60 protein-coding genes (2 of these 60 cut by a window edge) are annotated in these 55,691 nt (G+C 62.2%); 45 read left to right on the top strand and 15 right to left on the bottom strand.

What is annotated here, in order from left to right; genetic code table 11:
- The 30 genes from fliG to M1B35_RS24645 all read left to right on the top strand — a co-directional run.
- Positions 1-644, top strand: partial view of a flagellar motor switch protein FliG gene (gene fliG / locus M1B35_RS24790; RefSeq protein ID WP_123330103.1) — the 3' portion only. The gene continues 376 nt to the left of window position 1, outside the view; only the last 644 of its 1,020 coding nucleotides appear in the window; its start codon lies beyond the left edge, outside the window; it ends in the stop codon at positions 642-644.
- A gap of 9 nt (positions 645-653) precedes the next feature.
- Positions 654-1,469 carry a flagellar assembly protein FliH gene (gene fliH / locus M1B35_RS24785; protein WP_268263370.1) on the top strand — a complete coding sequence of 272 codons (816 nt, stop codon included), beginning with the start codon at positions 654-656 and terminating at the stop codon, positions 1,467-1,469.
- Positions 1,459-2,817 (top strand): flagellar protein export ATPase FliI, encoded by a 1,359-nt coding sequence (fliI, locus tag M1B35_RS24780; protein WP_123330107.1) that lies wholly within the window; start codon positions 1,459-1,461, stop codon positions 2,815-2,817. The genes fliH and fliI overlap by 11 nt, the downstream gene beginning before the upstream one ends.
- Positions 2,818-2,823: 6 nt before the next feature.
- Positions 2,824-3,276: a flagellar export protein FliJ gene (fliJ, locus tag M1B35_RS24775; protein ID WP_123330109.1), complete on the top strand. Its 453-nt coding sequence runs from the start codon at positions 2,824-2,826 to the stop codon at positions 3,274-3,276.
- 83 nt (positions 3,277-3,359) lie between these two features.
- Positions 3,360-3,665: an STAS domain-containing protein gene (locus M1B35_RS24770; protein ID WP_123330112.1), complete on the top strand. Its 306-nt coding sequence runs from the start codon at positions 3,360-3,362 to the stop codon at positions 3,663-3,665.
- Positions 3,666-3,679: 14 nt separating this feature from the next.
- Positions 3,680-5,377: an ATP-binding SpoIIE family protein phosphatase gene (locus M1B35_RS24765; protein WP_425273443.1), complete on the top strand. Its 1,698-nt coding sequence runs from the start codon at positions 3,680-3,682 to the stop codon at positions 5,375-5,377.
- Positions 5,378-5,407: 30 nt separating this feature from the next.
- The gene (locus tag M1B35_RS24760; RefSeq protein ID WP_123330115.1) at positions 5,408-5,755 is read left to right on the top strand and encodes an Hpt domain-containing protein; all 348 of its coding nucleotides are present in this window, start codon (positions 5,408-5,410) and stop codon (positions 5,753-5,755) included.
- Between the two features lie 96 nt (positions 5,756-5,851).
- Complete coding sequence (locus tag M1B35_RS24755) at positions 5,852-7,207, top strand: flagellar hook-length control protein FliK (RefSeq protein WP_268263368.1); 1,356 nt, start codon at positions 5,852-5,854, stop codon at positions 7,205-7,207.
- A gap of 180 nt (positions 7,208-7,387) precedes the next feature.
- A complete protein-coding gene (gene fliL, locus M1B35_RS24750; RefSeq protein ID WP_123330119.1) occupies positions 7,388-7,888 on the top strand; it encodes a flagellar basal body-associated protein FliL in 501 nt (166 codons plus the stop codon).
- A 9-nt stretch (positions 7,889-7,897) separates the two neighbouring features.
- Complete coding sequence (gene fliM, locus M1B35_RS24745) at positions 7,898-8,866, top strand: flagellar motor switch protein FliM (RefSeq protein ID WP_123330121.1); 969 nt, start codon at positions 7,898-7,900, stop codon at positions 8,864-8,866.
- Positions 8,867-8,919: 53 nt separating this feature from the next.
- Entirely contained in the window at positions 8,920-9,378 is a 459-nt protein-coding gene (fliN, locus tag M1B35_RS24740; protein ID WP_123334300.1) for a flagellar motor switch protein FliN, read from the top strand.
- The gene (gene fliO / locus M1B35_RS24735; protein ID WP_123330123.1) at positions 9,379-9,825 is read left to right on the top strand and encodes a flagellar biosynthetic protein FliO; all 447 of its coding nucleotides are present in this window, start codon (positions 9,379-9,381) and stop codon (positions 9,823-9,825) included.
- An 83-nt stretch (positions 9,826-9,908) separates the two neighbouring features.
- Positions 9,909-10,670 carry a flagellar type III secretion system pore protein FliP gene (fliP, locus tag M1B35_RS24730; RefSeq protein WP_123330125.1) on the top strand — a complete coding sequence of 254 codons (762 nt, stop codon included), beginning with the start codon at positions 9,909-9,911 and terminating at the stop codon, positions 10,668-10,670.
- A 24-nt stretch (positions 10,671-10,694) separates the two neighbouring features.
- Positions 10,695-10,964: a flagellar biosynthesis protein FliQ gene (gene fliQ, locus M1B35_RS24725; RefSeq protein ID WP_123330128.1), complete on the top strand. Its 270-nt coding sequence runs from the start codon at positions 10,695-10,697 to the stop codon at positions 10,962-10,964.
- Between the two features lie 3 nt (positions 10,965-10,967).
- Complete coding sequence (fliR, locus tag M1B35_RS24720) at positions 10,968-11,750, top strand: flagellar biosynthetic protein FliR (RefSeq protein ID WP_123330130.1); 783 nt, start codon at positions 10,968-10,970, stop codon at positions 11,748-11,750.
- 3 nt (positions 11,751-11,753) lie between these two features.
- Positions 11,754-12,890 carry a flagellar biosynthesis protein FlhB gene (gene flhB / locus M1B35_RS24715; RefSeq protein ID WP_123330132.1) on the top strand — a complete coding sequence of 379 codons (1,137 nt, stop codon included), beginning with the start codon at positions 11,754-11,756 and terminating at the stop codon, positions 12,888-12,890.
- Positions 12,891-13,047: 157 nt separating this feature from the next.
- The gene (gene flhA / locus M1B35_RS24710) at positions 13,048-15,177 is read left to right on the top strand and encodes a flagellar biosynthesis protein FlhA (protein WP_123330134.1); all 2,130 of its coding nucleotides are present in this window, start codon (positions 13,048-13,050) and stop codon (positions 15,175-15,177) included.
- An 11-nt stretch (positions 15,178-15,188) separates the two neighbouring features.
- A complete protein-coding gene (flhF, locus tag M1B35_RS24705) occupies positions 15,189-16,511 on the top strand; it encodes a flagellar biosynthesis GTPase FlhF (protein ID WP_123330136.1) in 1,323 nt (440 codons plus the stop codon).
- A 118-nt stretch (positions 16,512-16,629) separates the two neighbouring features.
- Positions 16,630-17,460, top strand: a complete 831-nt coding sequence (fleN, locus tag M1B35_RS24700) for a flagellar synthesis regulator FleN (RefSeq protein ID WP_011060002.1) — start codon at positions 16,630-16,632, stop codon at positions 17,458-17,460.
- The gene (gene fliA / locus M1B35_RS24695) at positions 17,457-18,197 is read left to right on the top strand and encodes an RNA polymerase sigma factor FliA (protein WP_123330138.1); all 741 of its coding nucleotides are present in this window, start codon (positions 17,457-17,459) and stop codon (positions 18,195-18,197) included. The genes fleN and fliA overlap by 4 nt, the downstream gene beginning before the upstream one ends.
- A gap of 166 nt (positions 18,198-18,363) precedes the next feature.
- Positions 18,364-18,735, top strand: coding sequence for a chemotaxis response regulator CheY (locus M1B35_RS24690; RefSeq protein WP_003183998.1), 372 nt, complete (start codon positions 18,364-18,366; stop codon positions 18,733-18,735).
- Between the two features lie 22 nt (positions 18,736-18,757).
- Entirely contained in the window at positions 18,758-19,546 is a 789-nt protein-coding gene (locus tag M1B35_RS24685) for a protein phosphatase CheZ (protein ID WP_123330140.1), read from the top strand.
- A 12-nt stretch (positions 19,547-19,558) separates the two neighbouring features.
- Complete coding sequence (locus M1B35_RS24680; RefSeq protein WP_123330142.1) at positions 19,559-21,835, top strand: chemotaxis protein CheA; 2,277 nt, start codon at positions 19,559-19,561, stop codon at positions 21,833-21,835.
- A 45-nt stretch (positions 21,836-21,880) separates the two neighbouring features.
- Positions 21,881-23,017, top strand: coding sequence for a protein-glutamate methylesterase/protein-glutamine glutaminase (locus M1B35_RS24675; RefSeq protein WP_123330144.1), 1,137 nt, complete (start codon positions 21,881-21,883; stop codon positions 23,015-23,017).
- Positions 23,017-23,757 (top strand): flagellar motor protein, encoded by a 741-nt coding sequence (locus M1B35_RS24670; RefSeq protein ID WP_123330146.1) that lies wholly within the window; start codon positions 23,017-23,019, stop codon positions 23,755-23,757. The genes M1B35_RS24675 and M1B35_RS24670 overlap by 1 nt, the downstream gene beginning before the upstream one ends.
- Before the next feature lie 15 nt (positions 23,758-23,772).
- Positions 23,773-24,657, top strand: a complete 885-nt coding sequence (gene motD, locus M1B35_RS24665; RefSeq protein WP_123330149.1) for a flagellar motor protein MotD — start codon at positions 23,773-23,775, stop codon at positions 24,655-24,657.
- A gap of 51 nt (positions 24,658-24,708) precedes the next feature.
- Complete coding sequence (locus tag M1B35_RS24660; protein WP_123330151.1) at positions 24,709-25,497, top strand: ParA family protein; 789 nt, start codon at positions 24,709-24,711, stop codon at positions 25,495-25,497.
- Positions 25,498-25,581: 84 nt separating this feature from the next.
- Positions 25,582-26,631 (top strand): CheW domain-containing protein, encoded by a 1,050-nt coding sequence (locus M1B35_RS24655; RefSeq protein ID WP_268263367.1) that lies wholly within the window; start codon positions 25,582-25,584, stop codon positions 26,629-26,631.
- A complete protein-coding gene (locus M1B35_RS24650; RefSeq protein ID WP_007922496.1) occupies positions 26,624-27,106 on the top strand; it encodes a chemotaxis protein CheW in 483 nt (160 codons plus the stop codon). Before M1B35_RS24655 ends, M1B35_RS24650 begins: the two co-directional genes overlap by 8 nt.
- Entirely contained in the window at positions 27,107-27,499 is a 393-nt protein-coding gene (locus tag M1B35_RS24645; RefSeq protein WP_123330155.1) for a DUF2802 domain-containing protein, read from the top strand.
- A gap of 73 nt (positions 27,500-27,572) precedes the next feature.
- On the opposite strand, the gene M1B35_RS24640 is transcribed toward M1B35_RS24645, so the two are convergent.
- Together M1B35_RS24640 and fliK are read right to left on the bottom strand one after the other, a co-directional pair.
- The gene (locus M1B35_RS24640; RefSeq protein WP_123330157.1) at positions 27,573-27,899 is read right to left on the bottom strand and encodes an EscU/YscU/HrcU family type III secretion system export apparatus switch protein; all 327 of its coding nucleotides are present in this window, start codon (positions 27,897-27,899) and stop codon (positions 27,573-27,575) included.
- Positions 27,896-29,467 (bottom strand): flagellar hook-length control protein FliK, encoded by a 1,572-nt coding sequence (fliK, locus tag M1B35_RS24635; RefSeq protein WP_268263366.1) that lies wholly within the window; start codon positions 29,465-29,467, stop codon positions 27,896-27,898. The genes M1B35_RS24640 and fliK overlap by 4 nt, the downstream gene beginning before the upstream one ends.
- A 249-nt stretch (positions 29,468-29,716) precedes the next feature.
- Between fliK and ccmA the strand changes: the two genes are divergently transcribed.
- The 11 genes from ccmA (at position 29,717) to M1B35_RS24580 (ending at position 38,287) form a co-directional block, all read left to right on the top strand.
- A complete protein-coding gene (gene ccmA / locus M1B35_RS24630; RefSeq protein WP_259740359.1) occupies positions 29,717-30,298 on the top strand; it encodes a cytochrome c biogenesis heme-transporting ATPase CcmA in 582 nt (193 codons plus the stop codon).
- Positions 30,295-30,963: a heme exporter protein CcmB gene (gene ccmB, locus M1B35_RS24625; RefSeq protein ID WP_123330163.1), complete on the top strand. Its 669-nt coding sequence runs from the start codon at positions 30,295-30,297 to the stop codon at positions 30,961-30,963. The genes ccmA and ccmB overlap by 4 nt, the downstream gene beginning before the upstream one ends.
- Positions 30,964-31,059: 96 nt before the next feature.
- On the top strand, positions 31,060-31,815 hold the full coding sequence (locus M1B35_RS24620) for a heme ABC transporter permease (RefSeq protein ID WP_123330165.1): 756 nt from the start codon (positions 31,060-31,062) through the stop codon (positions 31,813-31,815).
- Entirely contained in the window at positions 31,812-31,988 is a 177-nt protein-coding gene (gene ccmD, locus M1B35_RS24615; protein WP_123330167.1) for a heme exporter protein CcmD, read from the top strand. Before M1B35_RS24620 ends, ccmD begins: the two co-directional genes overlap by 4 nt.
- Positions 31,985-32,440 (top strand): cytochrome c maturation protein CcmE, encoded by a 456-nt coding sequence (gene ccmE / locus M1B35_RS24610; protein ID WP_123330169.1) that lies wholly within the window; start codon positions 31,985-31,987, stop codon positions 32,438-32,440. Before ccmD ends, ccmE begins: the two co-directional genes overlap by 4 nt.
- A 3-nt stretch (positions 32,441-32,443) precedes the next feature.
- Positions 32,444-34,432, top strand: coding sequence for a heme lyase CcmF/NrfE family subunit (locus M1B35_RS24605; protein ID WP_123330171.1), 1,989 nt, complete (start codon positions 32,444-32,446; stop codon positions 34,430-34,432).
- A complete protein-coding gene (locus M1B35_RS24600) occupies positions 34,429-34,965 on the top strand; it encodes a DsbE family thiol:disulfide interchange protein (protein ID WP_123330173.1) in 537 nt (178 codons plus the stop codon). Before M1B35_RS24605 ends, M1B35_RS24600 begins: the two co-directional genes overlap by 4 nt.
- Entirely contained in the window at positions 34,962-35,432 is a 471-nt protein-coding gene (locus tag M1B35_RS24595) for a cytochrome c-type biogenesis protein (protein WP_123330175.1), read from the top strand. The genes M1B35_RS24600 and M1B35_RS24595 overlap by 4 nt, the downstream gene beginning before the upstream one ends.
- A complete protein-coding gene (gene ccmI, locus M1B35_RS24590) occupies positions 35,429-36,634 on the top strand; it encodes a c-type cytochrome biogenesis protein CcmI (RefSeq protein ID WP_123330177.1) in 1,206 nt (401 codons plus the stop codon). The genes M1B35_RS24595 and ccmI overlap by 4 nt, the downstream gene beginning before the upstream one ends.
- Before the next feature lie 14 nt (positions 36,635-36,648).
- Entirely contained in the window at positions 36,649-37,050 is a 402-nt protein-coding gene (locus tag M1B35_RS24585; RefSeq protein ID WP_268263365.1) for a hypothetical protein, read from the top strand.
- Positions 37,051-37,156: 106 nt separating this feature from the next.
- Positions 37,157-38,287 carry a hypothetical protein gene (locus M1B35_RS24580; RefSeq protein WP_268263364.1) on the top strand — a complete coding sequence of 377 codons (1,131 nt, stop codon included), beginning with the start codon at positions 37,157-37,159 and terminating at the stop codon, positions 38,285-38,287.
- A 56-nt stretch (positions 38,288-38,343) separates the two neighbouring features.
- On the opposite strand, the gene M1B35_RS24575 is transcribed toward M1B35_RS24580, so the two are convergent.
- Both M1B35_RS24575 and M1B35_RS24570 read right to left on the bottom strand, forming a co-directional pair.
- Positions 38,344-39,225 (bottom strand): LysR family transcriptional regulator, encoded by an 882-nt coding sequence (locus tag M1B35_RS24575; protein ID WP_268263363.1) that lies wholly within the window; start codon positions 39,223-39,225, stop codon positions 38,344-38,346.
- A gap of 92 nt (positions 39,226-39,317) precedes the next feature.
- On the bottom strand, positions 39,318-40,520 hold the full coding sequence (locus tag M1B35_RS24570) for an MFS transporter (RefSeq protein WP_123330186.1): 1,203 nt from the start codon (positions 40,518-40,520) through the stop codon (positions 39,318-39,320).
- 257 nt (positions 40,521-40,777) lie between these two features.
- Here M1B35_RS24570 and M1B35_RS24565 point away from each other — a divergent pair, with 257 nt between their 5' ends.
- Both M1B35_RS24565 and M1B35_RS24560 read left to right on the top strand, forming a co-directional pair.
- The gene (locus M1B35_RS24565; protein ID WP_268263362.1) at positions 40,778-41,407 is read left to right on the top strand and encodes a DUF5666 domain-containing protein; all 630 of its coding nucleotides are present in this window, start codon (positions 40,778-40,780) and stop codon (positions 41,405-41,407) included.
- 136 nt (positions 41,408-41,543) lie between these two features.
- Positions 41,544-41,993 (top strand): RidA family protein, encoded by a 450-nt coding sequence (locus tag M1B35_RS24560; protein ID WP_268263361.1) that lies wholly within the window; start codon positions 41,544-41,546, stop codon positions 41,991-41,993.
- A gap of 67 nt (positions 41,994-42,060) precedes the next feature.
- Here the strand turns inward: M1B35_RS24560 and M1B35_RS24555 are convergent, their stop codons facing one another.
- From M1B35_RS24555 to gcl, 8 genes are all read right to left on the bottom strand, one after another.
- Positions 42,061-43,062, bottom strand: a complete 1,002-nt coding sequence (locus M1B35_RS24555) for a sulfate ABC transporter substrate-binding protein (RefSeq protein ID WP_268263360.1) — start codon at positions 43,060-43,062, stop codon at positions 42,061-42,063.
- A gap of 90 nt (positions 43,063-43,152) precedes the next feature.
- Positions 43,153-43,977 (bottom strand): ion transporter, encoded by an 825-nt coding sequence (locus M1B35_RS24550; RefSeq protein WP_268263359.1) that lies wholly within the window; start codon positions 43,975-43,977, stop codon positions 43,153-43,155.
- Between the two features lie 21 nt (positions 43,978-43,998).
- The gene (locus M1B35_RS24545; protein ID WP_268263358.1) at positions 43,999-44,919 is read right to left on the bottom strand and encodes an urea transporter; all 921 of its coding nucleotides are present in this window, start codon (positions 44,917-44,919) and stop codon (positions 43,999-44,001) included.
- Between the two features lie 63 nt (positions 44,920-44,982).
- Positions 44,983-46,398, bottom strand: coding sequence for a pyruvate kinase (gene pyk / locus M1B35_RS24540; RefSeq protein ID WP_268263357.1), 1,416 nt, complete (start codon positions 46,396-46,398; stop codon positions 44,983-44,985).
- A complete protein-coding gene (locus M1B35_RS24535; protein WP_268263356.1) occupies positions 46,388-47,668 on the bottom strand; it encodes a glycerate kinase type-2 family protein in 1,281 nt (426 codons plus the stop codon). The genes pyk and M1B35_RS24535 overlap by 11 nt, the downstream gene beginning before the upstream one ends.
- 139 nt (positions 47,669-47,807) lie before the next feature.
- The gene (locus tag M1B35_RS24530; RefSeq protein ID WP_123330202.1) at positions 47,808-48,698 is read right to left on the bottom strand and encodes a 2-hydroxy-3-oxopropionate reductase; all 891 of its coding nucleotides are present in this window, start codon (positions 48,696-48,698) and stop codon (positions 47,808-47,810) included.
- Positions 48,699-48,819: 121 nt separating this feature from the next.
- On the bottom strand, positions 48,820-49,602 hold the full coding sequence (gene hyi, locus M1B35_RS24525; RefSeq protein ID WP_123330204.1) for a hydroxypyruvate isomerase: 783 nt from the start codon (positions 49,600-49,602) through the stop codon (positions 48,820-48,822).
- Positions 49,603-49,664: 62 nt separating this feature from the next.
- Entirely contained in the window at positions 49,665-51,440 is a 1,776-nt protein-coding gene (gene gcl, locus M1B35_RS24520; RefSeq protein ID WP_123330205.1) for a glyoxylate carboligase, read from the bottom strand.
- A gap of 267 nt (positions 51,441-51,707) precedes the next feature.
- Between gcl and M1B35_RS24515 the strand changes: the two genes are divergently transcribed.
- Complete coding sequence (locus M1B35_RS24515; protein ID WP_123330207.1) at positions 51,708-52,148, top strand: GlcG/HbpS family heme-binding protein; 441 nt, start codon at positions 51,708-51,710, stop codon at positions 52,146-52,148.
- Positions 52,149-52,205: 57 nt separating this feature from the next.
- Here the strand turns inward: M1B35_RS24515 and M1B35_RS24510 are convergent, their stop codons facing one another.
- Positions 52,206-52,814 carry a TetR/AcrR family transcriptional regulator gene (locus M1B35_RS24510; protein WP_123330209.1) on the bottom strand — a complete coding sequence of 203 codons (609 nt, stop codon included), beginning with the start codon at positions 52,812-52,814 and terminating at the stop codon, positions 52,206-52,208.
- 136 nt (positions 52,815-52,950) lie between these two features.
- Between M1B35_RS24510 and M1B35_RS24505 the strand changes: the two genes are divergently transcribed.
- The gene (locus M1B35_RS24505; protein WP_123330211.1) at positions 52,951-53,877 is read left to right on the top strand and encodes a DUF808 domain-containing protein; all 927 of its coding nucleotides are present in this window, start codon (positions 52,951-52,953) and stop codon (positions 53,875-53,877) included.
- Positions 53,878-53,944: 67 nt separating this feature from the next.
- Here M1B35_RS24505 and M1B35_RS24500 read toward each other — a convergent pair whose 3' ends face one another.
- Positions 53,945-54,733 carry an MlaA family lipoprotein gene (locus M1B35_RS24500; protein ID WP_123330213.1) on the bottom strand — a complete coding sequence of 263 codons (789 nt, stop codon included), beginning with the start codon at positions 54,731-54,733 and terminating at the stop codon, positions 53,945-53,947.
- On the bottom strand, positions 54,726-55,691 hold the 3' portion of the coding sequence (locus tag M1B35_RS24495) for a serine/threonine protein kinase (protein WP_123330215.1). Its footprint extends 333 nt past the window's final position; the window shows 966 of its 1,299 coding nt (coding positions 334-1,299); its start codon lies off the right edge, out of view; the stop codon is at positions 54,726-54,728. The genes M1B35_RS24500 and M1B35_RS24495 overlap by 8 nt, the downstream gene beginning before the upstream one ends.

Here is a 55,691-nt window from a genome sequence, read left to right as displayed (position 1 = left end):
ACGTGATCCGCTACGAGCACCCACAGATCCAGGCGATCGTGGTGGCGTACCTCGACCCCGACCAGGCCGGTGAAGTGCTGGGTAACTTTGACCACAAGGCACGGCTGGACATCATCCTCCGGGTCTCGTCGTTGAACACCGTGCAGCCGGCGGCCCTGAAAGAGCTGAACCAGATTCTCGAGAAGCAGTTCTCCGGCAACTCCAATGCCTCGCGCACCACCTTGGGTGGTATCAAGCGTGCGGCAGACATCATGAACTTCCTCGACAGCTCCATCGAAGGCCAGCTCATGGACTCGATCCGCGAAGTCGACGAAGACCTGTCCGGTCAGATCGAAGACCTCATGTTCGTGTTCAACAACCTGTCCGATGTTGATGATCGGGGCATTCAGGCGTTGCTGCGCGAAGTCTCTTCCGATGTGCTGGTCCTGGCCCTCAAGGGTTCGGACGAAGGCGTCAAGGAAAAGATCTTCAAGAACATGTCCAAACGGGCGGCGGAACTGCTGCGCGACGACCTCGAGGCCAAAGGCCCGGTGCGCGTCAGCGATGTGGAAACCGCGCAGAAGGAAATCCTTACCATTGCCCGCCGTATGGCCGAAGCCGGAGAAATCGTTCTCGGCGGGAAGGGCGGCGAAGAAATGATCTAAGGTCGCTTTATGTCGTCCAGCAGTGATGAAGCCCATAGCGACCTGATTCGCGCCCGGGATGTCGAAGGTTTCGACATCTGGGCGCTGCCCAGTTTTGATCCCCATGTGCCTGAGCCTGAGCCCGAACCGGTCGAAGAACTGCCGGTGGAAATGGAGGAGGTGCCGCTGGAGGAAGTCCAGCCACTGACCCTCGAAGAGCTCGAGAGCATTCGCCAGGAAGCCTATAACGAAGGGTTTGCCACCGGCGAACGTGAAGGTTTCCACAGCACCACCTTGAAGGTCCGCCAGGAAGCCGAAGTAGCCCTGGGCGCCAAGCTGCAGGCCCTGGAGTTGCTCATGGGCAACCTCTTCGAGCCGATTGCCGAGCAGGACACGCAGATTGAAAGGTCCCTGGTGGACTTGGTGCGTCACATTGCCCGCCAGGTGATCCAGCGTGAGCTGGCGATGGATTCCAGCCAGATCGAACACGTCATGCGCGAAGCCCTAAAACTCCTGCCCCTGGGCGTGGGTAATGTGCGGCTGTACGTCAATCCCCAGGACTTCGAACAGGTCAAAAGCCTGCGCGAGCGCCATGAAGAAAGCTGGCGCATCGTCGAGGACGAAGCGCTGCTGCCGGGCGGTTGTCGGGTCGAAACCGAGCACAGCCGGATCGACGCCAGCATGGAAACCCGCATCACCAAGGCCATGGACCAGGTGCTCGATCAGCTTCATGAGCAGGCGCTGCATCCGGCCGAGGCGGACCTGCAGGTCGAGTTGGGTGCTGTGAGTGCACCGGCGACCGCGCCCGCCGCCGAGGTTGAGCTGGACAAACCCGATGCGCCTTGAACGCACCAGCTTCGCCAAGCGCCTGGGCACTTACGCCGAGGCCGTGGCACTGCCGGGCCAGCCGATCCTGGAAGGGCGCTTGCTGCGCATGGTCGGCCTGACCCTGGAGGCCGAGGGCTTGCGAGCAGCCATGGGCACTCGCTGCATGGTCATCAACGACGACAGTTACCACCCGGTGCAGGTAGAAGCCGAAGTCATGGGCTTCTCCGGCAACAAAGTCTTCCTGATGCCGGTGGGCAGCGTTGCCGGGATCGCGCCTGGCGCCCGAGTGGTGCCCTTGGCCGACGCCGGTCGCTTGCCCATGGGCATGAGCATGCTCGGTCGGGTGCTGGACGGTGCCGGCCGCGCCCTCGACGGCAAGGGTGGGATGAAGGCCGAGGACTGGGTGCCGATGGACGGCCCGACCATCAATCCCCTCAAACGCGACCCCATCAGCCAGCCGCTGGACGTGGGCATTCGCAGTATCAACGGATTATTGACGGTCGGCCGCGGCCAGCGTCTCGGGCTGTTCGCCGGTACCGGCGTGGGCAAGAGTGTGCTGCTGGGCATGATGACTCGCTTTACCGAGGCCGACATTATTGTGGTCGGGCTGATCGGTGAACGGGGTCGTGAGGTCAAGGAATTCATCGAGCACATTCTCGGTGAAGAAGGCCTCAAGCGTTCCGTGGTGGTTGCATCGCCAGCGGACGACGCGCCGCTGATGCGTCTTCGCGCCGCGATGTACTGCACGCGGATCGCCGAATATTTTCGCGACAAGGGCAAGAATGTCCTGTTGCTGATGGACTCCCTGACCCGTTTTGCCCAGGCCCAGCGGGAGATCGCCCTGGCCATTGGCGAGCCGCCCGCCACCAAGGGCTACCCGCCGTCGGTGTTCGCCAAGCTGCCGAAGCTGGTGGAGCGGGCCGGTAACGCCGAAGCCGGGGGAGGTTCGATCACCGCCTTCTATACCGTGCTCTCCGAAGGCGACGACCAGCAGGACCCGATTGCCGACTCGGCGCGGGGCGTGCTCGACGGGCACATCGTGTTGTCCCGGCGTCTGGCCGAGGAAGGGCATTACCCGGCAATCGACATCGAAGCCTCCATCAGCCGGGTCATGCCGGCGGTGGTGTCTCCGGAGCACATGGCTCGTGCGCAGTACTTCAAGCAGTTGTGGTCGCGTTACCAACAGGCTCGGGACCTGATCAGCGTCGGCGCCTATGTGCCTGGCGGCGACCGGGAAACCGATGCGGCCATCTCCCTGCAGCCGTCGATGGCGGTCTACTTGCGCCAGGGCTTGAACGACAGCATCAGCCTGGGTGAAAGCGAGGCCCATCTGGAGATGGTCTTCGCCCCTGCGGCGGGCGGCTAACCGGCCATGGCCACTAGCCGTGCAGCGCGCCTGGCGCCCGTGGTGGACATGGCTGAAAGCGCCGAGCGCACCGCTGCCCAGCGTCTCGGGCATTTCCAGGGTCAGGTACGCCTGGCGGAAAGCAAGCTGGGGGACCTGGAGCGCTTTCGCGGCGAATACCAACAGCAGTGGATCGACCGCGGCCAGCACGGGGTTTCCGGCCATTGGCTGATGAACTACCAGCACTTCCTCAATCAGCTGGAAACGGCGGTGGCTCAGCAGCGGCAAAGCCTGGCCTGGCACCAGAACAACCTCAATCGCGCCCGTGAGACCTGGCAACAGGCCTACGCTCGGGTCGAGGGCCTGCGCAAGCTGGTCCAGCGTTATGTGGATGAGGCGCGGCAGTTGGAGGACAAGCGCGAGCAGAAGCTGCTGGACGAGCTGTCCCAGCGCTTGCCGCGACAGAACCTTTACCCTTGACGCCTATTTGTCTTGAGCGGGTTGTCCATGTCCCGAGTGGGTGCTAAACCTTTTACTCGTCGTCAATGACAAGGAAGCTGTTCATGTCAGTCGTTACTGAAATGTCGCCGGACGGGCAAAAACTCACGATTTCCATTAAAGGTCGCTTCGATTTCGGGCGGCATCAGGAATTCCGCGAATCCTACGAGCGGCTCGACACTCGCCCCGATTCCATCGTGGTGGATCTCAAGGACGCCACTTACCTCGACAGCTCGGCCCTGGGCATGCTGCTGTTGCTGCGTGATCACGCCGGCGGCGACCACTCCGATGTGCGGGTGATCAACAGCAATTCCGACGTGCGCAAGATTCTCGCCATTTCCAACTTCGACAAGCTCTTCGATATCTCTTGAGCGGCCTGTCGTCCATGGCTGAGCCCCTGTGTGTGCTGATCGCCGAGGATGGCGCGGCCGATCGCCTGTTGCTGGCCAGCATCGTGCGCCGCCAGGGGCACGAAGTGCTGACGGCCTGTGACGGTGCCGAAGCGGTGGCGCTGTTCAGGCGCTTGCGTCCGCAGTTGGTCCTGATGGATGCCTTGATGCCGGTGATGGACGGCTTCGAGGCGGCTCGGCAGATCAAACAACTGGCCGGCGATGCCTTGGTGCCGATTATTTTTCTCACCTCCCTGACCGAGGGCGAGGCCCTGGCCCGGTGCCTGGACGCCGGGGGCGACGACTTTCTGGCAAAGCCCTATAACCCGGTGATCCTGGCCGCCAAGATCAAGGCCATGGATCGCCTGCGCCGCTTGCAAGACACGGTGCTCCAGCAGCGCGACCAGATCACCCGGCACCACGATTACCTGCTCAACGAGCAGCGCGTGGCCAAGGCCGTGTTCGACAAGGTGGCTCATTCGGGGTGCCTGGACGCGCCGAACATTCGCTACCTGCAATCGCCTTATGCCTTGTTCAACGGCGACCTGCTGCTGGCCGCCTACACCCCGGCCGGCGACATGCACATACTGCTGGGGGATTTCACCGGGCATGGCTTGCCCGCGGCGGTGGGTGCCATGCCTTTGGCGGAGGTGTTCTACGGCATGACCGCCAAGGGTTACGGCTTGCCGGAAACCCTGCGCGAGATGAACGCCAAGCTCAAGCGCATCCTGCCAGTGGACATGTTCTGCTGCGCCACCCTGTTGTGCCTGAGCTTCCAGCGGCGCGCCGTGGAGGTATGGAATGGCGGCATGCCCGATGGCTACCTGCACGCCGTGGCCAGTGGGGTGCGCACGCCGCTGGTGTCCCGGCACTTGCCCTTGGGGGTGCTGGCGGCCCAGGATTTTGACGACCGTACCGAAGTCTTTGCCATGGCGCCTGGGGATCGGGTGTTCCTGTTGTCCGATGGGGTGATCGACACCTGCGACGCCCGTGACCAACTCTTTGGCGTCGAGCGCCTGCTGCGGGTATTGCGCGCCAATCGCCAGGCGTCCCGGCTGTTCGAGGAGATTGAGCAGGCATTGGCGGATTTTGGCGGGCAGGCGCGCGATGACGTCAGCATGGTCGAAGTCAGTCTGTTGCCGCTGGGCGAAGTCAGGCCGTCGCTGCCGGTGTATTCCGACAGCGGTCAGTCCTGCCCCTTGGATTGGTCCTTGAGCTTCGAGTTTCGTGCGGACACCCTCAAGCGTTTCAATCCGCTGCCCTATCTGTTGCAACTGCTGCTTGAAGTGCACGGCCTGCGAGGGCAGAGCAGCGCCCTCTACAGCGTGCTGGCCGAGCTCTATTCGAACGCCCTGGAGCACGGGGTGTTGCAGCTGGACTCTCGGCTCAAGCGCGATGCCCTGGGGTTCACCCGCTATTACGGCGAGCGCAGCAGTCGCCTGGCGGCTCTGGAGCAAGGGTTTGTCCGGGTGCACTTGCAGGTATTGCCCGAGGGGCAGGGCGGGCGCTTGATCATTCGGGTCGAGGACAGCGGCGAAGGCTTCGATGTGGCGCGGGTGCTGGCTCGCCCTGCCGATGTCGGGCGTCTGTCGGGCAGGGGGCTGGGCCTGATTCGCCAGCTGAGTCAGCAGGCGACCTGGTCGGACGATGGGCGCTGCGCGTGCGTGGAGTTTTCCTGGGAGGCTCTGGCATAATCCGTCCATTCTTGATCAAGGAGTGAACAAGTGTCTGAGATCCATCTGAGCCAAGACGTGCTGAGTGCCCTCCAGGAAGTCATGGAGGACGAGTATCCAGTGTTGCTGGACACCTTTGTGTGTGACTCCGAAGAGCGCCTGCGCTCGCTGCACAAGGCGGATGATGCCTATGAAGTGGTGGTCGCCACTGCCCACAGTCTCAAAGGCAGCAGCAGCAACATGGGGGCCTTGCGCCTCGCCGAGCTGTGCCATCAGCTGGAGCTGTGCGCCAGGCAACCGTCGCGGGTGGGTATCGATAGGCTGGTGGGTGAAATCGATGGCGAGTTTGCCATTGTGCGGCGCCTCTGCGAGCAAGAGCGCCAGCGTTTTCACTGCTGAGTGCGAGCTTGATCGGCCACCTTGAGCAACCTGGCCCGACCTTTGCAGTCAAGTCTTCTACCTGTACCTACGAACCCGTGCAGCGGAGACCGATTTATGCCTCTTACCCCCAATGTGCTGCTTCAGGCCGCTTCCCAGGCCAAGACGCAAGCCGCCCCTGCCAATCCGCTGGCGAACGTTGCTGAGCCCGGGGATAAAGCGTCCAGCTTCGCACAGGTGTATGCCAAGCAATCGCAGAACTCCCCAGCCAGCGTCAACGATGCGCCGGTCCGTCCGGCCCGTGACAAGGGTGCCGAGGCAGGTGGCAAGAAAGACGCCGTTGCCGATAAGGCTGCCGCCCCGGAGCCGGAGGTTGCCGATAGCGGCAATACCTTGCCTGCCGATAAACCGGGCGCCAGCGATGACACCGTGGCCAGCGACGATGGTCAGCCGAGCGACGCTCCGCTGGCGGATGCCGCCCCGGCCGACCCGAGCCTGGATCCGAGCCAGCTTCAAGTCACCCAGCCCGCGCCACTGCCGGACGTGCCTGCACCGGTAGTCGAAGTGACTCAGCCTGAGGTGGAAGTGCAGCCCGTGGTTGCTGCTGCGGTGGTGGCTACGGCGGCAGCCTTGCCGGCCGAGCCTGATTTCGATCCCGAGGCCGACCCATTGGACGCCTTGCCGGCGGTCCGTCTGGCCATGGAGCAGGGCGGTCATGTATCGGCCTCCAGCCAGGCCCAGCCGAAAGCCGCACCGAGCACGGCCAGTACTGCGCCCGACGGCGAACTGACGTCGGCCCAGAACTTCGCCAATGGCATGGCCAGCATGCTCGACGTGCAAGCCAGCAAGGACAGCACCGAGCAAGGCGGCGACAAAGCCTTCAGCGGTTTGATCGACGACGGCCTGAAAGACCTCAAGGGTGCGTCCAGCGATACCCGGGTGGATGACTTTGCCAACCGTCTGGCGGCCCTGACTCAGGCGGCCACGCCGAAGACCGCGAACGTGGTGCCGGTCAACCAACCGCTGGCCATGCACCAGAGCGGCTGGAGCGAAGAGGTGGTGAACCGGGTCATGTACCTGTCCAGCGTCAACCTCAAGTCGGCGGACATCCAGTTGCAGCCGGCCGAGCTGGGGCGCCTGGATATCCGCGTGAATATGATTCCCGACCAGCAGACCCAGGTGACCTTCATGAGCGCCCATGCCGGTGTGCGTGAGGCCCTTGAAGGTCAAATGCACCGTATGCGTGAGATGTTCAACCAGCAGGGGCTGGGCCAGGTGGATGTCAATGTGTCTGACCAGAACCGTGGCTGGCAGGGCCAGGAGCAGGCGCAGCAGGGCCAGAACCGCAGCAGCGGCACTCAGTCCGGCGGCGTGCTGGATGCGGCCGACGAGGAGCTGCCGCAAGGCGTGGCGGAAATCGCCGCCGCTCCTGCGACAGTGATCGGTTCCAGTGCCGTGGACTACTACGCCTGACGCCTAGGGCGGGAGCGCTCGCTCCCGCCTTCTGCTTTATTCCCGCCTGCGTTCCAGCGCCAAGTCGTCGCGGCATCACTCTGGGCCTTCGGCTGAAGACTATTCAGACAAATCTGGCATAACACTTGCTCTTGCCTTGCCGTGCGACTGTGAAAACCCGATTAGTGACGGATTATTGGCATGGCGAAGAGTGAAGCAGCAGAGAAACCACCCGCAGGGAAAAGCAAACTCAAGCTTATCCTCCTGATAGTCCTGGGTTTGTTGTTGGCGATCGGCTCGTCCGTCGGCGCGACCTGGTACTTCATGCACAGTGCCCAAAGCAAACCGGCCCCCGCTCCGGAGGCCGCCAGCAACGTCAAGCCGGCGGCGATCTTCGAGCCAATGGCGCCGGCTTTCGTGGCCAATTTCAACCAGAACGGTCGTCAGCGCTACATGCAGGTGAGCATCACCATGCTGGCGCGTAACCAGGCCGACCTGGACGCACTCAAGGTGCACATGCCGGTGATCCGCAACAACCTGGTGATGCTCTTCTCCGGGCAGAGCTTCGACACCCTGGCGACCCCGGTTGGTCAGGAAATGCTGCGTCAGAAAGCCACTGCCAGCGTGCAGGAAGTGGCGCAGAAGGAAGTCGGCAAGGTGGTGGTCGAGCAGTTGCTCTTTACTAACTTCGTACTGCAGTAGGAACACGACATGGCCGTGCAAGACCTGCTGTCCCAGGATGAGATCGATGCGCTGTTGCATGGCGTCGATGACGGTCTGGTACAGACCGACAGTGCTGCCGAACCCGGCAGCATCAAAAGCTACGACCTGACCAGCCAGGATCGCATCGTCCGTGGACGCATGCCGACCCTGGAGATGATCAACGAGCGTTTCGCCCGTTATACCCGGATCAGCATGTTCAACATGCTGCGGCGTTCGGCCGACGTGGCGGTGGGCGGCGTGCAGGTGATGAAGTTTGGTGAGTACGTGCACTCGCTGTACGTACCTACCAGCCTCAACCTGGTGAAACTCAAGCCCCTACGCGGGACGGCCCTGTTCATCCTTGACGCCAAGCTGGTGTTCAAGCTGGTGGACAACTTCTTTGGCGGTGACGGGCGTCACGCGAAGATCGAAGGGCGGGAATTCACCCCCACCGAGTTGCGGGTAGTGCGCATGGTGCTGGAACAGGCCTTCATCGATTTGAAGGAAGCCTGGCAAGCGATCATGCCGGTCAATTTCGAGTACATAAACTCCGAAGTGAACCCGGCCATGGCCAACATCGTCGGCCCTAGCGAGGCGGTGGTGGTTTCCACCTTCCATATCGAACTCGATGGCGGTGGCGGCGATCTGCACGTGACCATGCCGTACTCGATGATTGAGCCTATCCGGGAAATGCTCGACGCCGGCTTCCAGTCCGACCTGGACGACCAGGATGAACGCTGGAGCAAGGCCCTGCGCGAAGACGTGCTGGACGTGGCGGTGCCGTTGAGCGCCACCGTAGCCCGTCGCCAACTGCGCCTGCGGGACATTCTGCACATGCAACCGGGGGATGTGATTCCCGTGGAACTGCCGGAAGAAATGATCATGCGCGCCAACGGCGTGCCGTCCTTCAAGGTCAAGTTGGGCTCCCACAAGGGCAACCTGGCCTTGCAGGTACTGGAGCCGATCGGGCGCCGCTGAGGCGCTGGTCCGTATTCGCTTTTAACTGAATTTTTGCCCGCTGAGGACAAATGATGGCTGACGAAATGAATTCCCAAGACGACCAGGCCCTGGCTGACGAGTGGGCTGCGGCCCTGGAAGAAACCGGTGATGCCGGGCAAGACGATATCGACGCCTTGCTGGCCGCTGATGCCGGTGCAGCTTCGGGTAACCGTCTGCAGATGGAAGAGTTTGGCAGCGTACCCAAGAACAACGACCCGGTGACCCTGGAAGGGCCGAACCTGGACGTGATCCTGGATATCCCGGTGTCGATTTCCATGGAAGTGGGCAGCACCGATATCAACATCCGCAACCTGCTGCAACTCAACCAGGGTTCGGTGATCGAGCTTGACCGCCTGGCCGGCGAGCCCCTCGACGTGCTGGTCAACGGCACGCTGATTGCCCACGGTGAAGTGGTGGTGGTCAACGAGAAGTTCGGCATCCGCCTGACCGACGTGATCAGCCCTAGCGAACGCATCAAGAAGCTGCGCTAAGTGAAAAAGCTCTTGGGGGTGTTGCTGTTCTCGCCGCTAGCGGCCTGGGCGGCAGAGCCGGTGGCCACTGCCACGACGGCCGCGCCGTCGGTTGCCAGTGTCGGCAGTGTCGGCGGCCAGCTGACTCAATTGGTGCTGGGCTTGCTGTTGGTGCTGGGGCTGATTTTTGCCTTGGCCTGGGCGGTGCGTCGCATGCAGCAGGCCGGGCCTGCCGGCAAGGGCCAGGTCATCGAGTTGATCGGTTCCCGGGCCTTGGGGCCGCGCGATCGCCTGGTGCTGGTGCAGGTCGGCAATGAGCAGATCCTCCTGGGCTTGAGCCCGGGCACTATCACCCCGTTGCATGTACTCAAAGAGCCGGTGCCAACCCCCAGTGCCGAGCAGGCGACGCCCGAGTTTGCCCAACGCCTGATGGAGTTGCTGGGCAAGGATCAGAAGGATAGGAAGTAATGCCGTTGTCAGGCCACATGAGAACCCTTGCGGGCTGGGCGTTTTCTACGCGCGCGCAAAACCCTGTCTTGCCGTCGCTCGCTATGCCTTCGCGTAGCCTGTCGCGTTTCCTCTTGACCTTGGTGCTGCTGCTGGCAGCGCCACTGGCCTTTGCCGCCGATCCGTTGTCGATCCCGGCGATCACTCTGGGCACCGGGGCCAACGGCCAGCAGGAATATTCGGTCAGCCTGCAAATCCTGCTGATCATGACTGCGCTGAGTTTTATCCCGGCGTTTGTCATGCTGATGACCAGCTTCACGCGGATCATCATTGTCTTCTCGATCCTGCGTCAGGCCCTGGGCCTGCAACAGACGCCGTCGAACCAGATCCTTACTGGCATGGCGCTGTTCCTCACCATGTTCATCATGGCGCCGGTGTTCGATCGGGTGAACCGGGACGCGCTGCAGCCTTACCTGGCGGAACAGCTCACGGCCCAGGACGCGGTGGCCAAGGCTGAAGTGCCGATCAAGGACTTTATGCTGGCCCAGACCCGCAGCAGCGACCTTGAGTTGTTCATGCGTCTGTCCAAACGCACCGACATCGCCACGCCAGACCAGGCACCGCTGACCATTCTGGTCCCGGCCTTTGTTACGTCGGAGCTGAAGACGGCGTTCCAGATCGGTTTCATGATCTTTATTCCGTTCCTGATCATCGACCTGGTGGTGGCCAGTGTGCTGATGGCCATGGGTATGATGATGCTCTCGCCGCTGATCATTTCCTTGCCATTCAAAATCATGCTGTTCGTGCTGGTCGATGGCTGGGCCCTGATCATCGGCACACTGGCGGGCAGTTTCGGTGGTGTCTAGAACCTTGTATGCGGGTAATGCGCAATGACTCCTGAAGTCGCGGTCGACCTGTTTCGCGAAGCCCTGTGGCTGACCACCATGATGGTTGCGGTGTTGGTGGTGCCCAGCCTGCTGGTGGGTCTGATGGTTGCCATGTTCCAGGCGGCGACCCAGATCAACGAACAGACCCTGAGCTTCCTGCCGCGCCTGCTGGTGATGCTGGTGACCCTGATCGTGGTCGGTCCCTGGCTGGTGCAAACCTTCATGGAATACATCCTGCAGTTGTACGGCAGTATTCCGCAGTTGATTGGCTAAGCCATGTCTTTGCTGGCCTTGACCGACACCCAGATCAGTACCTGGGTCGCCACCTTCATGTTGCCGCTGTTTCGGGTCGGTGCCGTGCTGATGGTGATGCCGGTGTTCGGCACAACCCTGGTGCCGCGTCGGGTGCGCCTGTATTTCACCATTGCGATCACGGTTGCCATCGTCCCGGCGCTGCCGCCCATGCCGCCGGTGAATGCCCTGGACCTGAGTGGGCTGTTGCTGATTGCTGAGCAGATCATCATCGGCGCCGTGCTGGGGTTCTCCTTGCAACTGTTCTTCCAGGCCTTTGTGGTGGCCGGGCAGATTGTGGCTATTCAGATGGGCATGGGCTTTGCGTCCATGGTCGACCCCACCAACGGTGTGTCGGTGGCGGTGATCGGGCAGTTCTTCACCATGCTGGTGACCTTGCTGTTCCTGGCGATGAATGGCCATCTGGTGGTGTTCGAGGTGCTCACCGAAAGTTTCACCACCTTGCCCGTGGGCAGTGGGCTGATGGTCAATCATTTCTGGGAGTTGGCCGGCAAGCTCGGCTGGGTGCTGGGGGCGGCGTTGCTGTTGGTGTTGCCGGCGATCACTGCGTTATTGGTGGTGAACATCGCGTTCGGCGTGATGACTCGGGCGGCACCTCAGTTGAACATCTTCTCCATCGGGTTTCCCCTGACCCTGGTGCTGGGCATGGCCATCGTCTGGATCAGCCTGGCCGATATCCTCAATCAGTATCAACCGCTGGCCAGCGAGGCCTTGCAGTTTTTACGCGAACTGGCACGGGCGCGCTGAGTCATGGCAGAAAGCGAGAGCGGTCAGGACAAGACGGAAGACCCCACGGAGAAACGTAAAACGGACTCCCGGGAAAAGGGTGAGATTGCCCGTTCCAAAGAACTCAACACCCTGATCATCATGATGACTGGCGCTGCTGGCCTGCTGATCTGCGGGCCCGGGCTGGCCCAGGATCTGAAGGACATCATGACCCTGAACTTCTCCCTGCCTCGGGAGGTGTTGCTTAGCCCGGGAGCCATGGGTCTGTACCTGCTGCATTCGGGCAATATCGCCATCCTGGCGGCCTTGCCGTTCCTCCTGACCTTGCTGGTGGCGGCGCTGATCGGGCCGATTTGCCTGGGTGGCTGGCTGTTCGCGGCAAAAAGCTTGGCGCCCAAGTTCAGCCGGATGAACCCGGCCAACGGCCTCAAACGGATGTTCTCGCCCACGGCGCTGATCGAGTTGCTGAAGGCCTTTGCCAAGTTTTTGCTGATCCTGCTGGTGGTTTTGCAGGTCTTGTCTTCGGACATTGACGATCTGCTGCGTATCGGCCATGAGCCGCTGGAGCAGGCGATCATCCACAGTGTGCAAGTGGTGAGCTGGAGCACGTTGTGGATGGCTTGCGGGTTGATCCTGATTGCCGCGGTGGATGTGCCGGTGCAGCTTTATCAGAGCCACAAGAAGCTCTTGATGACCAAGCAGGAAGTGCGTGACGAGCACAAGGACCAGGAGGGGCGACCTGAGGTCAAACAGCGAATTCGCCAGCTGCAGCGCGATATGTCCCAGCGGCGCATGATGGCCGCCATCCCTGACGCCGACGTGGTGATTACCAACCCGACGCACTATGCGGTGGCCCTCAAGTACGACGCCGAGAAGGGTGGGGCGCCGGTGTTGCTGGCCAAGGGCAGTGATTTCCTGGCGCTGAAGATCCGTGAGATTGCCGTGGCCAACGAAGTGCAGTTACTGGAATCGCCTGCCCTGGCGCGATCGATTTTTTACTCCACGGAACTGGAGCAGGAAATTCCCGCCGGCCTCTACCTGGCGGTGGCCCAGGTGTTGGCTTACGTCTATCAGATTCGTCAGCATCGGGCGGGCAAGGGCAAGCGTCCGGAACCGCTCAAGGACCTGCCGATTCCGCCGGATCTGCGTCGCGACAACTGATCCCCCTCTGGTCCTGGCCGGCTCGCCCGCCAGGCGCAGGTCGCCGTTGTGACGCTTCTGTTTGCGCTCGCTGCAAAAGTTGGAAGGGTTCTTGCAATAGCCGGCCTGAGGCGCCTCTAGGCGTCAAAAGTTTGCTTTAAAGGAACGGGGAAAACCGGTGGATCGCTCTCAGTTTATCAACAGTGCCCGCACCAACGTTGCTGACCTCAGCCGAGGCAATCTGGGCGTGCCGGTGCTGCTGTTGGTGATGCTGGCAATGATGATGTTGCCCGTCCCGCCGTTCCTGCTGGACGTGTTTTTTACCTTCAACATCGCCTTGTCCATTGTCGTCCTGCTGGTCTGCGTCTACGCCCTGCGACCGCTGGACTTCGCCGTATTCCCGACCATCCTGCTGGTGGCCACGCTGCTGCGCCTGGCGCTCAACGTGGCGTCGACCCGGGTGGTCATGCTCCACGGCCAGGACGGTCACGCCGCCGCGGGCAAGGTGATCCAGGCCTTCGGTGAAGTGGTGATCGGCGGCAACTACGTGGTCGGTATCGTGGTGTTCGCGATCCTCATGATCATCAACTTCGTGGTGGTGACCAAGGGTGCCGGGCGCATCTCCGAGGTCAGCGCACGTTTCACCCTGGACGCCATGCCCGGCAAGCAGATGGCCATTGACGCCGACTTGAACGCCGGCCTGATCGATCAGAACCAAGCCAAGATGCGCCGTCAGGAAGTGGCCCAGGAAGCCGAGTTCTACGGTTCCATGGACGGTGCCAGTAAATTCGTCCGTGGTGACGCCATCGCCGGCCTGCTGATTCTGTTCATCAACCTGATCGGTGGTATGGCGGTTGGTATCTTCCAGCACGGCATGACCTTCGGCGATGCCGGCCGGGTCTACGCCTTGCTGACCATCGGTGACGGTTTGGTGGCGCAATTGCCATCACTGCTGTTGTCCACTGCGGCGGCGATCATGGTGACCCGTGCTTCGGGCTCCGAAGACATGGGCAAGCAGATCAATCGGCAGATGTTCGCTTCGCCCAAGGCCCTGGCCGTGGCGGCGGGCTTGATGGCGGTCATGGGCCTGGTGCCGGGCATGCCGCACTTCTCTTTCCTCAGCCTGGCGGCCGTGGCCGGTGGCGCAGCCTACCTGCTGTGGAAAAAGCAGAACGTGGTCAAGGTCAAGGCGCTGGAAGAGGTCAAGCGCCAGCAAGAGCTGCTGCCGTCGCCGAGCCGTGCCCTGGAAACCAAAGAGCTGGGTTGGGACGACGTGACGCCGATCGACATGATTGGCCTGGAAGTCGGCTACCGGCTGATTCCCCTAGTGGATCGCAACCAGGGTGGCCAGCTGCTGGCGCGGATCAAGGGGGTGCGCAAGAAGCTCTCCCAGGACCTGGGCTTCCTCATGCCCACTGTGCATATTCGTGACAACCTCGACCTGGCGCCAAGCGCCTATCGCCTGACCCTGATGGGGGTGATCCTGGCTGAAGCCGAGATCTACCCGGATCGCGAACTGGCGATCAACCCGGGGCAGGTCTACGGCAGCCTCAACGGCATCACCGCCAAGGATCCGGCCTTCGGCCTGGAAGCGGTGTGGATCGAAGTCAGTCAGCGGCCTCAGGCCCAGTCCCTGGGTTATACCGTGGTGGACGCCAGTACTGTGGTCGCCACCCACTTGAACCAGATTTTGTACAAGCACTCCAGCGAGCTGATCGGCCACGAAGAAGTCCAGCAGCTCATGCAGTTGCTGGCCAAGGGGTCGCCGAAACTGGCCGAGGAGCTGGTGCCGGGCGTGCTGTCGCTGTCGCAGTTGCTCAAGGTGCTGCAAGCCCTGCTGGCCGAACAGGTGCCAGTGCGGGATATCCGCAGCATCGCCGAAGCCATCGCCAACAACGCCGCCAAGAGTCAAGATACTGCCGCTTTGGTCGCGGCGGTGCGGGTCGGATTGTCCCGTGCCATCGTCCAAAGCATTGTAGGCACTGAGTCTGAGCTGCCTGTGATCACCTTGGAGCCAAGGTTGGAACAAATATTGCTCAATAGTCTGCAGAAGGCAGGACAAGGCCAGGATGAAGGCGTTCTGCTGGAGCCAAGCATGGCTGAGAAGCTGCAGCGTTCGCTGATCGAAGCGGCGCAGCGTCAAGAGATGCAAGGTCAACCGGTGATTCTGTTGGTGGCGGGTCCGGTACGCGCCATGTTGTCGCGGTTCGGGCGTCTCGCCGTTCCAGGCCTGCATGTGCTGGCGTACCAGGAAATCCCGGACAACAAGCAAGTGACCATCGTTGCGACAGTAGGGCCCAACGGCTGAGGTAGTGGTTTATGCAAGTTAAGCGTTTTTTCGCCGCCGATATGCGTCAGGCCATGAAACTGGTTCGTGATGAGTTGGGCGCTGAAGCTGCCATTATCGGCAACCGTCGTATTGCCGGCGGTGTCGAGCTGACGGCTGCCCTGGATTACAAGCTGTCGGCCCTGGCGCCGCGGATTCCCAATGTCGAGCTCGAAGACGAGCTGCGCAAGACCCAATCGCGGATCGTGACCGCCCAGGCCGAATTGAGCCTGCGGGGTGAAGGCGATACCACGACTACCAACCGGCAGCTGTTTGCCGGCTTGCCGCTGACCGCTGCCGAACCGCTGATCGAACCGACGTTCTCCGAGCCTCGCCGTCCGGCGCCGGCACCGGTGGTGACGCCGACCGTGGATCAGCAAGCGTTCGACTCCATGCGCTTTGAACTCAACGGGCTGCGTGAGCTGCTGGAAGTCCAGCTGGGCTCCCTGGCCTGGAGCCAGTTGCAAGGCAGTCGCCCGGAGCAGGCCAACCTCTGGCGCCGCCTGCAACGCATTGGCTTGTCCGGCCCTCTGGCCCGCGACCTGCTGGCACTGGTGACTGAAATTGACGAACCTCGCCAAGCCTGGCGCATGCTGTTGGCGCACTTGGCGCGGATGATCTCGACACCGGAAATGGAACCCTTGGAAGAGGGCGGTGTAATTGCCATGGTCGGCCCGGCCGGCATGGGCAAGACCACCACCCTGGCCAAGTTGGCAGCGCGCTACGTGCTCAAGTACGGCGCGCAGAACATTGCCCTGGTGAGCATGGACAGCTTCCGTATCGGTGCTCAGGAGCAGCTCAAGACCTTGGGCCGCATCCTCAACGTCTCGGTAACCCACGTCGACCCGGGGCAGTCCCTGGCCCAGGCGCTGGACCCGCTGCTGCGCAAGCGTGTGGTGTTGATCGACACCGCCGGCCTGCAAGCCAGCGATCCAGCACTGCGCATGCAGTTGGACACCCTGGCTGGTCGCGGTATCAAGGCAAAAAATTATCTGGTATTGGCAACCACCAGCCAGAAACAGGTTCTAACGGCCGCTTACCACAGCTACAAGCGCTGCGGCCTGGCAGGTTGCATCCTGACCAAGCTGGACGAAACCGCCAGCCTGGGCGAAGTGCTGAGCCTGGCCATCAGTCACGAGTTGCCGGTGGCTTATCTCACCGACGGTCCGCGAATTCCGGACGATTTGCACCTGCCTCGCCGGCATCAGTTGGTCAGCCGTGCGGTCAGCGTGCAAATGCAGGAAGAACCCAGTGAAGAGGCCATGGCCGATATGTTCGCCGACCTCTACCACAGTCCGACCAAGCGAGTGGGCTGAGGGAATCATGAATAGATTGCAGTGTATCTACATCGATGGTCTGCCATGCATTGTTCCAATGGTGAACGCGCAGCCAGTTATGTGGCCCCGTCTAAGTAAGACAAGGTAAAGAAAGAACATGGGCAGCATGCATCCCGTACAGGTGATCGCGGTGACCGGCGGCAAAGGTGGCGTCGGCAAGACTAACGTGTCAGTGAACTTGTCCCTGGCTCTAGCAGAGCTCGGCCGACGCGTCCTGCTGCTGGATGCCGACCTGGGCCTGGCCAACGTCGATGTCCTGCTGGGCTTGACCCCCAAACACACCCTGGCCGATGTGATCGAAGGGCGCTGCGAGCTGCGCGACGTATTGCTGCAGGGGCCTGGTGGCATTCGTATCGTTCCGGCGGCGTCCGGCACCCAAAGCATGGTGCACCTGAGCCCGGCCCAGCATGCCGGCCTGATCCAGGCATTCAGCGACATCGGCGACAACCTCGATGTGCTGGTGATCGACACCGCTGCCGGTATTGGTGACTCGGTAGTCAGTTTTGTTCGCGCCGCCCAGGAAGTGTTGTTGGTGGTCTGCGACGAACCCACCTCGATCACTGACGCCTACGCCCTGATCAAACTGCTTAACCGCGACTACGGCATGAACCGCTTCCGGGTCCTGGCCAACATGGCCCAGAGCCCTCAGGAAGGTCGCAACCTGTTCGCCAAATTGACCAAGGTCACGGATCGCTTCCTGGACGTGGCTTTACAATACGTCGGCGCAGTTCCCTACGACGAAAGCGTGCGCAAGGCCGTGCAAAAGCAGCGTGCGGTCTATGAAGCCTTTCCTCGTTCCAAGTGTGCTCTGGCGTTCAAGGCCATCGCCCAAAAAGTCGATACCTGGCCCCTGCCTGCCAATCCGCGGGGGCATCTGGAATTTTTTGTCGAGCGGCTTGTGCATCAAACAGCGGGACCGGTTCTATGACTGCCAGCGGCTATAACCTTTACAAAAAATCGGCGCGTGACAGCCAGTACGAATTGATCGAGCGCTATGCGCCCCTGGTCAAGCGTATCGCCTACCACTTGCTGGCGCGCTTGCCGGCCAGCGTGCAGGTGGAAGACCTGATCCAGGCGGGCATGATCGGCTTGCTCGAAGTGTCGACCAAGTACGACGCCAGCAAGGGCGCGAGTTTCGAGACCTACGCGGGCATCCGTATCCGTGGCGCGATGCTCGATGAGGTGCGTAAAGGCGATTGGGCACCCCGCTCGGTGCACCGCAATACCCGCATGGTCAGTGACGCGATTCGAGCAATTGAAGCTAAAACCGGTCGCGACGCTAAAGATCATGAAGTTGCGGCCGAACTTGAATTGAGTCTCGACGATTATTACGGGATTTTGAACGACACCTTGGGCAGCCGCCTGTTCAGTTTCGACGACCTGTTGCAGGACGGCGAACATGAAGGGCTGCACGAGGATGGCGCCAGTGCTCATCTCGAGCCGTCGCGCGATCTGGAAGATGAACGTTTCCAGGCAGCGCTGGCGGATGCGATTGCCAATTTGCCGGAGCGCGAGCGACTGGTGTTGGCGCTGTACTACGACGAAGAGCTGAACCTCAAGGAAATCGGTGAGGTCCTGGGGGTCAGCGAATCGCGGGTCAGCCAGTTACACAGCCAGTGCGCGGCCCGCTTGCGGGGGCGTTTGGGGGAGTGGCGAGCGCGCTGACAGGCAGTGTGGGGACACTGCGAACAAGAGCGGTTGGGCGTCATGCCAGGCCGTTCTTGTGTTGGGTGCTTCATGCAGTCGTTGAGTGTTACGCCGTATTGATTGAATGGCGCGTTCAGGTGCTGGGCGCGTTTAAGACTGCTTGGAGGTCGAATTGGACAAGAACATGAAAATCCTCATCGTTGATGACTTCTCAACGATGCGGCGGATCATTAAGAACCTGTTGCGTGATCTGGGTTTCACCAACACGGTCGAGGCTGACGATGGCACTACCGCTATCCCGGTCCTCAACAGCGGCAGCATCGACTTTCTGGTAACGGACTGGAACATGCCCGGCATGACCGGCATCGACCTGCTGCGCCACGTGCGCGCCGATGAAAAACTCAAGCACCTGCCGGTGCTGATGGTGACCGCTGAAGCCAAGCGCGAACAGATCATTGAAGCTGCCCAGGCCGGTGTAAACGGCTATGTGGTCAAACCATTCACGGCCCAGGCGTTGAAAGAGAAGATCGAAAAAATCTTCGAACGCATCGGTTGATGAATTCCGCCACGGGGGAGCTATGGAGCATAACGAATCTTCATTGGGCGATTTTGAATCGACCCTGAAAAAACATGCCCGCGAACTGGTCGAGAGCCTTGAAAAAGGCAAGTTCGGCGACGCTGTGCAACTGATCCATGAGCTCAACCAGACCCGTGACCGCGGCCTGTACCAGGAAGTCGGCAAGCTCACCCGCGAGCTGCATAGCGCGATCGTCAATTTTCAGATTGACCCGCACATGCCGCAAGCCGAGGAAGTCTCACAGATCACGGATGCCACCGAGCGCCTTTCCTATGTGGTCAGGCTGACTGAGGCTGCGGCCAACCGCACCATGGACCTGGTCGAAAGCAGCACCCCGTTGGTCAACAGCCTGAGCACTGATGCCCAGGCCTTGAGCACCGACTGGGGACGCTTTATGCGGCGCGAGGTCGGTGCTGAAGAGTTTCGCGAACTGGCCCGCCGGGTCGACGGTTTCCTGTCGCGCAGCGCAGAGGAAACCCGCACCGTCTCTGGCCACCTCAACGACATTCTGCTGGCGCAGGATTACCAGGACCTCACGGGCCAGGTGATCAAGCGCGTGACCCAATTGGTCACGGAAGTCGAAAGCAATTTGCTCAAACTGGTGCTCATGGCCAGTCAGGTCGACCGTTTTGCCGGTATCGAACACGACCGCGAATCGATGCTTGCGGAAAAAGATCCGCAAAAACATCTCGCCAAGGGTGAAGGTCCGCAGATTCATGCCGATAAACGGGAAGACGTTGTGTCCGGTCAGGACGATGTAGACGATTTGCTTTCCAGCCTTGGATTCTAGGAGCACCCATTAATGAGCTTCGGCGCCGATGAAGAGATCCTTCAGGATTTCCTGGTTGAGGCCGGCGAGATTCTAGAGCAACTGTCCGAACAACTGGTCGAGCTGGAAAGCCGCCCGGATGATGCGGACTTGCTCAATGCAATTTTTCGCGGTTTTCACACTGTAAAAGGGGGCGCCGGCTTCCTCCAGCTCAATGAGCTGGTGGAGTGCTGCCACATCGCCGAGAACGTCTTCGACATCCTGCGTAAGGGTGAGCGTCGTGTCGACTCGGAATTGATGGATGTGGTGCTCGAAGCGCTGGACGCGGTCAATGGCATGTTCAGCCAGGTCCGCGAACGCACCGAGATCACCGCCGCGACACCGGAATTGCTTGCAGCCCTGGCCCGTCTGGCCGAGCCTGCCGGCGCTGAACCCGAGCCGGTCGCTGCCGTGGTCGAGGAAAGCGTCGAGCCCGTCGCCGAGAGCGAATCGGGCGATATCACCGATAACGAATTCGAACTGCTGCTGGACTCCCTGAACACCGCCAAAGCCGAGGCTGCGGCCCCGGCGGCAGTGGCACCGGCTGCGGGTGGCGATGCCGCCAGCGACGAAATCACCGATGCCGAGTTCGAGTCCCTGTTGGATCAGTTGCACGGCAAAGGCCAGTTCGCGCCGGACGCCGTGGTCATGGCCAGCGAGTCGCCCGCTCCGGGCGCGAAACCGGCCGGTGACGAAATCACTGACGACGAATTCGAAGCGCTGCTGGACCAGTTGCACGGCAAGGGCAACTTTGCCGTCGAAGCCCTCGACTCCGCAGTGGCTTCGGTGCCGGCTGCGGCCGCACCTACAGCGGCAGCCGCGGGCGGCGACCTGATCAGCGATCATGAATTCGAAGCGTTGCTCGATGAGCTGCACGGTAAAGGCAAGTTCACCGAAGTGGCCGGCGCGACCGGCGCTGTCGCGTCCACCCAGGCACCGGCGGCGGTTGTCAGCGCACCGGCAGCCGTGGCTAAGCCAGAAGCGAAGAAACCCGAGCCCAAGGCAGAACCCGCCAAGCCAGCGGCAGCCGCTGCACCTGCTGCCGCTCCGGCGCCAGCCCGTGCAGCCGCAGCACCACCGCCGGAAAAACCTGCCAGCGAAGCTGAAACCACTGTACGTGTCGATACGGCGCGGCTCGACGAGATCATGAACATGGTCGGCGAGCTGGTGCTGGTGCGTAATCGTCTGGTGCGCCTGGGCCTCAACAGTGGCGACGAAGCCATGTCCAAGGCGGTGTCGAACCTGGACGTGGTGACCGCTGACTTGCAGACCGCGGTGATGAAGACCCGGATGCAGCCGATCAAGAAAGTCTTTGGCCGCTTCCCACGTCTGGTTCGTGACTTGGCGCGGCAACTGAAGAAAGAGATCAACCTGGAGCTGGTCGGTGAAGAAACCGACCTCGACAAGAACCTTGTCGAGGCCCTGGCCGACCCGCTGGTCCACTTGGTGCGCAACGCGGTCGACCACGGTATCGAGTCGCCGGAAGAGCGCGAAGCGTCGGGCAAGGCCCGGGGCGGCAAAGTGGTGCTGGCAGCCGAACAGGAAGGCGACCACATCCTGCTGTCGATTTCCGATGACGGCAAAGGCATGGACCCTAATGTCCTGCGTTCCATCGCGGTCAAGCGCGGTGTGATGGACAAGGACGCCGCCGACCGTTTGAGCGACACCGAGTGCTACAACCTGATCTTCGCCCCGGGCTTCTCGACCAAGACCGAGATTTCCGACGTGTCCGGGCGTGGCGTGGGCATGGACGTGGTGAAAACCAAGATTTCCCAGCTCAACGGTTCGATCAACATCTACTCGACCAAGGGCCAGGGCTCGAAGATCGTCATCAAGGTGCCGTTGACCTTGGCGATCATGCCGACCCTGATGGTCATGCTGGGCAACCAGGCTTTTGCCTTCCCGCTGGTCAACGTCAACGAGATCTTCCACCTCGACCTGTCGCGCACCAACGTGGTCGACGGTCAGGAAGTGGTCATCGTCCGCGACAAGGCGTTGCCGCTGTTCTACCTCAAGCGCTGGCTGGTCAGCTCCGCCGCTCATGAAGAGCAGCGCGAAGGCCACGTGGTGATCCTTTCGGTGGGCACTCAGCGGATCGGCTTCGTCGTCGATCAGTTGGTGGGCCAGGAAGAAGTGGTCATCAAGCCATTGGGCAAAATGCTCCAGGGAACCCCGGGCATGTCCGGCGCCACCATCACCGGTGACGGCCGCATCGCCTTGATTCTTGATGTTCCGAGCATGCTCAAGCGTTACGCCGCACGGCGTATTTGATTTACGGCGGCGGGGCGATCTGTCTCGCCGCCTAATGGAGTGTTTATGGCAGTCAAAGTCCTGGTGGTGGATGATTCGGGGTTTTTCCGCCGCCGCGTCTCGGAAATTCTTTCAGCGGATTCGAATATCCAGGTCGTCGGTACGGCGACCAACGGTAAAGAGGCGATCGATCAGGCCCTGGCCCTCAAGCCGGACGTGATCACCATGGACTACGAGATGCCGATGATGGATGGCATCACGGCGGTGCGGCATATCATGCAGCGCTGCCCGACTCCGGTATTGATGTTCTCTTCCCTGACCCACGAAGGCGCGCGAGTCACCCTCGATGCGTTGGACGCCGGGGCGGTTGACTTTCTGCCGAAGAATTTCGAAGACATCTCGCGCAATCCCGAGAAGGTCAAGCAGTTGCTGTGCGAGAAGGTTCACAGCATCTCCCGCAGTAACCGTCGTTTCAGCAGCTACAGCGCCCCGGCGCCTGTGGCCGCTCCTGCTCCCGCGCCGACTCCAGCCGCATCGAGCACCAGCAGTTTTGGCAGCAGTGCGCCTGTACGTCCGGCACCCGCTCCAGCCCCGGCGCCTGCCCGTGCTGCCGTTGGTTCGTCGTCCGTGCCCAAGCGCAAGGCCTACAAGCTGGTGGCGATTGGTACCTCCACCGGTGGTCCTGTGGCCCTGCAGCGGGTGCTGACCCAACTGCCGGCCAACTTCCCCGCGCCCATCGTACTGATCCAGCACATGCCGGCGGCCTTTACCAAGGCCTTTGCCGAGCGTCTGGACAAGCTGTGCCGCATCAGCGTCAAGGAAGCCGAGGATGGTGACATCCTGCGTCCGGGCCTGGCGCTGCTGGCCCCTGGTGGCAAGCAGATGATGATCGATGGCCGCGGTGCGGTGAAAATCCTCCCGGGCGATGAGCGTCTGAACTACAAGCCGTGCGTGGACATCACCTTCGGTTCCGCGGCCAAGTCCTACGGCGACAAAGTTCTGGCGGTGGTTCTCACCGGCATGGGCGCCGACGGTCGTGAAGGCGCGCGCCTGCTCAAGCAGGGCGGCAGCGCGGTCTGGGCTCAGGATGAAGCCAGCTGCGTGATCTACGGCATGCCGATGGCAATCGTCAAAGCGGACCTGGCAGACGCCGTGTACGGCCTAGACGATATCGGCAAGCACCTGGTCGAGGCCTGTCTCTGATGGATGTGCTCAGCCTTATCGGGATCATCATGGCGTTCGTCGCCATCATCGGTGGCAACTACCTGGAAGGTGGGCACCTGTCGGCCCTGGCCAACGGTCCGGCGGCGCTGATCGTGCTTGGCGGCACCATTGGCGCGGCGTTGTTGCAGTCGCCCCTGAGCGCGTTCAAACGGGCGATGCAGATCGTGGTGTGGATCCTGTTTCCGCCGCGTGTCGACCTGCCGGGTGGCATCGACCGGGTGGTGAACTGGAGCCTGACCGCCCGCAAGGAAGGCCTGCTGGGCCTGGAAGGCGTGGCGGATGCCGAGCCTGACAACTACTCGCGCAAAGGCCTGCAGTTGCTGGTGGACGGGGCCGAACCCGAAGCCATCCGCAGCATCCTGGAAGTGGACTTCTACACCCAGGAAAGCCGTGATATCGAAGCGGCCAAAGTCTTTGAAAGCATGGGCGGCTACGCGCCGACCATCGGCATCATCGGTGCGGTCATGGGCCTGATCCATGTCATGGGCAACCTGGCCGATCCGTCGCAACTGGGCAGCGGTATTGCCGTGGCCTTCGTCGCCACCATCTACGGCGTGGCCAGTGCCAACCTGGTGCTGCTGCCGGTGGCCGCCAAGCTCAAGTCGATTGCCCTGCGCCAGTCCCGTTACCGGGAAATGCTGCTCGAAGGTATTTTGTCGATCGCCGAAGGTGAGAACCCTCGTTCCATCGAGTTGAAGCTGCAAGGCTTCATGGATTGATGGGGAGAATGAACCATGGCTCGTCGTCGCCAACCTGAAGAACACGTCAACCACGAACGCTGGCTGGTGTCCTACGCGGACTTCATCACCTTGCTGTTCGCATTTTTCGTGGTCATGTACTCCATCTCCTCGATCAACGAGGGCAAGTACAAGGTGATCTCCGAGGCGCTGATCGGCGTGTTCACCGATTCGGATCGGGCCCTGAAGCCGATCCCCATCGGTGACGAGCGTCCGAAGACCGTGACCCCGGCCAAACCCCTGGTCAAGGACAGCGACGAGACCGATGCCGGCATCGCCGGCGCCAGCGACCCGCTCAAGAGCATCGCCGATGACATCAGCGCGGCTTTTGGCGACCTCATCAGCTCCAACCAGATGACCGTGCGTGGCAACGAGTTGTGGGTCGAGATCGAACTCAACTCCAGCCTGTTGTTCGGCAGCGGCGACGCCATGCCCAGTGATTTGGCGTTCAACATCATCGACAAGGTGGCGAAGGTCCTGAAGCCCTTCGACAACCCGGTCCACGTCGAAGGCTTTACCGACAATCAGCCGATCCAGACGGCCCAGTACCCGACCAACTGGGAGCTGTCCTCGGCCCGTTCGGCGAGCATCGTGCGCATGCTGGCGATGCAGGGTGTGAACCCGGCGCGCATGGCTTCCGTGGGTTACGGCGAGTTCCAGCCCGTGGCCAACAACGCGACGGCCGAAGGCCGTGCGCGTAATCGCCGGGTGGTGCTGGTGGTCTCGCGCAACCTCGACGTGCGTCGCAGCCTGACCGGTACCGGTACGGCCAATGCGACCCCCGACGCGGCGTTGCGACGTGCTGGCACACAAACTGCACCAACCCCCGTCAAGACGCCGGTGCCGGGGAGTGCCGTCAATTCTCCGTCACCCGCTTTATAACTGAGCGCTATTTCTCGGCAGGCTCTGCGCCTGCCGGGAGGAACAATTCCAATGAGAGTCTGGGCAGTCGCCAATCAAAAGGGTGGTGTTGGTAAAACCACCAGTTCCATCGCTTTAGCCGGTTTGCTGGCTGAGGCGGGCAAGCGCGTGGTCATGGTCGACCTTGACCCCCACGGCTCCATGACCAGTTATTTTGGCTATGACCCCGACAGCCTTGAACACAGTTGCTATGACTTGTTCCTGCATCGCGGCAGCGTGCCCCAGGATCTGCCGGGGCAGTTGCTGCTGTCCACCAGCGACGAACGTATTTCCCTGCTGCCCTCCAGCACCGCCCTGGCGACTCTGGAGCGTCAGTCGCCCGGCCAGAGCGGCTTGGGCCTGGTGATCGCCAAGAGCCTGGCGCAGTTGTGGCAGGACTTCGATTACGCCGTGATCGACAGCCCGCCGTTGCTGGGCGTGCTGATGGTCAATGCCTTGGCGGCCAGCCAGCAGTTGGTGATCCCGGTGCAGACCGAGCACTTGGCGGTCAAGGGCCTGGAGCGCATGGTCAACACCCTGGCAATGATCAACCGCTCGCGTAAACAACCGCTGCCATTCAGCATCGTGCCCACCCTGTTCGACCGGCGGACCCAGGCGTCCCTGGGTACCCTGCGGGTGTTGCGCGACAAGTTTCCCGATGAGATCTGGCAGGGCTACATCCCGGTGGACACGCGCCTGCGGGATGCCAGCCGAGCTGGCCTCACGCCTTCGCAGTTCGACGGCAAGAGCCGCGGCATCCTGGCTTACCGCGCCTTGCTCAAACACCTGCTGGCCCAGCAGCTTGTGGCGCAGGTGGCCTGACGTGGTTCTTCACTCAAGTCTGTTGGTGCTCGTGCCGATAACCACCACAGGTCTCTGTGGCGGGGTTTTTTCGTGGGCATCCTTATGAACCGTCCTCTCGATACCAAGAGTCGGCCGCAGTTGGCCTTGCAGTCCTACCTGGATTCCTTGTTGCACGAGGCGACCGAGGAAGACTGGTCGCCTGCACCTGCACCTGCACCTGCACCTGCAACGGTGACGGAGCCGAGCCCGGTGCTCGATGAGTTCCAGCTGGCTGTGCTTGAAGAGCAGGCCCGGGATGCGGCCGCTGCCGCGCCGCGACCAAGCCCGGCGCCCCAGGCTTGCGCCCAGGTGCAAGCGCAGACGCAGCCCCAGGCTCCGGTGGATTTCGCTCCACCGCCAGAGGCGCCCGCGCCGCTGCTGCCTTCGCTGTTGCCGGTGGCACCGATGCCCGAGGTGCTGGCCGAGCCGGTAGCGCCGCCTGCTCCAGTGAAGCCTGTGCCGCAGGCGTTGATCGAGCCGGTGGTGGAAGTCCATCTGCCGCCCAGCAGCCCGCCGCCGGTGGTGCCGGGCAACGATCGCCCAAGCTGGGCTGCCGAACCCTTTGAATGCCTGCTGTTCGACGTCGCCGGCCTGACCCTGGCAGTGCCTCTGGTGTGCCTGGGTTCGATCTATTCCCTGGCCGGTCACGAGCTGACGCCGCTGTTCGGTCAGCCGGAATGGTTCCTCGGGATCCTGCCGAGCCAGGCCGGCAACCTCAAGGTGCTGGACACCGCACGCTGGGTCATGCCCGATCGCTATCGCGATGACTTCCGCCAGGGCCTGCAATACGTGATCTCGGTCCAGGGCTACGAGTGGGGGCTGGCGGTGCATCAGGTCAGCCGTTCGCTGCGCCTGGACCCCAATGAAATCAAATGGCGCAGCCATCGTGGTCAACGTCCGTGGCTGGCTGGCACAGTCATCGAACACATGTGTGCGTTGCTGGACGTGTCCGAACTGGCAGAGTTGATTGCCAGTGGCGGCGCGAAGCATATGGATATCAGTAAACCGCCCCGCGGCCGATATAAGTCAATAACAGGCCGCGCCTCCAGGGTGCGGCCCTACAGAACACACGCCGTTTTCAACGGTTATTTGAGGGGTCAGGGGTATGAATAAGTCGTCGTCTGCACAGAGTTCCGAAGATCCGATCCTGCAATGGGTAACCTTCAAGCTGGATAACGAGTCCTACGGCATCAACGTGATGCGCGTCCAGGAAGTCCTGCGCTACACCGAGATCGCTCCGGTACCCGGTGCGCCAAGCTACGTGCTGGGCATCATCAACCTGCGCGGCAACGTGGTCACTGTGATCGACACCCGCCAGCGCTTCGGCCTGGTGCCGACCGAGGTCAACGACAACACCCGTATCGTCATCATCGAAGCCGACAAGCAAGTGGTCGGGATCATGGTCGACAGCGTGGCGGAAGTGGTTTACCTGCGTCAGTCGGAAGTGGAAACCGCACCGAACGTGGGTAACGAAGAGTCGGCCAAGTTCATTCAAGGCGTCTGCAACAAGAACGGCGAGCTGCTGATTCTGGTCGAGCTGGACAAGATGATGAGCGAAGAAGAGTGGTCGGAACTGGAGAGTATCTGATTGATGCTTGAGGTGGCTGTCATCGTCCTGGCGATCCTGTGGATCGCCTCTGTCGCGTTCTTTTTGTCTTATGCCCGCAACCAGCGGCAGATTGCCGAGCAGCAAGCCCAGGGGGATGCGGTGCGTGACCAGCGCATCAAGGACCTGGCCAAGCGTGTCGACGACTACCAGAACGGTACGGTGCGCATGGGCGAGGACTTGCATGAGCTGCGCGCGGTGGTCGGGCCGTTGCCGGACAAACTGGCGCAGCTTGAGCAGCGTGATCCCTCCAGCCTGTCCTTTGCCCAGGCCGCACGTCTGGTGGGCATGGGCGCCAGCATCGATGAGCTGACCCAGTCCTGCGGCCTGACCCAGGCCGAGGCGGAGCTCATGAGTAAGTTGCATAAAGGCTAGTGGCGAGCGGCAAGTTTTTAGCTTCAAGCTTCAAGCTTCAAGCTTGCCGCTTACAACTTGCCGCTGCTCTTCCCTAATAATCGTCCCCGCGTTCGGTGACGTCCTTCTCTTGCTGCGCCACTCGTGGGTCATGCCCCACTGGAAACTTGCCCTTGAGGTTCCAGGCGAACGCAATGATCTCGGCGATGGTCAGGTACAGCTCCGGCGGAATGCTGTCCCCTAGTTCCAGGCGCGCCAACAACCGCACCAACTCGGCGTTTTCATAGATCGGCACTTCATAGTCGCGGGCGATTTTCAGGATGGCTTCCGCCAGCTCGTCGTCGCCTTTGGCGGTCAGGGTTGGGGCTTGCTGGCCGTCGTACTTGAGGGCGATGGCCTGGCGGGGTGTGTGAGTGCTCATGCGGTTTCGTCGACCCAGCGTTGTTCCAGTCGGGTTTGCGGGCCCTGGGGTGGGCTGCCGAGGTGGCAGTCCAGGTCGCCCACGTTCAGGCCGGCCGCCAGCAGGCGCTCGCGCAGGCGGCCCAGGTGGCTTTCGATCAGGCTCGCGGTGTAGGGCTGTTCGGCCCAGAGCTGGCTGGACAGGCGGCCCTGAATCAGTTGCGCCTGTACTTGCAGCGGGCCCAGGGGATCCAGGTCAAAGGCCAGTTCCACCCGCCACAGGGGCTGCTTGGCTTCCTTCTCTTCGCGCTTGTCTTGGGGCTCTGGTTCCGCCGGCTCCTCGCGCTGCAACTTGACCTGTAAGGGCACGATGTCTTGCAGGTTGCGCATGGGGATTTCCAACTGCCAGGTGGTTTGCAGGCGGCCATCGTCGGTCAGGCCACTTTGTTCCAGGCTCGCCAATTGATGGCTTTGCAGGCGCGACACGGCCGCTGCGGCCAGGCGCAGCAGGTGCTCCAGGTCGCCTTCGCCGTCCTGACTCTGGAGCAGCCGAGAGGGCAGGGGGAAGCCGCCGGGCGTCGGTTTGGCGCTGACCTGGCCCAAGGTGCCCAAGGCGCTGCGGACAAAACTCGGCAAGGCCTGGGCCAGGGTATTGGCGGCGATCAGCGCATTGAAGTTGCTATTGGCCGGCAACCCCGGCGCCAGTTGGGCGATCAGTCGCAGCAGGTTGCCTTTGAGGTCCGGCGTCAGGGCCGGGTTATCACCGCCCAGCAAGCGCGACTCAAGAAAGGCACCGCTGTTGGCCAGGGCCAGGGCCAGGCCTTTGGGATTGCTCAATTGCTGCAGGTCCGGCAGCCCAGCCAAGAGTTTATCCACCGCCGCCCGAAGGTCGGTGGACGTAGCGTCCGTCCTTGGCAGGTTCTGCAAGGCACTGATCAGCCCGCTCAGAGAGGCTTGGCGATTCTGCTGGGTGGCCAGTTGCTGGGCCACGGCCAATTGATCCTGGCGACCACTCAAGGGTACGAAACGCAAGGTCTGGGAGTCTTCGACCAAGGCACTCAGCAGGCTGCCGATGCGCAGCGGCGTGGGGCTTTCGAGGCTCAGGGTGCTGCCGCTCTGTGCGGTGTTGAGCAGGCTCACCAGAGAGCGGTAGATCACCGGTTGGCCGGGGCCCTGGGGCAGCACCTGGCTGGTCAGGACCTTGCCTTGCAGCAAGGTCCCGGCAGGCAGTTGTGCCGTGTCGAGGCGGGTCAGGGTGGCAACGCTGGAGGCCAGGGCCTGTTGTACGGTGATTGCCAGGTTGCCGGCCGAGGGCTGGCTCACCGCCAGGCTGGTGCCTTGGGGCAGAGGCTGGCTGCTGGTGGCCTGCAAGGTGGTCTGCTTGCCGTTGTCGAGGGTGACCTTGAGCAAGAGCTGAAAGGCCTGGTCCGATTGCTTCAGTGACAGCACTTCCGCCTTGGCGGTCTGGCCGGCGGCGATCAGGCCTTCCAGGGGCTGGGCCAGCTTCAGCAACTCTCCAGCGAGGCTCGACAGGCGGGCGCTGGCGGGCGTCAGCTGGGGCAATAGAGGGATGTTGATTTCACCTGACATCTGGACACAACCTGAGGAAATAAGCCCTCTTTAGAGTAGGGCATCGCATGTATAATGCCGCCCGTCTTCCGGGCAGTGGTGAAAACATTGCAAATGTTTGACGCAGCTCTCTAGAACAGGCCGCGAATGCATTTATTCTGCATCCCTTTAACGGCCGCTCCACTGCCGACTTGAACTGTAAAGGCCCGCCATCACTTGACCAGTCCTCTTCTAGAAGCCGTAGCGCTTGCCTGTGAGCGAGACTGGCGGATGCTCTTCGAACACCTCGATTTGCGTCTGGCGCCAGGCGACATGTTGCAGATCAGCGGGCCCAACGGCAGCGGCAAAACCAGCCTGTTGCGACTGCTGGCCGGGTTGATGCAACCGACCAGCGGCGAAGTCTTGCTCAATGGCCAACCCTTGCACACCCAGCGCAGTGAACTGGCGCGCAATTTGTTGTGGATCGGCCATGCCGCCGGGATCAAGGATTTGCTCACGGCTGAAGAGAACCTCAGCTGGCTTTGCGCCCTGCACCAGCCCGCCAGCCGCGACGCCATCTGGCAGGCCTTGGCCGCGGTGGGCTTGCGCGGCTTTGAAGATGTCCCTTGCCATACCCTGTCCGCCGGCCAGCAACGCCGCGTAGCCCTGGCCCGTTTGTACCTGGACGGCCCGCCGCTGTGGATCCTCGACGAACCCTTCACCGCCCTCGACAAGCAGGGCGTCGCCCAATTGGAAGCGCACCTGGCCGAGCACTGTGAGCGCGGCGGCATGGTGCTGCTGACCACCCACCACAGCCTGACGCGCATGCCGAGCGGTTATCGCGACATCGACCTGGGGCGTTGGGCCGTATGACTGTCTTTGCCTTGTTGGTCGCCCGTGAAGCGCGGCTGTTGTTCCGTCGTCCGGCAGAGTTGGCCAACCCGTTGGTGTTCTTTGCCATTGTTGTCTCACTGTTCCCACTGGCGGTGGGACCTGAGACACAATTGTTGCAAACCTTGTCTCCTGGGCTGGTTTGGGTGGCGGCTTTGTTATCCGTACTACTCTCGCTGGACGGGCTTTTTCGCAGTGATTTTGAAGACGGATCCCTTGAACAGTGGGTCCTTTCGTCGCACCCCCTGCCTCTTCTGGTCTTGGCCAAGGTGCTGGCACACTGGGCTTTTTCCGGGCTGGCACTGGTATTGCTAGCCCCCTTGCTGGCGTTGATGCTCGGCTTGCCCAGCGCCTGCCTGCCGGCGCTGTTGTTGTCCCTGTTGCTGGGCACGCCGGTGCTGAGCCTGCTGGGCGCAGTAGGCGCGGCGTTGACGGTGGGCCTCAAGCGCGGCGGCCTGTTGTTGGCGCTGCTGATTTTGCCGCTGTACATCCCGGTACTGATTCTCGGCAGTGGCGCCTTGCAGGCGGCGTTGCAGGGCATGCCGGCGACCGGTTATCTGCTGTGGCTTGGGAGCCTGACCGCCCTGGCAGTGACCCTGACACCCTTTGCAATAGCTGCTGGCCTGAAGATCAGCGTCGGCGAATAATAATGAGGTCTGATTATTTTTTGATCACTTTCTCTGACCCAGAAAAAGACCCTGGCTTTTCGTAACAACGAGAAGCAACCGTGATGGAAACAGCAAATGAACTGGACCTGGTTTCATAAGCTCGGCTCGCCCAAATGGTTTTACGCCATCAGCGGCAAGCTGCTGCCCTGGCTGAGCATTGCCGCTCTGTTGTTGATCGGTGTGGGGGTGGTATGGGGCCTGGCCTTTGCCCCGCCGGATTACCAGCAGGGCAATAGCTTCCGCATCATCTACATCCATGTGCCGGCGGCCATGCTGGCCCAGTCCTGCTACGTGATGCTGGCCGTGTGCGGGGTGGTGGGCTTGGTGTGGAAAATGAAACTGGCCGACGTCGCCCTGCAGTGCGCAGCACCGATCGGCGCCTGGATGACCGCCGTGGCCCTGGTCACCGGTGCCATCTGGGGCAAGCCGACCTGGGGTTCGTGGTGGGTCTGGGATGCCCGACTGACGTCTATGCTGATCCTGCTGTTTCTGTACTTCGGTCTTATTGCGCTGGGCTACGCCATCCGCAATCGTGACAGTGCCGCCAAGGCCTGTGCGGTGCTGGCCATTGTCGGGGTGATTAACATCCCGATCATCAAGTACTCGGTGGAGTGGTGGAACACCCTGCACCAGGGCGCGACCTTCACCCTGACGGAAAAACCCGCCATGCCGGTGGAAATGTGGTTGCCGCTGCTGCTGACGGTGCTCGGCTTCTACTGCTTCTTCGGCGCCGTCTTGTTGTTGCGCATGCGCCTTGAGGTCCTCAAGCGCGAAGCCAGGGCCAGTTGGGTCAAGGCCGAGGTCGAGAGCAGCCTGGAGGCCGCACGATGAGTTTTGCATCCTTCGGCGAGTTTCTCGCCATGGGCCATCACGGCCTGTATGTCTGGACGGCCTACGGCCTGTGCCTGGCGGTCCTGGCTCTGAACGTGGCGCTGCCGATCCTGGCCCGCAAGCGCTATCTGCAACAAGAGGCGCGTCGTTTGCGCCGGGAGAACGGTAAGTGAATCCGCTGCGTAAAAAGCGTCTTTTGATCATCCTGGCGATCCTGCTGGGCGTCGGGCTCGCAGTGGGCCTGGCCCTCAGCGCACTGAAGGAAAACATCAACCTGTTCTACACCCCGACTCAGATCGCCAACGGTGAAGCACCGCTGGACACGCGTATCCGCGCCGGCGGCATGGTGGAAGCCGGCTCCCTGCAGCGCTCCGCCGACTCCCTGGACGTCAAGTTCGTGGTCACCGACTTCAACAAGTCCGTGACCATCACCTACCGCGGCATCCTTCCGGACCTGTTCCGCGAAGGGCAGGGTATCGTCGCCCTCGGCAAGCTCAACGCCGACGGCGTGGTGGTGGCCGACGAGGTACTGGCCAAACACGACGAGAAGTACATGCCGCCGGAAGTGACCAAGGCCCTGAAAGACAGCGGCCAGTCGGCGCCGACACCAGCCAAAGAGGGTTAACCCATGACGTCCGGCATCTTTATTCCCGAGCTGGGGCATCTGGCGATGATCCTGGCGCTGTGCTTTGCCCTGGTCCAGGCGGTGTTGCCGCTGCTGGGCGCCTGGCGTGGCGACCGTCTGTGGATGAGCCTGGCCCAGCCGGCCGCCTGGGGGCAGTTCGCCTTTCTGGCGTTCGCCTTCGGCTGCCTGACCTACGCCTTTATGGTCGACGATTTCTCGGTGGCCTATGTGGCCAGCAACTCCAACAGCGCCTTGCCCTGGTACTACAAGTTCAGTGCAGTGTGGGGTGCCCACGAAGGTTCGCTGCTGCTCTGGGCCTTGATCCTCGGTGGCTGGACCTTCGCGGTGTCGGTGTTCTCCCGGCAACTGCCGCAAGTGATGCTGGCCCGGGTGCTGGCCGTGATGGGCATGATCAGCACCGGCTTCCTGCTGTTCCTGATCCTGACTTCCAACCCCTTTGAACGGATTCTGCCGCAGATCCCGACAGACGGCCGCGACCTCAACCCGCTGCTGCAGGACATCGGCCTGATCGTTCACCCGCCGATGCTCTACATGGGCTACGTCGGTTTTTCGGTGGCCTTCGCCTTTGCCATCGCCGCCTTGCTCGGCGGTCGCCTCGACGCTGCCTGGGCTCGCTGGTCGCGGCCCTGGACCATCGTTGCCTGGGCCTTCCTCGGCATCGGCATCACCCTAGGTTCCTGGTGGGCCTACTACGAACTGGGCTGGGGCGGCTGGTGGTTCTGGGATCCGGTGGAAAACGCTTCCTTTATGCCCTGGCTGGTGGGCACGGCGCTGATTCACTCCCTGGCGGTCACGGAAAAACGTGGTGTATTCAAGAGTTGGACCGTGCTGCTGGCCATTGCGGCCTTTTCCTTGAGCTTGCTGGGGACCTTCCTGGTGCGCTCCGGGGTGCTGACGTCGGTGCACGCTTTTGCCTCGGACCCCGAGCGCGGCGTGTTCATCCTGATCTTCCTGTTGTTTGTGGTCGGCGGCTCGCTGACCCTGTTCGCCTTGCGCGCACCGGTGGTCAAGAGCCACGTGGGCTTCAACCTGTGGTCGCGGGAAACCCTGCTGCTGGGCAACAACCTGGTGCTGGTGGTGGCGGCCTCGATGATCCTGCTCGGGACCTTGTACCCGCTGGTGCTGGACGCTCTGAGCGGGGCCAAGCTGTCGGTGGGCCCGCCGTACTTCAACGCCTTGTTCATTCCGCTGATGGCGTTGTTGATGGTGGTGATGGCCGTGGGCGTGCTGGTGCGCTGGAAAGATACCCCGGTGAAATGGCTGGTGGGCATGCTGACCCCGGTCCTGCTGGGCAGCGCCGCCTTGGCAGTGGTGGCCGGCATCGCATACGGCGACTTCAACTGGGCGGTGCTGGCGACCTTTATGCTGGCGGCCTGGGTGCTGTTGGCCGGGGTGCGCGACATCTTCGACAAGACCCGCCACAAAGGCCTGATCAAGGGCCTGCCGAGCCTGACCCGCAGCTACTGGGGCATGCAGCTGGCGCATTTGGGGATCGCGGTCTGTGCCCTGGGCGTGGTGCTGTCGAGCCAGAACAGCGCCGAGCGCGACTTGCGCCTGGAGCCGGGGGAGTCCATGGACCTGGCCGGTTACCACTTCATCTTCGAGGGTGCCAAGCACTTTGAAGGGCCTAACTTCACCTCCGACAAAGGCACCGTACGGGTGGTGCGCAATGGTCAGGAAGTGGCGGTGCTGCACCCCGAGAAGCGTTTGTACACGGTGCAGAATTCGATGATGACCGAAGCCGGGATCGACGCCGGTTTCACCCGTGACCTGTATGTGGCCCTGGGCGAGTCCCTAGGGGACGGCGCCTGGGCGGTGCGGGTACACGTCAAGCCGTTCGTGCGCTGGATCTGGTTCGGTGGCCTGCTCACCGGTTTTGGTGGCTTGCTGGCGGCCCTGGATCGGCGCTATCGGGTCAAGGTGAAAAGCCGCGTGCGGGAAGCACTGGGCATGGAAGGAGCCGCTGCATGAGACGTTGGATGATGGTACTGCCCCTGGCGTTGTTTCTGCTGATGGCGGTGTTTCTGTACCGGGGCCTGTATCTGGACCCAGCCGAGCTGCCCTCGGCAATGATCGACAAGCCGTTCCCGGAGTTCTCCCTGCCTTCGGTGCAGGGCGACAAGACCTTGACCCGTGCCGACTTGCTGGGCAAACCAGCGCTGGTCAACGTTTGGGGCACCTGGTGCATTTCCTGCCGGGTCGAGCACCCGGTGCTGAACAAGCTGGCCGAAAAGGGCGTGGTCATCTACGGCATCAACTATAAGGACGTGAACGCCGACGCCTTGAAGTGGCTGGCCGAGTTCCATAACCCTTACCAGCTGGATATCCGCGACGAGGAGGGCTCCCTGGGTCTCAACCTCGGGGTCTACGGCGCTCCGGAAACCTTCTTCGTCGACGCCAAGGGCATCATCCGCGACAAATACGTCGGAGTGATTGACGAGGTGGTCTGGCGTGAAAAGCTCGCAGCCAAGTACCAGGCCCTGGTGGATGAGGCCAAGCCATGAAGCGTTGGTTGGCTGCCGCCGTCTTGAGCCTGGGCCTGGTCGGCCTGGCCCAGGCGGCTATCGACACCTATGAGTTCGCCACGGACGCCGAGCGTGCACGGTTTCGTGAGTTGACCAAGGAACTGCGGTGCCCCAAGTGCCAGAACCAGGACATTGCCGACTCCAATGCGCCGATCGCCGCTGACCTGCGCAAAGAGATCTTCCGCATGCTTGGCGAGGGCAAGGACAACCAGCAGATCATCGACTTCATGGTGGACCGCTATGGCGACTTCGTTCGCTACAAGCCGGCCCTCACCGGAAAAACCGCCTTGCTCTGGTTCGGTCCCGCCGGCCTGTTGCTGGGCGGTGTGCTGATCATTGCCGTGATCGTCCGGCGTCGGCGCGTTGAGCGCAGCGACAGCCCGAACACGCTTTCTGTCGACGAGCGCCAGCGCCTCGACCAACTGTTGGAAAAAGACCGCGAATGATTGATTTCTGGCTTGCTGCAGGCCTGCTGCTCCTGGTGGCCCTGAGTTTTCTGTTGATCCCCATCTTGCGTGTACGCCGTGCCCAGCGTGAAGAGGATCGTACCGCGCTCAACGTGGCGCTTTATCAAGAACGCGTGGCCGAGTTGCAGGGCCAGCAGGCCGAGGGCGTGCTGAATGCCGAGCAGATGGACAGTGGCCGTGCCGAAGCGGCGCGCGAGTTGCTGGCCGATACCGAAGGCTTGGCGCCGGCCCGGGTGTCCCGATTGGGCAAACCCTTGCCGCTGCTGGCGGCGATTTTGGTGCCGGTGCTGGGCCTGGGTTTGTACCTGCATTTTGGTGCCAGCGACAAAGTCGAGCTGACCCGGGAATTTGCCCAGGCGCCGCAGTCCATGGAGGAGATGACCCGCCGCCTGGAGCGCGCCGTGGCCGCGCAACCGGATTCCGCCGAGGGCTTGTACTTCCTCGGGCGGACCTACATGGCCCAGGACCGTCCAGCGGACGCGGCGAAGATCTTCGAACGCACTGTGGCCCTGGCCGGGCGTCAGCCGGAGCTGTTGGGGCAGTGGGCCCAGGCCCAGTACTTTGCCGATAACAAGCAATGGTCGGACAAGGTCCAGGCCCTGACCGACGAAGCCCTGAAGGCGGATCCCAAGGAAGTCACCAGTCTCGGCCTGCTGGGCATCGCCGCCTTCGAAGGGCAGCGTTATCAGGAGGCCATTGATTACTGGACGCGCCTGCTGGCCCAGCTGCCGGCGGACGATAATTCCCGTGCAGCCCTGCAAGGCGGCATCGAGCGGGCCAGCGAGAAGCTGGTGGCCAACGGCGGCAAGGTCGCCCAGGCACCGGTGGCCACTGCCAAGGCGGCATTGCTCAAGGTGCGGGTCGACCTGGCGGCGGAGCTCAAGGCCAAGGTCCAACCGGGTGATAGCGTGTTTATCTTCGCCCGCGCCACTCAGGGGCCGCCCGCGCCATTGGCGGCCAAGCGCCTGACCGTGGCCGACCTGCCGGCCACCGTCGAATTGGGTGATGCCGACGCGATGATGCCGCAGTTGAAACTGTCGAACTTCCCTGAAGTCCAACTGGTTGCTCGGGTATCCCGCGCCGGCCAACCGACCGCCGGTGAGTGGGTAGGGCGCAGCAAGCCCCTGGCCAGCAGCACCACCGCGCAACAGCAATTGACCATCGACAGCCCTGACCAATAAGCCGAGAAGCCGCCATGACCGCCATCACTCGTATCACCCTGTTGTCACTGGTCCTGGGGTTGAGTGCATGTTCGGTCCAGCGGCCGGTGCAAACCACCTCCGAACCCATTCCGCCTTCGGTCCCCAGCAGCCGGCCCCAGCCCTCCACCGCGCCCGGCACGCCGGCGACGCCCAACCGTCCAGCCAAGCCCGTGCCACGCACGTCCGCCAGCTTTGCCCCACCGCCTGGCGGCAATAGCCATTGGGACGGGCGCCTGGGCGTCTACGTGCTGGACGGCCAGAGCAATACCTTCTATCGCCAGCGCACCTATTACCGCTGGAACAACGGTTGGAGCCGCTCCATCAGCCCGGACGGCCCTTGGGAAGAGACCGACGTCCATGGTGTCCCCTCAGGCTTGGGTCGACAGTTCAAATAAGTGACGGCTGTCGCCCCGTCTGGTGACGATAGTGCTCATTGTTCAAGCACTTAGCCCGCTGGCCGATACAGCGGGATGTCCCTGAGCATCGTTGTCTGAGCACCTGATGAAGAAAAAACCCAACAAGGCGTATTTGGCGCGAATGCTGATTGCGCTGTATGTGTGCCTGTTTTTTGTTGTTTTGTACTACCTGGGCGGTATCGAGGCCCCCGGCCTGATCTACCTGTCGCTGGAGCCCTTGTGCCTGGTGGCGTTGTTCGCCTTTATCTATTACCTGTTTTGCTGGTTGTTCATCGCCTGCCGCCCACGGGACGAAGTGTGGTGGAAGCGGGTCGATTACGTCTGGCTGCTGTTCGCCTCTTTGGCGTTGATCGGGCAGACCCAGGTCGTGCGCACGTCCTGGTTCGAGTCGGACCACACGCTGGCGCAGGGCGCCTACCAGTCCATTGAAAAAAGCCTCAAGGCGCAGATCAACGACTTGCTGAGCCCTGAGTCGTGTGCGTCGGCCGCGACGCGTTACGAGCCCGCCGATGCCGAGCAGGTCGGCCGCCTGTGCGAGCGTTATGCAGGCTTGGCCCGACCGCTGTCGGAGCTTGCGGTTCTCAAGGTGCTCGCAGATCTGCCAGGGATCGCTAGCGAGTACTCGGCCAAACCGGTGCAGGACTGGCTCACCGCGTTGCAGGACACCGAGAAGGAGCGTGAGTCACGGCGCACGCAGGTGGACAAGTTCGCGACCCTGATCCAACCCACCCGGTTCGAGACATTTTTCAGCTACTTCGCGCCCTTGCTGGTGGTGATCGCCCTGGCCTTGCGCGCATCCAAAGTCACCGGCGAGATCCAATTGAAGGCGCCGAAACAGCGTAAGTTCTGGCTCATCGTCAACCAGCGCGTCGTGGTGGACAGCCTCGGGTTTACCGATGTGGCGCGCAAGCGCTTCACCCACGCCCTGGGCAGTTGGCGCAAGGCCGACTGGGGCGTGGTGCACATGACCTGTGATTTCATTGCGTTGAACAGCGGGCGGGGCAGCAATGAGTTCGTCGCGCCGGGCTTCTGTGAAAGCGAGTTCCAACTGGCGCGCCTCGAAGACTTCGAGCATTGCGGGTTTGCTGAGTGGGCAGCCGGCCAGTCGATGGAGGTGCTTTATCTAGTGGGCGAGAACGACCCGGATTTGATCAAGCGGCTGCGCCAGTGGGGCGAGGAATCGAAGACCGAAGTGCTGATTCGCGAGCACATCTAGTCAGGTTGCTTTGTTGGTGAGTCTGCCCGCTCGTCAGGCGCGCGCCGGCAAGGCGCTCAGCGCCCCAGCAGTCCTTCGACGTAGTCGACAAAGGCCCGCGCCTTGGCGCTGGCCTGCCTTCCGGTGGGGAACACCGCCCAGAGTTTTTGCGGCGGCAGTTGCCAGTCCGTGAGCACTGCCCGAACGGTGCCATTGGCCAGCTCCGGGGCGAACATCCACTCTGAGGCCACGGCCAGCCCCTGATGGGCCAGCACCGCCGCACGCATGGCTTCTGCAGCATTGACCCGCACTCTGCCGGCGAGCCCCACCGACTGCTGTTCTTCACCGCGGGTGAAGGACCAGTGTGCGCCACCGCCCAGGCTGTAGACGATGGCCGGGTGCTGTGGCAACTGGCTGGGCGCTTCGGGCTCGCCGTGCCGGACAAAGTAGTCCGGGGTGGCCAGCAGTAGTCGACGACACTGGCTGATCTGGCGCGCGGTCAGCGCTGAATCCTCAAGGGTGCCCATGCGCAGGGCCACATCGATCCCCGCTTCCACCAGGTTGATGTTGCTGTCGTCCAGCACGATGTCGATGTCCAGTTCCGGATGCCGGTCCAGAAAGGGCCCCAGGTGCGGAACGATGTGCAGCCGGGCAAAGGTCACCGCGGCGCCGATGCGCAGGGTGCCGCGCAACCCGGCGGCCGAGCCCCGGGCGGCGCTCTCCGCTTCATCGGCTTCTTCCAGGGTGCGTTTGGCCCGTTCAAAAAACGCCAGGCCGGCTTCGGTTGGGGTCAGGCCGCGGGTGGAACGCAGCAACAGCCGCACGGCCAAGTGGGCTTCCAACTGTGCGATGCTTTTCGAAACGGCAGGCTGACCGATGTTCAAGCGCCGGGCAGCGGCGGAAAACGAGCCGGTTTCCAGCACCATGACGAAGGTCTCCATCGCGGCGAGGCGGTCCATGGGAAGTCCTTGAAGGGGCAGTGGGCGAGGGCACTTGTTGTACCCCCGCCGTGTGTGGCCGGCAACTGGCAATCCAGCTACAACCTTGTGGGTCAGGCGTGGGCGTTGCGCTCGCGTACCGCCAGGAAGCGCAACAAGGCCAGCAGTGGAAACAGGCTGCCCACCAGCATGATTCCCAGCCAGCCGCCACGTTCGTAGACCGCGCTGGCGATGGACGAGCCGAAGGCGCCGCCGATAAAGATGCTGGTCATGTACAGCGCGTTGAGGCGGCTGCGACTCTGGGCGTCCAGGGCGTAGACCGCACGTTGGCCGAGCACCATGTTCATCTGCACACAGAAGTCCAGGACCACGCCGCTCACTGCCAGGCCGATCACGCTGTAGGCCGGATGCACCAGGCCCGGAAGAAAGCTCAAGGCAGCGAACAACATGGCCAGCAACGAGGCAATGCGGGTGTGGCCGGCATCCGCCAGACGGCCGCTGATGGGCGCGGCAATGGCGCCGATGGCACCCACCAGGGCGAAGATGGCGATCTGGGTCTGGGACAGGCCGTGATTGCGCGCCAACTCCAGAGGCGCGGCGGTCCAGAACAGGCTGAAGGCAGCGAACATGCAGCCCTGATAGAACGCCCGCTGGCGCAGTACTGGCTGTTGGCGCAGCAAGGTGCCCAGGGAGCGCAGCAACTGGCCGTAGCTGGCGCTGTGATCCGGTTGGCGCTTGGGCATGGTCAGGGCCAGCACCAGGCTGATGGCGGCCATCAACACAGCGGCGGCAATAAACATCGTGCGCCAGCCGAAGTGGTCGGCCACCACGCTGGACACCGGCCGCGCCAGGAGGATCCCCAGCAGCAGCCCGCCCATGATCCCGCCCACCACGCGGCCGCGAGATTCGGCTGGCGCCAGGTGGGCGGCCAGGGGAATGAGGATCTGCACCGACACCGAACTGAACCCGATCAGCAGCGAAACCAGGAGAAAGGCATTGGGTGTGGTGGTGAACGCGGCCCACAGCAGGCTGGCGATGGCCACCAGGGTGGTGGTGATCATCAGGCGACGGTTTTCCAGGAGGTCGCCCAGGGGCACCAGGAAAAACAGGCCCAGGGCGTAACCGATCTGGGTCAGGGACACGATCAGGCTGGCCAGGGTGCTGGACAGGCCGACATCCGGCGCAATCAACTCGATGATCGGCTGGGCGTAGTAGATGTTGGCAACAATGGCGCCGCAGCAAAAGGCAAACAGCAACACCATGCCTCGGGTCATTGTCGTGCTGGCAGCGTGCAGCGCTTGGGTGGTGGAAGTCATCGCGGTTCTCTTGGCGGCGAAAAGGATGTGGGCGAGGTTAAGAGGCGAGCCCATGGCGCGGTAGAGAGGGCAGGGCAATAGTATTTATTCCCGCTGGGAATAAATGCTCGGCGCGGGTCAAGCGGCGGGTTGAAGGGGCGACCGACGTCAGGCTCTGATGATACATTTACTTACATCTGCTTCGATAGCGTGCTTACGTTTTTCACGGCCTTCGGCGTGCCTGCCTTTGCACGCTGTCCTCAGAGGAAACCTGCCCCATGAATCGGTCTGTTCGTTGTCTGCTCAGGGGCGTTCAAGCCCTGTCTTTCATCACCTTGGCGGCCTTGGGCACGGCCCAGGCCCAGGACGCCCCGGGCATGCGCATGGGCGTGCGTGGGGAAATCACTGCGGTCAACGGTGACACGTTGCGGGTGCAGGCCAGCAGCGGTGAGAGCGCCACCATCCAATTGACGCCCCAGACCCAGGTGCGTGCCGTGACCTTGGCCAATATCGAGGACATCAAGCCCGGCAGCTACATCGGTTCGGCCGCTGTGCCCATGGCCGACGGCACCCTCAAGGCCCTGGAAGTCCATGTGTTCCCGCCGCAAATGGCCGGCACCGGTGAAGGGCATCGCCCGTTCGACCTGGTCAAAGGCAGCAGCATGACCAATGGCAGCGTTGGTGACTTGGTGGTGAGCAACGGCCGCACCCTGACTGTGAACTACAAGGGCGGCCAGCAGAAAATCCTGGTGCCGGACGATGTACCCATCGTCAATCTGACCCCAGGTGACCGTAGCCTGTTGAAGGCCGGGGTCAAGGTGGTCATGTTCGTGACCCAAAGTGCCGACGGTACCTTGACCGCGCAATCGATCTCGGCCGGCAAGGACGGGGTGACGCCGCCGATGTGACGGCTGGGCTGTGCACGTCTTTTACGGTGTAGGGATGTGTCGTTGCATTACCAAGTGTTGCGGTGATGGCCTTTCGATGGAACTCCGGGCGGGCTTGGTTTAGGGTTTTCTGTCGCCCTATAGGCCAGGAGGCTCCATGCAAAAATCCACGTTCAATCCGCCAAGTGTTTTCAACTCGCTGCAATATGGTTTCAGCCAGGCTGTCGAGGTGCGTGGCGGTCGGCGCTTGCTGCTGTCCGGTCAGGTCGGTGTCGACGAACACGAATCCACTGTCGGCCCCGGGCTGCGGGAGCAGACCGAACAGGCGTTTGACAATATCGAGCGGGTGCTGGCCCAGGCGGGCGGTGAACTGAGTCATGTGGTGATGCTGAGGATCTACATTGCCGAAGCGGCCCGCGACCAGCAGGAGTGGATCAGCCAAGTGCTGCTCCAGCGTTTTCCCAACGACCCTCCGGCCTCATCCTGGATCATCGTCAGTGGCTTGTCGTTACCCGAGTGGCTGATCGAGGTCGAGGCTGAAGCCATGTTGCCGGAGCGGCAACCGGCCCAGGAGGCGGCGCTGTTGAGCCCGGTGGTGGGCCTCTAGCCCTTGCGTCTCAAGCGGCAGGCATAAAAAAAGCGACCATCAAGGTCGCTTTTTTTTGTCACTGCGCTTACTTGGCGTCGCCGTAGATCTGGTCGAAGACCCCGCCATCATTGAAGTGGGTCTTTTGCACGCTGCGCCAGTCGCCGAAGGTTTTCTCCACCGAGAGGAAGTCGACTTTCGGGAAGCGGTCGGTGTACTTGGCCAGGACTTTCGGGTCCCGTGGGCGCAGGTAGTTGTTGGCGGCAATTTCCTGGCCTTCAGGCGACCACAGGTACTTCAGGTATTCCTCGGCAGCGGCGCGGGTGCCTTTCTTGTCCACCACTTTGTCGACCACTGAAACGGGCGGCTCGGCTTCGGCGGAGACGCTTGGGTAGATCACTTCGAACTGATCGCGACCAAACTCCCGGGCAATCATTTCCGCTTCGTTTTCGAAGGTCACCAGTACGTCGCCGATCTGGTTGGTCATGAAGGTAGTGGTGGCGGCGCGGCCGCCGGTATCCAGCACGGGCGCCTGCTTGAACAGCTTGCCGACAAAGGCCTTGGCCTTGTTCTCATCGCCGCCGTTCTTCAGCACATAACCCCAGGCCGAGAGGTAGGTGTAACGGCCGTTACCCGAGGTTTTCGGGTTGGGCACAATCACTTGCACGCCATCCTTGAGCAGGTCCGGCCAGTCTTTCAGGGCCTTGGGGTTGCCTTTGCGCACGATAAACACCGTGGCGGAGGTGAACGGCGCGCTGTTGTTCGGCAGGCGGGTGACCCAGTTGTCGGGCACCAGTTGGCCGTTGTCCACCAAGGCGTTGATGTCGGTCGCCATGTTCATGGTGATGATGTCGGCCGGCAGGCCATCGATCACTGAGCGCGCCTGTTTGCTGGAGCCGCCGAAGGACATCTGCAGGGTGATGTTCTCTTTGTGCTCGGCTTGCCAGTGTTTCTGGAAGGCCGCGTTGTAGTCCTTGTAGAAATCGCGCATCACGTCGTAGGAAACGTTCAACAGGGTCGGGGCCGCTTGGGCGACGCTGCCCAGGGCCAGGCCGGCGGCGAGGAGTGAGGCGCTAACGAGTTTTTTCACTGCACATTCCTTTTATTCGAGAGTGAAGGCAATTTGCCGCCGACTATAGCCGGGGCGCTATAGGTCTTTAAAGATTAAAAAGCACTTTGCTTATGCCGTTTTCTTGAACAGCGCATTGCCGCATCGAGAGCAGAACGCCGCCTGTTGTTCGTGGTTGTCTTTCTGGCACACCGGGCAGTCGTGCTTGAGCTGGCCACCGCGCATGGCATTGGCCAGTTCGGCGGTGAAAATCCCAGTGGGCACGGCGATGATCGAGTAACCGGTGATCATCACCATGGAGGAGATGATCTGCCCGAGGATGGTCTTGGGCACGATGTCGCCGTAACCGACGGTGGTCAGGGTGACGATGGCCCAGTAGATGCCCTTCGGAATACTGGTGAAGCCGTGTTCCGGGCCCTCGACCACGTACATCAGGGTGCCGAACACCGTGACCAGGGTGCAGACGCTGAGCAGGAACACCAGGATCTTCTGCTTGCTGCCGCGCAGGGCGTCCAGCAGGTAGTGGGCCTGTTTCAGGTAGGGGCCGAGCTTGAGCACACGGAAGATGCGCAGCATGCGGATCACCCGGATGATCAACAGGTACTGGGCGTCGCTGTAGTAGAGGGCGAGGATCCCGGGGACGATCGCCAGCAAGTCCACCAGCCCATAGAAGCTGAAGGCGTAGCGCAGGGGCTTGGGCGAGCAGTACAGGCGCAGGCCGTACTCGATGAGGAAGATCAGGGTGAAGCCCCATTCGATCGCCGCCAGCACCCCGGCGTAATTGCGATGCACCTCGTCGATGCTGTCGAGGATCACGATCACCAGGCTGGCGAGAATGATCAGCAACAGGCTGCTGTCGAAGCGTCGTCCGGCCACGGTGTCGGTCTGGAAAATCATCACATAGAGGCGTTGCCGCCAGGTGTCGCTGCTGTCCATTGGGCCTGCCTGAGTCGAAGATCAGCGAAGCCTAGGGGGATTGCCCCGGGTTGCGCAAGGCGCACTGTCACGGGCTGCTTGTTGCAGCACGCGGGCCCCGGCACGTGCCAGCCAGCAGGCGAGGATAAAAGGTGCGGTCAGGGTGGGCAGGCCCAGGCTGCTGAAGCCCGGGGTGACCAGCAATGCCAGGGCAATGCCCAGCAGTGGCAGCCAGGGGCGGCGGGTTACTTGGCTCAGGGCCAAGGCTGCCAGGGCGCTGTTGTACCCGCCCAGGCCCTGTAAGGCGCTGGCGTTTTCGTGGTGCAGCCAGGTGAATGCAAGGCCGGCCACGGAGCCCGCCAGGGCCCAGGTTGCGGCACGGCGGTTGGCCACCCATAAGCCGCTGGCAATCAAGGCGCCGGCCAGGGGCTGGTCGAGAAACATCACCTGGCCAATGCCCATGAAGACCGCCCCTAGCCAGTCGCCCGCGGCGGCGCTGACGGGTACCGCTGAGTAGGGCAAGGCTGGCTCGCTCAGGGTCAGCAGTAACCAGGCAAGCCCGACAAAGGGCGCGGTGTAGGCCGGCAGTTGGCTTGATGGGCGGGCCCGCTTGAGCCATTGCTGGGTGAGGATTGCGCTGAGGCCCGAGCTGGCGATGATCAGCGGCGGCAACAAGGGCGACCAGGGCAGTTGTTGGCTCAGCAGCAAGCCCAGCAGGATGCCGTTGTAACTGAACAGCCCGGCTTGCCGATGGGCCTTGGCATAGCCCCGGCACTGAGCGGTGAGCAGGCCGCCCAACGCGCCGAGCAGGGCTGCGCCCAGCAGCGTGGGAGCCGCCGTCAGGATGGCCAGCAAACACAGCAGGCCGAAAAAGGGGTGGCGTTGCAAAAACACTTGGCTGAAACCGTTGAGCAAGGCTTCGGCCCAGTCGGGGCAATGGTGGTTGAACGTCTTGGCGGGCATGTAAGGCTTCGATCGATCACCACCCGCCGCGACCTGATGCCGTGGCGGGTGGTGGCATGGGGTTCAGATCAGGGTTTCGATCCGCAGCGAATTGGTCGAGCCCGGCTGGCCAAAGGGCACGCCCGTGGTGATCAGCAAGGTATCGCCGCGTTTGGCCAGGCCTTGGGCCTGGGCGATTTCCAAGGCCGTGGAGCACACTTCATCCACCTGTCGCAGCCGGTCGTTGACCACCGAGTGCACACCCCAGGCCACGGTCAGGCGGCGAGCGGTGGACAGGTTGGGCGTCAGGTTGAGAATCGGCACCCGTGGTCGTTCCCGTGCTGCGCGCAGGCTGGAGGCGCCAGATTCGCTGTAGTTCACCAGCACCGCCACCGGCAGGATGCTGCTGATGCGACGGATCGCACAGCTGATGGCGTCGGACACGGTGGCCTCGGCCTGGGGCCGGCTGACGTCCAATTGATTCTGGTAGTCCGGGCCGCCCTCCACCTGGCGAATGATTTTGCTCATCATCTGCACGGCCTCCAGCGGGTATTCGCCGGAGGCGGTTTCCGCCGACAGCATCACCGCGTCGGCGCCCTCTGCCACGGCGTTGGCCACATCGGTGACCTCGGCACGGGTCGGTGCCGGGGAAAAACGCATGGACTCCAGCATCTGGGTGGCGACCACCACCGGTTTGCCCAGTTGGCGGCAGGTGCTGATGATGTTTTTCTGAATCTGCGGCACGCTCTCGGCCGGCACTTCCACCCCTAGGTCACCCCGCGCCACCATGATGGCGTCGCTCAGGGCGGCGATTTCCCGCAACTGGGTGACGGCGCTTGGCTTCTCGATCTTGGCCATCAGGAAGGCCTTGTCGCCGATCAGGGCACGGGCTTCGTGAATGTCTTCCGGGCGCTGCACGAATGACAGCGCCACCCAGTCCACCCCCAGTTCCAGGCCGAAGCTCAGGTCGCGACGGTCTTTGGTGGTCAGCGGGCTGAGGTTGAGCAGGGCTTCAGGGACGTTGACGCCTTTGCGGTCCGACAGCTCGCCGCCGTTGAGCACGGTGGTGTCGATGGCGTCGGCGTGCTTGGCAACCACCCGCAGGCGCAGTTTGCCGTCGTCCAGCAGCAAGTCCATGCCGGGCTCCAGAGCCGCGATGATTTCCGGGTGCGGCAGGCTGACCCGAGTCTGGTCACCGGGGGTGTTATCCAGGTCCAGGCGCAGGGCCTGGCCACGCGCCAGTTGGACCTTGCCGGCGGCAAAGGTGCCGACCCGCAGTTTCGGACCTTGCAGGTCCATGAGGATGCCCAGGGGGTAGTTCAGTTGCTGCTCGACTTCACGGATCCATTGGTAGCGCAGGGCGTGGTCGCTGTGGCTGCCGTGGCTGAAGTTGAGGCGGAAGATGTTGACCCCGGCCTTCACCAGGTCGCGGATATCGTCGATGCCTTGGATGGCCGGGCCGAGGGTGGCGAGGATTTTGACCTTTTTATCAGGCGTCATGTGCAGGGCTCTCAAGAATCAGGATGGCGCGGAAGTCGTTGACGTTGGTGCGGGTTGGCTCGGTGACGATCAGGTTGTCGAGCGCGGCGAAGTAGCCGTAGCCGTTGTTATTGTCCAGTTCGTCACTGGCGCTCAGGCCCAGGGCGGCGGCGCGGGCGTAGCTGGTGGGGGTCATGAGGGCGCCGGCGTTGTCCTCGGAACCGTCGATGCCATCGGTGTCGCCGGCCAGGGCGTAGACCCCGGGCAGGCCTTTGAGGCTTTCGGTCAGGCTCAGGAGAAACTCGGCATTGCGCCCGCCCCGGCCGTTGCCGCGCACGGTGACGGTGGTTTCGCCGCCGGAGAGGATCACGCAGGGGGCGGCCAGGGGTTGGCCGTGCAGTAGAACCTGGCGGGCGATACCGGCGTGCACCTTGGCCACTTGCCGGGATTCCCCCTCCAGGTCGCCGAGGATCAGCGGGCTGAAGCCGGCCTGGCGGGCTTTGACGGCGGCGGCCTCCAGGGACTGCTGGGGCCTGGCGATCAACTGGAAGTGGCTGCGGGCCAGGCTCGGGTCGCCGGGCTTGACGGTTTCCGACTCGGGGCTCTGTAGCCAGTTGCGCACGGCTGCTGGCACCTCGATGGCATAGCGTTTGAGGATCGCCAGGGCTTCTGTCGAAGTGCTGGGATCGGCCACGGTGGGGCCGGAGGCGATGACGGTGGCCAGGTCGCCCGGCACATCGGAGATGGCGTAGGTGTACACCGTGGCGGGCCAGCAGGCCTTGGCCAGGCGGCCACCCTTGATCGCCGAGAGGTGCTTGCGCACGCAATTCATCTCGCCGATGGTGGCGCCGGATTTGAGCAGGGCCTTGTTGATTGCCTGCTTGTCCGCCAGGGTGATGCCGGCGGCGGGTAGGGCCAGCAAGGCCGAGCCGCCACCGGACAGGAGAAAGATCACCCGATCGCTTTCATTGAGGCCGCTGACCATCTGCAACACTCGGGTGGCGACCGCCAAGCCGGCGGCGTCGGGAACCGGGTGGGCAGCTTCCACCACTTCGATTTTTTCGCAGGGGGCGCCGTGGCCGTAGCGGGTGACCACCAGCCCTGAGACTTCACCCTGCCAGCAGCGCTCCACCACTTGGGCCATGGCGGCAGCAGCCTTGCCTGCGCCAATCACGATCACCCGACCGCTGCGATCAGTGGGTAGATGGGCTTCAAGGACGTGTTGCGGGTGGGCGGCGTCGATGGCTGTATCGAAAAGCTCGCGCAGGAATTGTTGTGGATCGACCGACATAAGCGGGCTCCCGGGGCATTCTTATTATTGGAAGTGCAGGAGCCGGCTTGCCGGCGGTGGCGGCCTCAAGCCTTGTGCAAATGCAACTGGCCTCATCGCCGGCAAACCGGGCTCCTACAGAGGGGAGGGCGTGGCGGGGTTATTTATCGCGAATCGAAAAGTTCGCCATATGCTCCAGGCCCTTGATCAGTGCCGAGTGGTCCCAATTGCTGCCACCGATGGCCGCGCAGGTGCTGAACACTTGCTGGGTGTTGGCGGTGTTGGGCAGGTTGACCCCCAGTTCCCGTGCGCCGGCCAGGGCCAGGTTGAGGTCCTTCTGGTGCAGGCTGATGCGGAAGCCCGGATCGAAGGTGCCCTTGATCATGCGGTCGCCGTGGACTTCGAGGATCTTCGACGAGGCGAACCCGCCCATCAGGGCTTCACGCACCTTGGCCGGATCGGCACCGTTCTTGGCGGCGAACAGCAGTGCTTCGGCCACGGCCTGGATGTTCAGGGCGACGATGATCTGGTTGGCCACCTTGGCGGTCTGGCCGTCACCGTTGCCACCGACCAAGGTGATGTTCTTGCCCATGCTCTGGAACAACGGCAGGGCGCGTTCGAAGGCTTGACTGTCGCCGCCGACCATGATGCTCAAGGTCGCGGCCTTGGCCCCGACCTCACCGCCGGATACCGGAGCGTCCAGGTATTGCGCGCCTTTTTCGTTGATCTGAGCGGCAAACGCCTTGGTCGCCGTTGGGGAAATCGAACTCATGTCGATGACAATCTTGCCCTTGCCGATCCCGGCAGCTACGCCGTCGGCACGCAACAAAACGTCTTCCACCTGGGGGGTGTCGGGAACCATGATGATGACGAATTCGGCTTCCTGGGCCACTTCCTTCGGGTTGGCCAAGGCCACGGCGCCGGCGGCGATCAGTTCGGCCGGTGCGGTGCCGTAATGCTCGGACAGGAACAGGCTGTGCCCGGCTTTTTGCAGGTTCTGCGCCATGGGCAGGCCCATGATGCCGGTGCCGATAAATCCGATTTTAGCCATGATAAAAATCCTCTAGTCAGGCGGACCTTGTAGGAGCTGGCTTGCCAGCGATAGCGGTCTTGATGGCCGTGCAGGGCTTAAGTGCCTCTTCGCCGGCGATCCGGCTCCTACCAGGTGGGAGTCAGATTGCGTTATGGGTTTTCAGCCAGCCGAGGCCTGCTTCAGTGGTGGTCAACGGCTTGTACTCACAGCCGACCCAGCCCTGGTAATTGATCTTGTCCAAGTGTTCGAACAGGAAGCGGTAGTTGATTTCACCGGTGCCCGGCTCGTTGCGCCCGGGGTTGTCCGCCAGCTGGATATGGTTGATTTCGCCCAGGTGATTGGCCATGGTCCGGGCCAGGTCACCCTCCATGATTTGCATGTGGTAGATGTCGTACTGCAGGAACAGGTTGGGGCTGCCCACCTGTTCACGGATCGACAGGGCCTGGGCGGTGTTGTTCAGGTAGAAGCCGGGAATGTCGCGGGTGTTGATGGCTTCCATCACCAGCTTGATGCCGACGGCCTGCAGCTTGTCGGCGGCGTACTTGAGGTTGGCGACGAAGGTCTTTTCCAGGGTCGCATCGTCGATGCCCTGTGGGCGGATCCCGGCCAGGCAGTTGATCTGGGTGTTGCCCAGGACCTTGGCATAGGCGATGGCCAGGTCGACCCCGCCACGGAACTCCTCGACCCGGTCCGGCAGGCAAGCGATTCCGCGCTCACCCTTGGCCCAGTCGCCGGCCGGCAGGTTGAACAGCACCTGGGTCAGGCCATGGGCATCCAGTTGGGCCTTGATCTCGGCGGAGTTGAATTCGTAGGGGAACAGGTATTCGACACCGCTGAAGCCGGCGTTGGCGGCAGCTTCGAAGCGGGCCAGGAAGTCCTGTTCGGTGAACAGCATGGACAGGTTGGCGGCAAAACGCGGCATGGGGGGGCTCCTGTTAACAGCGTCGTTCCCGGCGTGCCCCGGGAACGATCAATGGCGAATGGTCAGTCCAGCAGGGAGATCGCAGTCGGGGCGTCATTGCCCACCAACGCCAGGTCTTCGAACTCGTTGACGGCGTTGATCTCGGTGCCCATGGAGATGTTGGTGACGCGCTCGAGGATGATCTCCACCACCACCGGCACCTTGAAGGTCTGGAGCATTTCCTGGGCCTTGCGCAGGGCCGGCTGGATTTCGCTCGGTTCGAACACCCGCAGGGCCTTACAACCCAGGCCTTCGGCGACCGCGACGTGGTCGACGCCATAACCGTTGAGTTCCGGGGCATTGAGGTTGTCGAAAGACAGCTGCACGCAGTAGTCCATGTCGAAACCGCGCTGGGCCTGGCGAATCAGCCCTAGGTAGGAGTTGTTCACCACGACGTGGATGTACGGAAGCTTGAACTGCGCGCCGACAGCCAGCTCTTCGATCATGAACTGGAAGTCGTAATCGCCGGACAGCGCCACCACCTTGCGACTCGGGTCGGCCTTGACCACGCCCAAGGCTGCTGGAATGGTCCAGCCCAACGGGCCGGCCTGGCCGCAGTTGATCCAGTGACGCGGCTTGTAGACGTGGAGGAACTGCGCCCCGGCGATTTGCGACAGGCCGATGGTGCTGACGTAGCAGGTGTCTTTGCCGAACACCTGGTTCATCTCTTCGTAGACCCGCTGTGGCTTGACCGGCACGTTGTCGAAGTGGGTCTTGCGGTGCAGGCTGGCCTTGCGCTGCTGGCAATCCTGCAGCCAGGCACTGCGGTTTTTCAGCTTGCCGGCGGTTTGCCATTCACGAGCCACTTCCAGGAGCACGGTCAGGGCCGAGCCTGCGTCGGAGACGATGCCCAGGTCCGGGGTGAAGACGCGGCCAATCTGGGTCGGCTCGATATCGATGTGAATGAATTTTCGGCCTTCGGTGTAAACCTCTACCGAGCCGGTGTGGCGGTTGGCCCAGCGGTTGCCGATGCCCAGGACCACGTCGGACTTGAGCAGGGTGGCGTTGCCGTAGCGATGGGAGGTTTGCAGGCCGACCATGCCCACCATTTGTGGGTGATCGTCCGGAATGGTGCCCCAGCCCATGAGCGTCGGGATGACCGGGATGCCGGTCAGTTCGGCGAACTCCACCAGCAGCTCGCTGGCATCGGCGTTGATGATGCCGCCACCGGCCACCAGCAAGGGACGCTCGGCCTGGTCCAGCAGGGCCAGGGCTTTTTCTGCCTGGATCCGAGTGGCCGAAGGTTTGGCCAGGGGCAGGGGCTGGTAGGCGTCGATGTCGAATTCGATTTCCGCCATTTGCACATCGAACGGCAGGTCGATCAGCACCGGGCCTGGGCGGCCGGAGCGCATCTCATAAAAGGCTTTCTGGAAGGCGTAGGGCACTTGGCCCGGCTCGAGGACGGTGGTCGCCCATTTGGTCACCGGCTTGACGATGCTGGTGATGTCCACGGCCTGGAAGTCTTCCTTGTGCAGCCGGGCGCGAGGGGCCTGGCCGGTGATGCAAAGGATGGGAATCGAGTCGGCCGAGGCACTGTACAGCCCGGTGACCATGTCGGTGCCGGCGGGGCCGGAGGTGCCGATGCATACGCCGATGTTGCCGGCCTTGGTGCGGGTGTAGCCCTCGGCCATGTGCGAGGCGCCTTCAACGTGGCGAGCGAGGACGTGATCGATGCCTCCGACTTTCTGCAGTGCCGAATACAGTGGGTTGATGGCGGCACCCGGGATGCCAAAAGCGGTATCGACCCCTTCGCGGCGCATCACCAGAACGGCGGCTTCGATTGCTCTCATTTTGCTCATGGTTTTGTGCCTCTTAGGTTTTGTAATTGTATACAAGTGGCTTTGCGCAAAGTGTATTCACGGCTGGCTGCGCAGGTCAATCCATTTTCTCAAGCCGCTGATGCTTTCGACGGAAGGCCCATATGCAGGGGGTTTTTCGTCGGATGACAGGATTTGTCAAAAATATTGTATACAAAATAATAATTCATTGTGTTCTATTTGTGCCATTGGACTTCTTATCAAGAAGCTTCCGCAGACGTTCTCAATAACAAGATAAGGACGGCACCCATGAGCGCTTTAACCTTGAAAGTCGCAGTCAACCTGGCCACTCAGGCCATCGTCGCCGGGCGCAAGATCGCTGCGGCGCCACTGACTATCGCGGTGCTGGATGCCGGTGGGCATCTGGTGGCGTTGCAACGAGAAGACGGGGCCAGTTTGCTGCGGCCGCAGATTGCGGTAGGCAAGGCCTGGGGCGCGATTGCCCTGGGCAAGGGCTCGCGTTTGCTGGCGCTGGATGCTCAGCAGCGGCCGGCGTTTATCGCCGCGCTCAACAGCCTCGGGCAGGGCAGTGTGGTGCCGGCGCCGGGGGGCGTATTGATCCGCGATCAGGCCGGGGCGGTCATTGGGGCGATCGGTATTAGTGGCGACACCTCGGACATTGACGAGCAATGCGCGATCAGCGCCATCGAGGCCCAGGGTTTGTGGGCGGATGCGGGGGTGAGTGCTTGAGGGGCTAGCGGCTGGACGTGCCCACTCCGGTCGGAGTGGGCGGGTTGGGTTCGGGGGTTACTGGTCCGGGGCGCAGCCTTTGAGCACCAGGCGGATGATGGTTTGCGCGGCGGCTTCGTAGTCGGATTCATCGAGCTTGGCCTTGCCCGTGACCACGGAAATCTGCCAGTCGAAGTCGGCGTAAGTCTGGGTCGCGGCCCAGATGCTGAACATCAGGTGGTTGGGGTCGATCGCAGCGATCTGGCCGCGGTCGATCCAGGTCTGGATGCAGTCGATGTTGTGCCGGGCCTGGGCGTTGAGTTGTTCCACCTGCTCGGGGCTCAGGTGCGGCGCGCCGTGCATGATTTCGCTGGCGAACACTTTTGAGGCAAACGGCAGGTCGCGGGAGATACGAATCTTAGAGCGGATGTAGCCGCTGAGCACTTCACTGGGTTCGCCATCGGCGTTGAAGGGCGTGGAGGCCTGGAGAATCGGCTCGATGATGCTTTCCAGCACCTCGCGATAGAGGTTTTCCTTGGACTTGAAGTAGTAATAGACATTGGGCTTGGGCAGCCCCGCCTTGGCTGCGATATCGCTGGTTTTGGTCGCGGCAAAACCCTTGTCGGCAAATTCTTCACTGGCAGCCCGCAGGATCAGTTCTTTGTTGCGCTCGCGGATGGTGCTCATAAACCAGGGGATTCCTTGCCTGTTCTGGCGGTTGCGCATGGTAGCACCGGCGTTACACGGCGCTCAAGAATGCCCCCCACGGTGCCTGAAGCCACGGTATGCTGCGCGGAATTTATCTCTGAAGGGAACCTGATTCATGGCAGGAAGCAGTTTGCTGGTACTGATCGACGACATCGCCGCAGTACTCGACGATGTGGCGTTGATGACCAAAGTGGCAGCCAAGAAAACTGCCGGGGTGCTGGGTGATGACCTGGCACTCAATGCCCAACAGGTGACTGGGGTTCGTGCCGAGCGTGAGATTCCCGTGGTTTGGGCCGTGGCCAAGGGGTCGTTTCTCAACAAGCTGATCCTGGTGCCGGCGGCGCTGGCCATCAGTGCGTTCGCCCCTTGGCTGGTGACGCCGCTGTTGATGATCGGTGGCGCCTACCTGTGTTTCGAAGGTTTTGAAAAGCTCGCCCACCGGTTTTTGCACAGCAAGGACGAAGACCAGGCCGACCACGATCAGTTGATCGAGGCCGTTGCCGATCCGGCGACGGACCTGGTGGCGTTTGAAAAGGACAAGATCAAGGGCGCTGTGCGCACCGACTTTATCCTTTCGGCGGAAATCATCGCCATTACCCTGGGCACCGTTGCCGATGCGCCGCTGATGCAGCAGGTGGTGGTGCTGTCGGGGATCGCCATTGTCATGACCATCGGCGTCTACGGCCTGGTGGCCGGTATCGTCAAGCTGGATGACCTGGGGCTGTGGTTGACCCAAAAGCCCGGGCAGGTGGCCAGAAGCATTGGCGGCGCCATCCTGCGGGCGGCGCCTTACATGATGAAAAGCCTGTCGGTGATTGGCACGGCCGCGATGTTCCTGGTCGGTGGCGGGATCCTGACCCACGGCGTGCCGGCGGCTCACCATTGGATCGAGAGCGTTACCGAGCACAGCACACCGCTGATCGGCGGCTTTGCGCTGGTGCTGCCCACCCTGATCAACGCTGTAGCCGGCATCATCGCCGGTGCCGCGGTGCTGGTGGTGGTCAGCCTGGTGGGCAAGCTGGTCAAGGGCGCCAAGGCCTAAGCTTGACCCCAAGCAAAAAGGCCATTCGAGTTGCTCGAATGGCCTTTTTTGTGGGCGGGGGAAAGGCCTATTCGGCGATCTGCAGCTTGCGGGATTCGGTGTACACGTAGCGCACCTTCTCGTACTCGAACGGCGAGTTCAGCTGGCCGTAGCGGAAGCTGGTCTGGTAGCGCTTGTCCACGCCTCGCAGTACCCAGATTTCCGGGTGGTTGCTGCTGACTTCGGAGACGTTGAGGAAGTTGATGGCCGACTCGGCGCTGTAGTCCACCACCAGGCCGGTGGTGTCTCGCAGGTTCGAGGGGCCGAAGATTGGCAGCACCAGGTAGGCGCCCCCCGGAACCCCGTAGAAACCCAGGGTCTGGCCGAAGTCTTCACTTTGCCGTGGTAGGCCCATGCGGGTCGCTGGGTCCCACAGGCCGGCGATGCCGATGGTGGTGTTGAGCAGCAGCCGAGCCGTGGTTTCCATCGAGCGCTGGCCCTTGAGCTGCAGCAGGCTGTTGACCAGGTTGGGCACGTCGCCGAGGTTGTTGAAGAAGTTGCTCACGCCGCTGCGCAGGAAGCCCGGCGTCACGTAGCGATAGCCGTCCACCACAGGCAGGAAGACCCATTGGTCGAAGCGGTAGTTGAAGTGGTAGACCCGGCGGTTCCACGACTCCAGCGGGTCGTAGACATTCAAGGCGTTGAGGGTCGAGCGCTCGAATTCCCGTTGGTCCAGCCCGGCGTTGAACTTGAGTTTCTTCAAGGGTTCGGTGAAACCATCGGCATCCACCACGGTGGGAGCGTTGGCCTTGCTGTTGTCGGCCTGGGCATAGCCGGCACAGAGCAACGCAGCGATAAGCAGGAGATGTTTAGCCACGGAAGAACTCCAGCATGGCGTCGCTGTTGACGCGATAGTTGAGGTTGCCGCAATGGCCGCCGTGAGGGTAGACGGTCAAGCGGTCGCCAAAGGTTTTACGCAGAAAGCCCAGGTCGCCAGGGCCGAGGATCACATCGTCAGCGTTGTGCATAACGGCGATTTTCGGGCTGTTGTGCAGGTAGTCTTGCAGGGCGTACAGGCTCACTTGGTCAATCAGTTGCAGCAGGCTGCCGCCGTCGGTGCGGGCACGCCACATCGGAATGACTTGCTCGGTCAGGTAGCAGTCGAAGTCGCATTGCAGGGCACGTTTGAGGAACGGCGTGAGGCTGGTGCCTTCGCTGATGGGGTACTTGGGTGGAATGATCAGGCCGCGGCGGTTGATCAGGTCCGAGGTAAAGGCGATGTCGGCGGCCGAGAAACGGAACGAGGTGCCGATCAGCATGGCCATCTGTTCGTTGGTCAGGTGCTGCTTGGACTGTTGGAAGTCGTAGAGCAGGGCATCGTTGAGGTCGATGTAGCCCTTTTGCTGGAAGTAGCGAGTCAGCTTGTTCAGCACCAGCTCATAAAAAGTGGTGCTGTTGTTGATGCCCTTGACCTCGGTTTGCACCAGCTTGTCGAGGTTGCTGATGGAGGTGTAGAGGTTGACCGGCGGGTTGAGCAGCAGGACTTTCTTGAAGTTGAAGCTGCGCCGGGTTTCATCCAGTTTGCTGACGAAGGCCGCGTCCAGTGCACCGAGGCTATAGCCGGTGAGGTAGAAGTCGGTGATCGGCAGCTTGGGGTTTTGCGCCCGCACCGCCTGCATGACCCGGTACATGTCCTCGGCGTCTTCCTGGGTCACACCCGGTGTAGCGAAGCGCGAGGCGGCACTGATGAAGTCGAAGCTGGTGGGTGAGGACAGCTGCACCACGTGGTAGCCGGCCTTGTAGTACAGCTTCTTCAGGTATTCGTTGAGGCTGCT

The sequence above is a fragment of the Pseudomonas morbosilactucae genome (genome assembly GCF_023241665.1).
Lineage (GTDB): Bacteria > Pseudomonadota > Gammaproteobacteria > Pseudomonadales > Pseudomonadaceae > Aquipseudomonas > Aquipseudomonas morbosilactucae.
This window is presented reverse-complemented; position numbering and strand designations above follow the sequence as displayed.

Coding starts and splice junctions, on each gene's coding strand:
- M1B35_RS24585 (WP_268263365.1), top strand. CDS start 36,649: ATGACCGCCATCACTCGTATCACCCTGTTGTCACTGGTCCTGGGGTTG.
- M1B35_RS24595 (WP_123330175.1), top strand. CDS start 34,962: ATGAAGCGTTGGTTGGCTGCCGCCGTCTTGAGCCTGGGCCTGGTCGGC.
- fliA (WP_123330138.1), top strand. CDS start 17,457: ATGACTGCCAGCGGCTATAACCTTTACAAAAAATCGGCGCGTGACAGC.
- M1B35_RS24560 (WP_268263361.1), top strand. CDS start 41,544: ATGCAAAAATCCACGTTCAATCCGCCAAGTGTTTTCAACTCGCTGCAA.
- M1B35_RS24685 (WP_123330140.1), top strand. CDS start 18,758: ATGGAGCATAACGAATCTTCATTGGGCGATTTTGAATCGACCCTGAAA.
- M1B35_RS24675 (WP_123330144.1), top strand. CDS start 21,881: ATGGCAGTCAAAGTCCTGGTGGTGGATGATTCGGGGTTTTTCCGCCGC.
- M1B35_RS24770 (WP_123330112.1), top strand. CDS start 3,360: ATGTCAGTCGTTACTGAAATGTCGCCGGACGGGCAAAAACTCACGATT.
- fliQ (WP_123330128.1), top strand. CDS start 10,695: ATGACTCCTGAAGTCGCGGTCGACCTGTTTCGCGAAGCCCTGTGGCTG.
- M1B35_RS24680 (WP_123330142.1), top strand. CDS start 19,559: ATGAGCTTCGGCGCCGATGAAGAGATCCTTCAGGATTTCCTGGTTGAG.
- M1B35_RS24655 (WP_268263367.1), top strand. CDS start 25,582: ATGAACCGTCCTCTCGATACCAAGAGTCGGCCGCAGTTGGCCTTGCAG.
- ccmA (WP_259740359.1), top strand. CDS start 29,717: ATGCTCTTCGAACACCTCGATTTGCGTCTGGCGCCAGGCGACATGTTG.
- ccmD (WP_123330167.1), top strand. CDS start 31,812: ATGAGTTTTGCATCCTTCGGCGAGTTTCTCGCCATGGGCCATCACGGC.
- M1B35_RS24505 (WP_123330211.1), top strand. CDS start 52,951: ATGGCAGGAAGCAGTTTGCTGGTACTGATCGACGACATCGCCGCAGTA.
- M1B35_RS24755 (WP_268263368.1), top strand. CDS start 5,852: ATGCCTCTTACCCCCAATGTGCTGCTTCAGGCCGCTTCCCAGGCCAAG.
- M1B35_RS24575 (WP_268263363.1), bottom strand. CDS start 39,225: ATGGACCGCCTCGCCGCGATGGAGACCTTCGTCATGGTGCTGGAAACC.
- flhB (WP_123330132.1), top strand. CDS start 11,754: ATGGCAGAAAGCGAGAGCGGTCAGGACAAGACGGAAGACCCCACGGAG.
- M1B35_RS24510 (WP_123330209.1), bottom strand. CDS start 52,814: ATGAGCACCATCCGCGAGCGCAACAAAGAACTGATCCTGCGGGCTGCC.
- pyk (WP_268263357.1), bottom strand. CDS start 46,398: ATGACGCCTGATAAAAAGGTCAAAATCCTCGCCACCCTCGGCCCGGCC.
- M1B35_RS24515 (WP_123330207.1), top strand. CDS start 51,708: ATGAGCGCTTTAACCTTGAAAGTCGCAGTCAACCTGGCCACTCAGGCC.
- ccmB (WP_123330163.1), top strand. CDS start 30,295: ATGACTGTCTTTGCCTTGTTGGTCGCCCGTGAAGCGCGGCTGTTGTTC.
- M1B35_RS24690 (WP_003183998.1), top strand. CDS start 18,364: ATGAAAATCCTCATCGTTGATGACTTCTCAACGATGCGGCGGATCATT.
- M1B35_RS24650 (WP_007922496.1), top strand. CDS start 26,624: ATGAATAAGTCGTCGTCTGCACAGAGTTCCGAAGATCCGATCCTGCAA.
- fliH (WP_268263370.1), top strand. CDS start 654: ATGTCGTCCAGCAGTGATGAAGCCCATAGCGACCTGATTCGCGCCCGG.
- hyi (WP_123330204.1), bottom strand. CDS start 49,602: ATGCCGCGTTTTGCCGCCAACCTGTCCATGCTGTTCACCGAACAGGAC.
- M1B35_RS24605 (WP_123330171.1), top strand. CDS start 32,444: ATGACGTCCGGCATCTTTATTCCCGAGCTGGGGCATCTGGCGATGATC.
- fleN (WP_011060002.1), top strand. CDS start 16,630: ATGGGCAGCATGCATCCCGTACAGGTGATCGCGGTGACCGGCGGCAAA.
- motD (WP_123330149.1), top strand. CDS start 23,773: ATGGCTCGTCGTCGCCAACCTGAAGAACACGTCAACCACGAACGCTGG.
- fliM (WP_123330121.1), top strand. CDS start 7,898: ATGGCCGTGCAAGACCTGCTGTCCCAGGATGAGATCGATGCGCTGTTG.
- M1B35_RS24535 (WP_268263356.1), bottom strand. CDS start 47,668: ATGTCGGTCGATCCACAACAATTCCTGCGCGAGCTTTTCGATACAGCC.
- fliP (WP_123330125.1), top strand. CDS start 9,909: ATGCCTTCGCGTAGCCTGTCGCGTTTCCTCTTGACCTTGGTGCTGCTG.
- fliR (WP_123330130.1), top strand. CDS start 10,968: ATGTCTTTGCTGGCCTTGACCGACACCCAGATCAGTACCTGGGTCGCC.
- fliN (WP_123334300.1), top strand. CDS start 8,920: ATGGCTGACGAAATGAATTCCCAAGACGACCAGGCCCTGGCTGACGAG.
- fliI (WP_123330107.1), top strand. CDS start 1,459: ATGCGCCTTGAACGCACCAGCTTCGCCAAGCGCCTGGGCACTTACGCC.
- fliJ (WP_123330109.1), top strand. CDS start 2,824: ATGGCCACTAGCCGTGCAGCGCGCCTGGCGCCCGTGGTGGACATGGCT.
- M1B35_RS24600 (WP_123330173.1), top strand. CDS start 34,429: ATGAGACGTTGGATGATGGTACTGCCCCTGGCGTTGTTTCTGCTGATG.
- M1B35_RS24620 (WP_123330165.1), top strand. CDS start 31,060: ATGAACTGGACCTGGTTTCATAAGCTCGGCTCGCCCAAATGGTTTTAC.
- M1B35_RS24545 (WP_268263358.1), bottom strand. CDS start 44,919: ATGCCCGCCAAGACGTTCAACCACCATTGCCCCGACTGGGCCGAAGCC.
- fliK (WP_268263366.1), bottom strand. CDS start 29,467: ATGTCAGGTGAAATCAACATCCCTCTATTGCCCCAGCTGACGCCCGCC.
- fliL (WP_123330119.1), top strand. CDS start 7,388: ATGGCGAAGAGTGAAGCAGCAGAGAAACCACCCGCAGGGAAAAGCAAA.
- M1B35_RS24565 (WP_268263362.1), top strand. CDS start 40,778: ATGAATCGGTCTGTTCGTTGTCTGCTCAGGGGCGTTCAAGCCCTGTCT.
- gcl (WP_123330205.1), bottom strand. CDS start 51,440: ATGAGCAAAATGAGAGCAATCGAAGCCGCCGTTCTGGTGATGCGCCGC.
- M1B35_RS24570 (WP_123330186.1), bottom strand. CDS start 40,520: ATGACTTCCACCACCCAAGCGCTGCACGCTGCCAGCACGACAATGACC.
- M1B35_RS24530 (WP_123330202.1), bottom strand. CDS start 48,698: ATGGCTAAAATCGGATTTATCGGCACCGGCATCATGGGCCTGCCCATG.
- ccmI (WP_123330177.1), top strand. CDS start 35,429: ATGATTGATTTCTGGCTTGCTGCAGGCCTGCTGCTCCTGGTGGCCCTG.
- M1B35_RS24580 (WP_268263364.1), top strand. CDS start 37,157: ATGAAGAAAAAACCCAACAAGGCGTATTTGGCGCGAATGCTGATTGCG.
- M1B35_RS24640 (WP_123330157.1), bottom strand. CDS start 27,899: ATGAGCACTCACACACCCCGCCAGGCCATCGCCCTCAAGTACGACGGC.
- M1B35_RS24765 (WP_425273443.1), top strand. CDS start 3,680: ATGGCTGAGCCCCTGTGTGTGCTGATCGCCGAGGATGGCGCGGCCGAT.
- M1B35_RS24550 (WP_268263359.1), bottom strand. CDS start 43,977: ATGGACAGCAGCGACACCTGGCGGCAACGCCTCTATGTGATGATTTTC.
- flhF (WP_123330136.1), top strand. CDS start 15,189: ATGCAAGTTAAGCGTTTTTTCGCCGCCGATATGCGTCAGGCCATGAAA.
- M1B35_RS24660 (WP_123330151.1), top strand. CDS start 24,709: ATGAGAGTCTGGGCAGTCGCCAATCAAAAGGGTGGTGTTGGTAAAACC.
- M1B35_RS24670 (WP_123330146.1), top strand. CDS start 23,017: ATGGATGTGCTCAGCCTTATCGGGATCATCATGGCGTTCGTCGCCATC.